This window comes from Lapidilactobacillus bayanensis (genome assembly GCF_003946695.1).
GTDB lineage: Bacteria > Bacillota > Bacilli > Lactobacillales > Lactobacillaceae > Lapidilactobacillus > Lapidilactobacillus bayanensis.
Genome location: NZ_RHOX01000018.1, coordinates 1 through 43,982 on the forward strand (window position 1 = coordinate 1; position 43,982 = coordinate 43,982).

General features: G+C 38.8%; 63 protein-coding genes, 23 tRNA genes and 1 CRISPR repeat array. Of the genes, 6 read left to right on the forward strand and 80 right to left on the reverse strand.

Annotation, left to right across the window (positions count from 1 at the left end):
* Positions 1–274 precede the first annotated feature (274 nt).
* The 53 genes from clpP to EKM65_RS11300 form a co-directional block, all read right to left on the reverse strand.
* The gene (gene clpP, locus EKM65_RS07665) at positions 275–862 is read right to left on the reverse strand and encodes an ATP-dependent Clp endopeptidase proteolytic subunit ClpP (RefSeq protein WP_125607231.1); all 588 of its coding nucleotides are present in this window, start codon (positions 860–862) and stop codon (positions 275–277) included.
* Positions 863–1,394: 532 nt separating this feature from the next.
* A CRISPR array of direct repeats spans positions 1,395–2,085; the repeat unit is 30 nt; unit sequence ATTTACATTCAATACTCTTTAGATTAAAAG.
* 148 nt (positions 2,086–2,233) lie between these two features.
* On the reverse strand, positions 2,234–2,407 hold the full coding sequence (locus tag EKM65_RS11275) for a hypothetical protein (protein WP_164506866.1): 174 nt from the start codon (positions 2,405–2,407) through the stop codon (positions 2,234–2,236).
* A 530-nt stretch (positions 2,408–2,937) separates the two neighbouring features.
* On the reverse strand, positions 2,938–4,056 hold the full coding sequence (locus tag EKM65_RS07670) for a GH25 family lysozyme (protein WP_125607233.1): 1,119 nt from the start codon (positions 4,054–4,056) through the stop codon (positions 2,938–2,940).
* Positions 4,056–4,262 (reverse strand): phage holin, encoded by a 207-nt coding sequence (locus tag EKM65_RS07675; RefSeq protein ID WP_125607331.1) that lies wholly within the window; start codon positions 4,260–4,262, stop codon positions 4,056–4,058. Before EKM65_RS07675 ends, EKM65_RS07670 begins: the two co-directional genes overlap by 1 nt.
* On the reverse strand, positions 4,246–4,470 hold the full coding sequence (locus tag EKM65_RS07680) for a hypothetical protein (RefSeq protein WP_125607235.1): 225 nt from the start codon (positions 4,468–4,470) through the stop codon (positions 4,246–4,248). The genes EKM65_RS07675 and EKM65_RS07680 overlap by 17 nt, the downstream gene beginning before the upstream one ends.
* Complete coding sequence (locus EKM65_RS07685) at positions 4,460–4,792, reverse strand: hypothetical protein (RefSeq protein ID WP_125607237.1); 333 nt, start codon at positions 4,790–4,792, stop codon at positions 4,460–4,462. The genes EKM65_RS07680 and EKM65_RS07685 overlap by 11 nt, the downstream gene beginning before the upstream one ends.
* Before the next feature lie 86 nt (positions 4,793–4,878).
* On the reverse strand, positions 4,879–5,010 hold the full coding sequence (locus EKM65_RS07690) for an XkdX family protein (protein WP_125607239.1): 132 nt from the start codon (positions 5,008–5,010) through the stop codon (positions 4,879–4,881).
* A gap of 1 nt (position 5,011) precedes the next feature.
* Entirely contained in the window at positions 5,012–5,338 is a 327-nt protein-coding gene (locus EKM65_RS07695; protein WP_125607241.1) for a hypothetical protein, read from the reverse strand.
* 11 nt (positions 5,339–5,349) lie between these two features.
* Complete coding sequence (locus EKM65_RS07700; protein ID WP_125607243.1) at positions 5,350–5,751, reverse strand: hypothetical protein; 402 nt, start codon at positions 5,749–5,751, stop codon at positions 5,350–5,352.
* A gap of 17 nt (positions 5,752–5,768) precedes the next feature.
* The gene (locus EKM65_RS07705) at positions 5,769–6,608 is read right to left on the reverse strand and encodes a phage tail-collar fiber domain-containing protein (protein ID WP_125607245.1); all 840 of its coding nucleotides are present in this window, start codon (positions 6,606–6,608) and stop codon (positions 5,769–5,771) included.
* Positions 6,609–6,619: 11 nt separating this feature from the next.
* Positions 6,620–7,399, reverse strand: a complete 780-nt coding sequence (locus EKM65_RS07710) for a putative phage tail protein (protein WP_125607247.1) — start codon at positions 7,397–7,399, stop codon at positions 6,620–6,622.
* Positions 7,383–8,534 (reverse strand): baseplate J/gp47 family protein, encoded by a 1,152-nt coding sequence (locus EKM65_RS07715; protein WP_125607249.1) that lies wholly within the window; start codon positions 8,532–8,534, stop codon positions 7,383–7,385. Before EKM65_RS07715 ends, EKM65_RS07710 begins: the two co-directional genes overlap by 17 nt.
* Positions 8,531–8,932, reverse strand: coding sequence for a DUF2634 domain-containing protein (locus tag EKM65_RS07720; protein WP_125607251.1), 402 nt, complete (start codon positions 8,930–8,932; stop codon positions 8,531–8,533). Before EKM65_RS07720 ends, EKM65_RS07715 begins: the two co-directional genes overlap by 4 nt.
* Positions 8,932–9,276 carry a DUF2577 domain-containing protein gene (locus EKM65_RS07725; RefSeq protein WP_125607253.1) on the reverse strand — a complete coding sequence of 115 codons (345 nt, stop codon included), beginning with the start codon at positions 9,274–9,276 and terminating at the stop codon, positions 8,932–8,934. The genes EKM65_RS07720 and EKM65_RS07725 overlap by 1 nt, the downstream gene beginning before the upstream one ends.
* Positions 9,276–10,301 carry an XkdQ/YqbQ family protein gene (locus tag EKM65_RS07730; protein ID WP_125607255.1) on the reverse strand — a complete coding sequence of 342 codons (1,026 nt, stop codon included), beginning with the start codon at positions 10,299–10,301 and terminating at the stop codon, positions 9,276–9,278. Before EKM65_RS07730 ends, EKM65_RS07725 begins: the two co-directional genes overlap by 1 nt.
* Entirely contained in the window at positions 10,298–10,978 is a 681-nt protein-coding gene (locus tag EKM65_RS07735; protein ID WP_125607333.1) for a hypothetical protein, read from the reverse strand. Before EKM65_RS07735 ends, EKM65_RS07730 begins: the two co-directional genes overlap by 4 nt.
* Before the next feature lie 24 nt (positions 10,979–11,002).
* Positions 11,003–14,329, reverse strand: a complete 3,327-nt coding sequence (locus EKM65_RS07740; protein ID WP_125607257.1) for a tape measure protein — start codon at positions 14,327–14,329, stop codon at positions 11,003–11,005.
* Positions 14,330–14,366: 37 nt separating this feature from the next.
* Entirely contained in the window at positions 14,367–14,516 is a 150-nt protein-coding gene (locus EKM65_RS11280) for a hypothetical protein (protein ID WP_164506867.1), read from the reverse strand.
* Between the two features lie 44 nt (positions 14,517–14,560).
* Positions 14,561–14,974 (reverse strand): phage tail assembly chaperone, encoded by a 414-nt coding sequence (locus EKM65_RS07745; RefSeq protein WP_125607259.1) that lies wholly within the window; start codon positions 14,972–14,974, stop codon positions 14,561–14,563.
* Between the two features lie 25 nt (positions 14,975–14,999).
* Entirely contained in the window at positions 15,000–15,473 is a 474-nt protein-coding gene (locus tag EKM65_RS07750) for a phage tail tube protein (protein ID WP_125607261.1), read from the reverse strand.
* A gap of 17 nt (positions 15,474–15,490) precedes the next feature.
* The gene (locus EKM65_RS07755; RefSeq protein ID WP_125607263.1) at positions 15,491–16,867 is read right to left on the reverse strand and encodes a phage tail sheath C-terminal domain-containing protein; all 1,377 of its coding nucleotides are present in this window, start codon (positions 16,865–16,867) and stop codon (positions 15,491–15,493) included.
* On the reverse strand, positions 16,867–17,055 hold the full coding sequence (locus EKM65_RS07760) for a hypothetical protein (RefSeq protein WP_125607265.1): 189 nt from the start codon (positions 17,053–17,055) through the stop codon (positions 16,867–16,869). Before EKM65_RS07760 ends, EKM65_RS07755 begins: the two co-directional genes overlap by 1 nt.
* Entirely contained in the window at positions 17,052–17,462 is a 411-nt protein-coding gene (locus EKM65_RS07765; RefSeq protein WP_125607266.1) for a phage tail terminator family protein, read from the reverse strand. Before EKM65_RS07765 ends, EKM65_RS07760 begins: the two co-directional genes overlap by 4 nt.
* A 2-nt stretch (positions 17,463–17,464) precedes the next feature.
* Positions 17,465–17,908, reverse strand: a complete 444-nt coding sequence (locus EKM65_RS07770; RefSeq protein ID WP_125607268.1) for an HK97 gp10 family phage protein — start codon at positions 17,906–17,908, stop codon at positions 17,465–17,467.
* A 2-nt stretch (positions 17,909–17,910) separates the two neighbouring features.
* Complete coding sequence (locus tag EKM65_RS07775) at positions 17,911–18,282, reverse strand: hypothetical protein (protein WP_125607270.1); 372 nt, start codon at positions 18,280–18,282, stop codon at positions 17,911–17,913.
* Positions 18,279–18,668, reverse strand: coding sequence for a head-tail connector protein (locus EKM65_RS07780; protein ID WP_125607272.1), 390 nt, complete (start codon positions 18,666–18,668; stop codon positions 18,279–18,281). Before EKM65_RS07780 ends, EKM65_RS07775 begins: the two co-directional genes overlap by 4 nt.
* A gap of 7 nt (positions 18,669–18,675) precedes the next feature.
* A complete protein-coding gene (locus EKM65_RS07785) occupies positions 18,676–19,689 on the reverse strand; it encodes a major capsid protein (RefSeq protein ID WP_125607274.1) in 1,014 nt (337 codons plus the stop codon).
* A gap of 3 nt (positions 19,690–19,692) precedes the next feature.
* Positions 19,693–20,274: a phage scaffolding protein gene (locus EKM65_RS07790; protein WP_125607276.1), complete on the reverse strand. Its 582-nt coding sequence runs from the start codon at positions 20,272–20,274 to the stop codon at positions 19,693–19,695.
* 245 nt (positions 20,275–20,519) lie between these two features.
* Positions 20,520–20,699, reverse strand: a complete 180-nt coding sequence (locus EKM65_RS07795) for a hypothetical protein (RefSeq protein WP_125607279.1) — start codon at positions 20,697–20,699, stop codon at positions 20,520–20,522.
* Between the two features lie 59 nt (positions 20,700–20,758).
* Positions 20,759–20,962 (reverse strand): hypothetical protein, encoded by a 204-nt coding sequence (locus EKM65_RS07800; RefSeq protein WP_125607281.1) that lies wholly within the window; start codon positions 20,960–20,962, stop codon positions 20,759–20,761.
* 11 nt (positions 20,963–20,973) lie between these two features.
* Complete coding sequence (locus tag EKM65_RS07805) at positions 20,974–22,368, reverse strand: minor capsid protein (RefSeq protein ID WP_125607283.1); 1,395 nt, start codon at positions 22,366–22,368, stop codon at positions 20,974–20,976.
* Positions 22,358–23,803: a phage portal protein gene (locus tag EKM65_RS07810; RefSeq protein ID WP_125607285.1), complete on the reverse strand. Its 1,446-nt coding sequence runs from the start codon at positions 23,801–23,803 to the stop codon at positions 22,358–22,360. Before EKM65_RS07810 ends, EKM65_RS07805 begins: the two co-directional genes overlap by 11 nt.
* Before the next feature lie 8 nt (positions 23,804–23,811).
* Positions 23,812–25,095, reverse strand: a complete 1,284-nt coding sequence (locus EKM65_RS07815) for a PBSX family phage terminase large subunit (RefSeq protein ID WP_125607287.1) — start codon at positions 25,093–25,095, stop codon at positions 23,812–23,814.
* Positions 25,082–25,495, reverse strand: a complete 414-nt coding sequence (locus tag EKM65_RS07820; protein WP_125607289.1) for a hypothetical protein — start codon at positions 25,493–25,495, stop codon at positions 25,082–25,084. Before EKM65_RS07820 ends, EKM65_RS07815 begins: the two co-directional genes overlap by 14 nt.
* Before the next feature lie 131 nt (positions 25,496–25,626).
* Positions 25,627–26,235, reverse strand: a complete 609-nt coding sequence (locus EKM65_RS07825) for a hypothetical protein (RefSeq protein WP_125607291.1) — start codon at positions 26,233–26,235, stop codon at positions 25,627–25,629.
* Positions 26,236–26,629: 394 nt separating this feature from the next.
* Complete coding sequence (locus EKM65_RS07830) at positions 26,630–27,064, reverse strand: transcriptional regulator (protein ID WP_125607292.1); 435 nt, start codon at positions 27,062–27,064, stop codon at positions 26,630–26,632.
* Positions 27,065–27,144: 80 nt separating this feature from the next.
* Entirely contained in the window at positions 27,145–27,699 is a 555-nt protein-coding gene (locus tag EKM65_RS07835; protein WP_125607294.1) for a DNA primase, read from the reverse strand.
* 10 nt (positions 27,700–27,709) lie between these two features.
* Complete coding sequence (locus EKM65_RS11285) at positions 27,710–27,874, reverse strand: hypothetical protein (protein WP_164506868.1); 165 nt, start codon at positions 27,872–27,874, stop codon at positions 27,710–27,712.
* A gap of 9 nt (positions 27,875–27,883) precedes the next feature.
* Positions 27,884–28,363, reverse strand: a complete 480-nt coding sequence (locus tag EKM65_RS07840; protein ID WP_125607296.1) for a DUF1064 domain-containing protein — start codon at positions 28,361–28,363, stop codon at positions 27,884–27,886.
* Positions 28,356–28,784: a hypothetical protein gene (locus tag EKM65_RS07845; RefSeq protein ID WP_125607298.1), complete on the reverse strand. Its 429-nt coding sequence runs from the start codon at positions 28,782–28,784 to the stop codon at positions 28,356–28,358. The genes EKM65_RS07840 and EKM65_RS07845 overlap by 8 nt, the downstream gene beginning before the upstream one ends.
* Positions 28,784–29,314 (reverse strand): hypothetical protein, encoded by a 531-nt coding sequence (locus tag EKM65_RS07850; RefSeq protein WP_125607300.1) that lies wholly within the window; start codon positions 29,312–29,314, stop codon positions 28,784–28,786. The genes EKM65_RS07845 and EKM65_RS07850 overlap by 1 nt, the downstream gene beginning before the upstream one ends.
* Complete coding sequence (locus tag EKM65_RS11290) at positions 29,314–29,490, reverse strand: hypothetical protein (protein WP_164506869.1); 177 nt, start codon at positions 29,488–29,490, stop codon at positions 29,314–29,316. The genes EKM65_RS07850 and EKM65_RS11290 overlap by 1 nt, the downstream gene beginning before the upstream one ends.
* Positions 29,491–29,498: 8 nt before the next feature.
* Positions 29,499–29,741 (reverse strand): hypothetical protein, encoded by a 243-nt coding sequence (locus EKM65_RS07855; RefSeq protein ID WP_125607302.1) that lies wholly within the window; start codon positions 29,739–29,741, stop codon positions 29,499–29,501.
* A gap of 2 nt (positions 29,742–29,743) precedes the next feature.
* On the reverse strand, positions 29,744–29,941 hold the full coding sequence (locus EKM65_RS07860; protein ID WP_125607303.1) for a hypothetical protein: 198 nt from the start codon (positions 29,939–29,941) through the stop codon (positions 29,744–29,746).
* Positions 29,938–30,102 carry a hypothetical protein gene (locus EKM65_RS11295; RefSeq protein WP_164506870.1) on the reverse strand — a complete coding sequence of 55 codons (165 nt, stop codon included), beginning with the start codon at positions 30,100–30,102 and terminating at the stop codon, positions 29,938–29,940. The genes EKM65_RS07860 and EKM65_RS11295 overlap by 4 nt, the downstream gene beginning before the upstream one ends.
* A gap of 144 nt (positions 30,103–30,246) precedes the next feature.
* Positions 30,247–30,456 (reverse strand): hypothetical protein, encoded by a 210-nt coding sequence (locus EKM65_RS07865; protein ID WP_125607305.1) that lies wholly within the window; start codon positions 30,454–30,456, stop codon positions 30,247–30,249.
* Positions 30,440–31,360 carry a DnaD domain-containing protein gene (locus tag EKM65_RS07870; RefSeq protein ID WP_225420433.1) on the reverse strand — a complete coding sequence of 307 codons (921 nt, stop codon included), beginning with the start codon at positions 31,358–31,360 and terminating at the stop codon, positions 30,440–30,442. Before EKM65_RS07870 ends, EKM65_RS07865 begins: the two co-directional genes overlap by 17 nt.
* Before the next feature lie 5 nt (positions 31,361–31,365).
* Entirely contained in the window at positions 31,366–32,082 is a 717-nt protein-coding gene (locus EKM65_RS07875; RefSeq protein WP_225420434.1) for an MBL fold metallo-hydrolase, read from the reverse strand.
* Positions 32,079–33,155, reverse strand: a complete 1,077-nt coding sequence (locus tag EKM65_RS07880) for a recombinase RecT (protein WP_125607307.1) — start codon at positions 33,153–33,155, stop codon at positions 32,079–32,081. The genes EKM65_RS07875 and EKM65_RS07880 overlap by 4 nt, the downstream gene beginning before the upstream one ends.
* Positions 33,156–33,157: 2 nt before the next feature.
* Positions 33,158–35,092, reverse strand: a complete 1,935-nt coding sequence (locus EKM65_RS07885) for an AAA family ATPase (RefSeq protein WP_125607309.1) — start codon at positions 35,090–35,092, stop codon at positions 33,158–33,160.
* Positions 35,093–35,128: 36 nt separating this feature from the next.
* Positions 35,129–35,311: a hypothetical protein gene (locus tag EKM65_RS07890; RefSeq protein WP_125607311.1), complete on the reverse strand. Its 183-nt coding sequence runs from the start codon at positions 35,309–35,311 to the stop codon at positions 35,129–35,131.
* 2 nt (positions 35,312–35,313) lie between these two features.
* The gene (locus EKM65_RS07895; RefSeq protein WP_125607312.1) at positions 35,314–35,625 is read right to left on the reverse strand and encodes a DUF771 domain-containing protein; all 312 of its coding nucleotides are present in this window, start codon (positions 35,623–35,625) and stop codon (positions 35,314–35,316) included.
* An 11-nt stretch (positions 35,626–35,636) separates the two neighbouring features.
* Positions 35,637–35,801 carry a hypothetical protein gene (locus EKM65_RS11300; protein WP_164506871.1) on the reverse strand — a complete coding sequence of 55 codons (165 nt, stop codon included), beginning with the start codon at positions 35,799–35,801 and terminating at the stop codon, positions 35,637–35,639.
* Positions 35,802–35,862: 61 nt separating this feature from the next.
* Here EKM65_RS11300 and EKM65_RS07900 point away from each other — a divergent pair, with 61 nt between their 5' ends.
* Positions 35,863–36,453: a hypothetical protein gene (locus EKM65_RS07900; RefSeq protein ID WP_125607313.1), complete on the forward strand. Its 591-nt coding sequence runs from the start codon at positions 35,863–35,865 to the stop codon at positions 36,451–36,453.
* Here the strand turns inward: EKM65_RS07900 and EKM65_RS07905 are convergent.
* Both EKM65_RS07905 and EKM65_RS07910 read right to left on the reverse strand, forming a co-directional pair.
* Positions 36,394–36,684 (reverse strand): hypothetical protein, encoded by a 291-nt coding sequence (locus tag EKM65_RS07905; protein WP_125607315.1) that lies wholly within the window; start codon positions 36,682–36,684, stop codon positions 36,394–36,396. The two genes, EKM65_RS07900 and EKM65_RS07905, sit on opposite strands and share 60 nt — an antisense overlap.
* A 99-nt stretch (positions 36,685–36,783) precedes the next feature.
* A complete protein-coding gene (locus EKM65_RS07910) occupies positions 36,784–37,572 on the reverse strand; it encodes a phage antirepressor (protein WP_125607317.1) in 789 nt (262 codons plus the stop codon).
* Positions 37,573–37,622: 50 nt separating this feature from the next.
* Between EKM65_RS07910 and EKM65_RS07915 the strand changes: the two genes are divergently transcribed.
* Positions 37,623–37,835, forward strand: coding sequence for a hypothetical protein (locus EKM65_RS07915; protein WP_125607319.1), 213 nt, complete (start codon positions 37,623–37,625; stop codon positions 37,833–37,835).
* Here EKM65_RS07915 and EKM65_RS11570 read toward each other — a convergent pair.
* Both EKM65_RS11570 and EKM65_RS07920 read right to left on the reverse strand, forming a co-directional pair.
* Positions 37,821–37,943 (reverse strand): hypothetical protein, encoded by a 123-nt coding sequence (locus tag EKM65_RS11570; protein ID WP_263853618.1) that lies wholly within the window; start codon positions 37,941–37,943, stop codon positions 37,821–37,823. The two genes, EKM65_RS07915 and EKM65_RS11570, sit on opposite strands and share 15 nt — an antisense overlap.
* Before the next feature lie 11 nt (positions 37,944–37,954).
* Complete coding sequence (locus EKM65_RS07920) at positions 37,955–38,170, reverse strand: hypothetical protein (protein ID WP_125607321.1); 216 nt, start codon at positions 38,168–38,170, stop codon at positions 37,955–37,957.
* 276 nt (positions 38,171–38,446) lie between these two features.
* On the opposite strand from EKM65_RS07920, the gene EKM65_RS07925 reads away from it, so the two are divergent.
* The 4 genes from EKM65_RS07925 to EKM65_RS07940 all read left to right on the forward strand — a co-directional run bounded on the left by EKM65_RS07925 (position 38,447) and on the right by EKM65_RS07940 (position 41,696).
* Positions 38,447–38,854, forward strand: a complete 408-nt coding sequence (locus EKM65_RS07925) for a helix-turn-helix domain-containing protein (RefSeq protein ID WP_125607323.1) — start codon at positions 38,447–38,449, stop codon at positions 38,852–38,854.
* 4 nt (positions 38,855–38,858) lie between these two features.
* Positions 38,859–39,320 carry a hypothetical protein gene (locus EKM65_RS07930; RefSeq protein ID WP_125607325.1) on the forward strand — a complete coding sequence of 154 codons (462 nt, stop codon included), beginning with the start codon at positions 38,859–38,861 and terminating at the stop codon, positions 39,318–39,320.
* Between the two features lie 35 nt (positions 39,321–39,355).
* Positions 39,356–40,327: an SHOCT domain-containing protein gene (locus EKM65_RS07935; protein ID WP_125607327.1), complete on the forward strand. Its 972-nt coding sequence runs from the start codon at positions 39,356–39,358 to the stop codon at positions 40,325–40,327.
* Between the two features lie 193 nt (positions 40,328–40,520).
* Positions 40,521–41,696: a tyrosine-type recombinase/integrase gene (locus EKM65_RS07940; RefSeq protein WP_125607329.1), complete on the forward strand. Its 1,176-nt coding sequence runs from the start codon at positions 40,521–40,523 to the stop codon at positions 41,694–41,696.
* 220 nt (positions 41,697–41,916) lie between these two features.
* Here the strand turns inward: EKM65_RS07940 and EKM65_RS07945 are convergent.
* The 23 genes from EKM65_RS07945 to EKM65_RS08055 all read right to left on the reverse strand — a co-directional run bounded on the left by EKM65_RS07945 (position 41,917) and on the right by EKM65_RS08055 (position 43,980).
* Positions 41,917–42,001: transfer RNA gene (locus EKM65_RS07945), tRNA-Leu, on the reverse strand.
* A 30-nt stretch (positions 42,002–42,031) separates the two neighbouring features.
* Positions 42,032–42,102, reverse strand: a tRNA-Cys gene (locus EKM65_RS07950).
* A gap of 37 nt (positions 42,103–42,139) precedes the next feature.
* A tRNA-Gln gene (locus EKM65_RS07955) sits at positions 42,140–42,211 on the reverse strand.
* An 8-nt stretch (positions 42,212–42,219) separates the two neighbouring features.
* Positions 42,220–42,292, reverse strand: a tRNA-His gene (locus EKM65_RS07960).
* Between the two features lie 13 nt (positions 42,293–42,305).
* Positions 42,306–42,376, reverse strand: a tRNA-Trp gene (locus tag EKM65_RS07965).
* A 5-nt stretch (positions 42,377–42,381) separates the two neighbouring features.
* Positions 42,382–42,462: transfer RNA gene (locus EKM65_RS07970), tRNA-Tyr, on the reverse strand.
* A 5-nt stretch (positions 42,463–42,467) separates the two neighbouring features.
* Positions 42,468–42,540 (reverse strand) — tRNA-Phe (locus tag EKM65_RS07975).
* Positions 42,541–42,546: 6 nt separating this feature from the next.
* Positions 42,547–42,620: transfer RNA gene (locus EKM65_RS07980), tRNA-Asp, on the reverse strand.
* A gap of 3 nt (positions 42,621–42,623) precedes the next feature.
* A tRNA-Met gene (locus EKM65_RS07985) sits at positions 42,624–42,697 on the reverse strand.
* Positions 42,698–42,708: 11 nt separating this feature from the next.
* A tRNA-Ser gene (locus EKM65_RS07990) sits at positions 42,709–42,798 on the reverse strand.
* A 39-nt stretch (positions 42,799–42,837) separates the two neighbouring features.
* Positions 42,838–42,909, reverse strand: a tRNA-Glu gene (locus tag EKM65_RS07995).
* A 20-nt stretch (positions 42,910–42,929) separates the two neighbouring features.
* Positions 42,930–43,017 (reverse strand) — tRNA-Ser (locus tag EKM65_RS08000).
* 2 nt (positions 43,018–43,019) lie between these two features.
* Positions 43,020–43,093 (reverse strand) — tRNA-Ile (locus EKM65_RS08005).
* Positions 43,094–43,103: 10 nt separating this feature from the next.
* Positions 43,104–43,174 (reverse strand) — tRNA-Gly (locus tag EKM65_RS08010).
* Between the two features lie 17 nt (positions 43,175–43,191).
* A tRNA-Phe gene (locus EKM65_RS08015) sits at positions 43,192–43,264 on the reverse strand.
* Between the two features lie 6 nt (positions 43,265–43,270).
* Positions 43,271–43,344: transfer RNA gene (locus tag EKM65_RS08020), tRNA-Asp, on the reverse strand.
* Between the two features lie 3 nt (positions 43,345–43,347).
* A tRNA-Met gene (locus tag EKM65_RS08025) sits at positions 43,348–43,421 on the reverse strand.
* A 46-nt stretch (positions 43,422–43,467) separates the two neighbouring features.
* A tRNA-Ile gene (locus tag EKM65_RS08030) sits at positions 43,468–43,541 on the reverse strand.
* Between the two features lie 8 nt (positions 43,542–43,549).
* Positions 43,550–43,623 (reverse strand) — tRNA-Met (locus EKM65_RS08035).
* 20 nt (positions 43,624–43,643) lie between these two features.
* Positions 43,644–43,717 (reverse strand) — tRNA-Pro (locus EKM65_RS08040).
* A 5-nt stretch (positions 43,718–43,722) separates the two neighbouring features.
* A tRNA-Arg gene (locus EKM65_RS08045) sits at positions 43,723–43,796 on the reverse strand.
* 14 nt (positions 43,797–43,810) lie between these two features.
* Positions 43,811–43,896, reverse strand: a tRNA-Leu gene (locus tag EKM65_RS08050).
* Between the two features lie 12 nt (positions 43,897–43,908).
* Positions 43,909–43,980: transfer RNA gene (locus EKM65_RS08055), tRNA-Gly, on the reverse strand.
* Positions 43,981–43,982: the final 2 nt, after the last annotated feature.

Consider the following 43,982-nt stretch of genomic DNA (forward strand, 5'->3'; position numbering starts at 1 on the left):
TTAATGGTGGTATTCTTATGTTGGGTCATGGAGTTGTCCTTTCTTGAGTTTAGTCACTTTAAGTGTAGGTCTCCATGACCTATTTGTATACTTTTGGTATAGTTATTTGGTGTTGCACTTGAATTGTAAATCCGGGAAATAAACTTTTTCACATAAACGGCTTAAAAATATTGAGATCTCTTACGCATATTTGCGTAAAAAAATAGCCGTCCGGCAACAGACGACTATTCTTGTGACTAATTTTTATCAAGTTCTAAACTGAGACTATCCGCGATTACTTGTCTTGCATATTGGTCATAATTTGATCAATCAAACCATAATCTTTAGCTTCTTGAGCAGTCATGTAATTATCACGTTCAGTATCTTTTTGAATTGTTTCGATTGATTGACCAGTTGCATCGGCCAAGATCTTATTCATCTTTTTACGCGTCTTTAAAATTTCTTCGGCCGCAATTTCAATTTCAGTTGCTTGACCCTGCGCGCCACCTAATGGTTGGTGAATCAAAACTGTCGAATTAGGTAAGGCATAACGCTTACCCTTTGTGCCAGCTGCTAATAACACGCTAGCCATTGATGCAGCCATACCAATTGCAATTGTCGAAACGTCGGATTTAATAAAGTTCATTGTATCCATGATTGCTAATCCCGACGTAATCACACCACCAGGAGAGTTGATATAAATTGAAATATCCTTTGTTGAATCTTGCGCATCTAGGAAAAGTAACTGCGCAATAATTGAGTTAGCTGTCTGATCATTGACTTCACCAGAAAGCATGATGATACGATCTTTTAGCAAACGGGAATAAATATCATAAGCACGTTCGCCACGAGATGTTTGTTCAATAACTGTTGGCACTAGCATAGTATTGCCTCCTTAATTTCATATCTAATAAGTTTAGTCCGGCACCAATATATTAGCACTCAAAGAACTACTTTGCTAATTTAACACATTAGTCAAACTAGGTCAAACAATAGAACTCTACTTTTTGCTTTTTATTGATAATCTTTACTGACGAGATAATCTCACGCTACGCACAAACTATCCTGCATAACTCACCTTGATATCCAGCATCGAATTATCATTATTAGTGATATTACCACTCTTAGCAGAGCTTCCGTTAATGATATGAACTGATGATTATCTGTACACCGATTGCTAAATGTAAATTTCTCTTGAACGGTACGTTAGGCATTTCAATAAGCGTTTATTGACACGTGATCGTAGTCGACTTGATTTTATCTCTGACAAGGAATGGTACTGATTGAAAGATTGCTTTGTGAGCATTGTTGTTCTTGTGTTAGGACCTAGTAGCATTAGGTTTGATACACTATTACTCTTTAGATTAAAAGTGTATCAAACCTAATGCTACTAGATCAAATGAGCCAAATCCTGAATTTACATTCAATACTCTTTAGATTAAAAGGAGAGAGCTTTACGGTTTGCCCAAACCAAGCAGAGGATTTACATTCAATACTCTTTAGATTAAAAGCCGGTTGGTGTGACTGTACCCGATGAGCTTAATTGAATTTACATTCAATACTCTTTAGATTAAAAGCTCTGGCTTACGTTTAGTTTTTCAGCCAGCATTGGCATTTACATTCAATACTCTTTAGATTAAAAGAATTGCAGAAGGTAATGCTAAAGTAGCGTCAATTTTATTTACATTCAATACTCTTTAGATTAAAAGGGTGCTAGTTAGTCATACGCCCGAGAAGTCAGAATTATTTACATTCAATACTCTTTAGATTAAAAGTTAGACCAGCGAACAGCGTCCACGCCTCTATGGATATTTACATTCAATACTCTTTAGATTAAAAGTCTGTTGAGCGAGTTTCACGCCCCGAACGTGCAATTATTTACATTCAATACTCTTTAGATTAAAAGCTAGAAAGGTTGTCCCAGTACCTAGCCTGTGATTCGAATTTACATTCAATACTCTTTAGATTAAAAGCGCTGGTCGGCTTATTTCACGCAGAACGTGAACATTATTTACATTCAATACTCTTTAGATTAAAAGTTGCTCCGACTTTGAGCACGTTAATGATGGCTTATGAATTTACATTCAATACTCTTTAGATTAAAAGACCACATAGATTTCATAGCATTAGATAAGGGTTCAAGTAGCAGAATCTGTCCATCACAACAAAAATTATAAAAAATATTGAGAATATTTCTTTAACTCTACTACATGTATCATTTTATCAGCATTATTCCTATCTGTCGATCTCCACGTCAATCAACGGTATCGTACATCGACAGAACAGAACATTGGATCATTTCCATCGCGATATCATTCTTCCTTTGATCCAGAATACATCTTTTGATCGTCACCTCTGTTGGTTGGTCTGGAAGCGAGTTGCGATCGTTGTCTAATTTAATTTGGACGATATCAGGTTTGTTTGCCATATAAAAAACACCTCACCATTTATTATGATGAGGTAATTTTACCTTGAATAGGTCGTGTTTCACAGACGGTCGGTTATTAACTGCTTACGTTATTAACTGCTTACCCACCTACAAAATTACTCTCTTTTCTATCCGATTATAGGCAAGCAAAAAGCCTAGGAATCAACATTTGCCAATTCTCTAGGCTTCTAGCTTATTTTGAAAATGATGTAATTATACCGGTGATCGCAATTTCATAGATTATAAACATATTGATATACATAGGTTTTTCTCTAAAAACGGGTAACTTTGGGTAACTTACTTATTATAGGTAGAAACACAAAAAAGACCGCCACTCTTAATTGAATGGCGGTCTTTATCGTGGGCAGACGGTTGACGAGGCCGTCTATTAATACATACAACAAAATGCGTTAAAACAACTTAATTAATTGCAAAAAAATAAGCCTACTCTTAATTGAGTAGGCAAAGAATAGTGAGAGCATCAAAATCTCACTTTGATATATTATCAATAATTGTTGTGTTTAACAACGTTATTTAACTCGTAGCTTTTGGCCAGCATAGATTAAATTAGCATTCTTCAAGCCATTGAGACTAACGATTTTAGCAACTGTTGTCTTGTACTTAGCTGCAATTGCTGAAACGTTATCGCCTGATTTTACGGTGTAGTAAGTAGCTGCACCCTTATTGATGACTGCTTGCACACCGTTGTAGTAAGAACCAAGTAGTTTTTTGCGTGTGTCACCATTTCCGTAGTGACCAGCCTTAGTTTCATTAGCAAGAACAATATTTGTAATATTAACTGATGCGCCAGCAAGTTTGCGGTTAACAATAGCTTGAACCCCAGCGGCATACTTACCCAAAAGCTTAGTTCTAGTAGCGCCTGAACTAACCTTATTAGCAATGACATCATTAGCCATTTGCTCAAGCAATTTCCCAGCCGTTGAGTAAGTAACGTTGCTTGGTGGTGTACTTGGCTTAGGTGGCGTTACTACATTTGCTTTAGCATACGCTTGCCAAGCTTTTTTATCACCATAGAAAACATTTAAATCTAAATACTTATTCATTGGATAACCGCTCAAATGACCAGTAGAACAATACTGGAAGATGGCCATATTTGACCATTGCGTTAACGTTCCATATAGTTCACGCGGTTTGTATCCCTCTGCTGGATTACCTGTTCGATTATATTGAGCTAGCCATAAGCCATGGTTTCCTTTCACAATTGAAGAAAAATCCAAAGCATAATTGCCGGTAACCCATGCAAGGCTTGTATAGAACAACGCTTTATTGCCTGTTTTAGCATAAACTCGATCTAACCAAGCCTTACCGTCGGCAACACCTGCTGCACTGTGCAAGCTATCACCTGTTTGGTCGTGTTCAAAATCATCAGCAAGAACTACTTTACCAACATAATTTCCAACGTTTTTTAGAAAGAAGTCAGCTTGACCGATCGGATTACCTTTATGTTGATAATGGTAAAGACCGACAAGCTTGCCGGCCTTTAATGCTTGATCACACCAAGTTTTCCAATACGGATTAATATAACTAGTACCTTCTGTGACTTTAATAATAACAAAATCGTATTTAACTTTGTTGAGATTAATTCCTGCTTGATGACTTGCAATATCAATACCGTTTAATGTAACCATTACTTCTTACCATCCTTTTTATATTGATTAGAGCTAATCATGAATAACGAGCCAGCGAACGTTGCAACTGCTGCAATTGTGGCTGTAATTGTTTCGGTATTAAAACCATAAATAGTACCTAACGTTTGAATCAGAACAACTGCAGCAGGAACTGCAATAGTCAGACTCCATTTAAGATGGTCATAAACTTTATTTGGTAACTTCATCTTTCTCATCTAACTCCCTTTTTAATTCATCAACTTTATCCTCAGCTGCTAACCATTTATTGTGAAAATCATCGCGATCTTTAGCTGCTTGGTTATATAACTTTTCCCATTCTTCTCGCTTAGTTTTGTGACGTGTTAACAACCAGGTAACGACAGCTCCAATGGAACCAGATAAAGCGGTGATAATGCCAACCCAATCATTTTGCACCGCTATCACTCCTTGCAGCTAGAATCATAATGATCGCTGTCAAAGCAGCGTTAGAAATCCAAGGCATATCTAGTCCTAAAAAGCACCAATGTAAAAATTGATAAACAGTTAGTACAAAGAAGAAGCCGCCCGATACTGTCAATAAAATGTGATCCCATCGAATTGAGCGCTGATCATCAAATGCCCACCAGATGAACCCAACGCCAACGAGAATCATTGAAAAACCGATAACATTATCATTAGCAACCGTTGTAATAATTCCCGGTGGCCATTGGAATAACGTATCGTGACAAACTAAAAAGAGACCAATGCCGATTTGCACTAGCCCCATAACAGTATGAATTGGATTTTTTCCTATACGCTTAAATATTGAAATCACTTCCTTTGTTGCAAGATCAGAAACGCCGACTATGCAGCGTATTCTTCGCCAGTGATTTCTTTGAATTGATCGGCAGTAATCATTGCAGAGACAACGAACACTTTCATATCCTCAATTTTATAAAGACCCATTTCAAAATACCGTTTAATATAGATATACATATTAGTTTCCTCCCTTTGCGTTTGCAATTTCTAACATAATTTGTGCGTTGAATTTATCCTGTGCTGCTCTATTAGTAGCATCGGCCATCAATAACTGAGCATTGATTTTATCTTGTTCAGTTGGTTGCGTTGGTTCAGGTTCAGGCTGATTAGCCAGCCATTCCTCACGAGTGACGCCTGTCCAATCTGAACCGGTAAATGTTAACGGCTCATATAGACCATCTTGTGGTCGAATATCTGTTGCGTTAGCAGGCAATTGATAATCATCATCAACCAACTCTGAATGATCTAACTGCCGTTGATCGTTGTATAAATAGATTAATTTCATTATGTTCCTCCTTAGTTAACAATTGCAGTAATTGAAATTTTAATTGTTGTTTTCGTAATATCTGCAGATGTTTGAATAAGAATAACGCTTCCGTCATTGTTTAACGAGACATTAGCAATATTCGTTGAATCCCCCGCATTCACAACATAATGCAAATTAGTCTTTGCATTATTTCTATATACGTTCACAGGTAGTGTTGCAATCACTACATTAGCATCGACTGTCTCAGTTGCGCTAATTGATCCACTAATTTGTACAATGTTAAAACGCCGTCTAAACTGCATAGTACCTGTGAACGGTGCATTAATAGTAAGAGATACCCAGTTAGTGTCCGCATCAATATTTTTGAAGTTTTGATTAACAACTGTATCCCAGTTGGGTTTGCCGTGTTCGATTGGTGTATATGTTGCCATGTTTTTTCCTCCTAATTTTATTTAAATGTCACATTTTCAGCTCGTATTCCGACTGTGGAAACGCCGCTTGTGAGATACACCCACTTCTTATCCGAACTTAATGTTGTCGAAATTGTATTGAAATTAAAGTCTGGACAATATTTCTTAACCAATTCGTTGTTAACTAAGAATTGTACTGTCCCGTTTGCATTTGTAAATTGCGCTTGAATTGGTACTTCATTTGTTTGCTTAACACCGAAATAACCATCTCCAGGTTGAGCAACACCAGCACCATATTGATACAAGAAAGCCCTAAACGATGGAAAATCATCATTAGATAGACTTCCTAGGTTTAGATTTCTAGTCGAGCCAACTGCAGTAAACAAATTTGATTGATCAATTCTTTTGTTTAAATCGTTAATATTATTGATCGTTGCAGTTGCACCTGGATCAACAACTAAATTAACCTGGTCAGCATTACCAATTTCAGTGTAAATCTTAATGACAACACCAGTCTTTGAAACACCGGTGTCAGCCGGGATATAGCCATTGACCTTAGCGCTAGCTACTGAGTAGAGAATTTCACTCTTACCAGCTTCCTTGGCATAAAGGCCGATAGTATTGATGTAATAACCGGTCTTAATGCCAGTATTCTCAATGCCACCTTCGGCTGTAATCGTTGAACTGTTGTTAGCTTTAACCTGAACGGTAGTTGTTTGTTTAACTTCAGCTAATGCCGTTAAACTTGCAAGCTGTGAATCAGCATAAACCTTTGTACTTGTTGCAATCTTCGTAAACGTTGCAGTTGTTGAACCTGTCAGCAATTTGGCCATTAAGCTGCGACCTTGTGCAGTGATAACTGATTGTTTGAACTCCATGTATTCACCTCCTAATTAATTTCTACTATTTCTGTGATGACTTGATGTTGATCAACATCACTATCATTTTTAATACTGCTACTATCATGATAGTCAGCAGTCAATAACTGGCTCATAGTTGAGACATTGACATTAGCGGTTAATATTGTTGATTGAACGTCAACTGAGCCAATATAATCTCCTGTAATTATTTGGTTTAAAGTTGGAATATCAGCGTTAGACATCTTAACAATTGATTTGATTTCAGTTGAATCATTATAGTCTTGCGTTATTGTGACCACTTCAGTTGGTACAACACCGCTGGCCATAAAGATATTACCGGTCGATTTACCGTTAAAATTATTACTCATTTCAAGAACTAAATTAGCAGGCAATATCTGATTCAAAAAAGTATCAAGTTGCGCCATCTCTCCTTGTTTTTCGAGCTGAGTATTAATGACTAACTGATACCTATCGTTAATCAATTTAACTGTTGATTTAGGATCTAAGCTCAAAAGGACTTCTCGTAAATAGCGCATTGTATACGGCCGATACATTGATAAGAACATCAACAATCTGAAACGACGCATTTCGATTGAATCGCCGTTATCAGCTTTTAAACCGTACATCTCTTCAAAAATTGAAAGTCCTTGACTATCAGCGATTGAAATGAATTCATTAGCTTCAACCTGATCAACAATTCGTTGTAATTCATCAAGTTGCGGTTGTTCAACTGACGTCAATTCGTGCATTTCGTAGATGCCGTCATAGTAATCTGGCAACAAGTCGGTTAGCCTAATTAATTGGCTCATTGATTGTCACCTCACCTAATAATGGCAGCTGCGAAGTTGTATTTGTCATAGTTAATTGAATATCCTGATCGGAATTATTAAGTAACAGATTAGTTGCATTAATAATTCCAGGAGTTTTTAAGATTGTAGCCAGAATTTGAGAACGGTATACAACAAGCTTATAGTATCGTGATCCAGTCGGGAGCTTATCCCATGACTTTCGTAGTGTTAACAGATAATCTGCCAAAGCTTGCTTAGTTGAATTAATCACCGTGCTATGGTCAGCCGCAGGATCTAACTCTAGATCAACTTTGATATTGACATTAGCAGCGGTTGGAACAACGACAGTCACAACGTGGCCAATTGGAGCTAATCCATAGCCTTCCCCTGAAACATCAGTCGGATCAATTGCTTCTTTTACTTCTGAAATAAGCTGCTGGCTTGGAATGTCAAAACTATTATTTAAAATAACCAACTTAACAGTGCCGCCACCATTCCATATTGGATAAACCTGAACAGCACCAACATCACCCAATTCTGAAACCATCTTTTGATAATCAGCAATATTTCCACCATACGCAACATCAGATGGAGCTTTCAAAATTCGTTGTCGAAAGTCTTCATCGCTCTCGGCATCTCTTGCAGGCACTGAAATAGAAGTAATTGTTGCAGTTGCAAGTTCATCGTTCGGAGTGATTGGTAAAATCTGGCCAACATAGTGATTAGCCTCTGATCCGCTTGACTCACACGTTAGTTGAGCTGTACCATCGCCATTAATTTTAGTAACTGCGTAAAAAAACGGTGTAGCACCAATACTTGCAAAACGATCGCCAATCTCAACTACTACATTTTGATTATTAGCATCTTTGAATTCAGCTGTTGCTTCAGCATTTGTAGCTTCATATCGTTTCAAACCACGTTCAGCACCGCGATAGTCTAGAAACTCGCCTGATGCGGTTTGTGTAAATGTTGCAACAATGATGTTTCTCAAATTCATCGCAATCTCGGCATAACTGTATGCGACTGGTGCGAGTGCGTCATAGATTATCGAACCTTGTCGCGTATCAATCGTGTTTGGCACATGACTCAGGGCCTCATCAATAAAATAATTAAAATCATATTTTTCTAATTGTGTTACATATTCCTCTGGTGTCACATTGTCACCTCCACCTTCGTATCAAAATCGCCGAAAATAGTCTCAACAGTTACCTTTGCTTCCAATGAACTAGCGTCAATTTCTTGAATATCATCAACATTGACATTAACAACACGATCATCGCCCAACAGAGCTTCGTTGATCATTCTTTGAACTTCATTTTTAGCATATGGCATATCTTTACCAATTAATTCAATAAAATCATTGCCATATTGATCGTCATAGATTGGAAAAACAAAGCGCTCCGTTCGAAGTATCTTATCGATTGCTTGACGCATTGCTGTTTGTTCATCAATCATTCCTTGAACACGACCATTAACAACTTGATAGGTCAAAGTTGGCAAAGTAACTTCTTCAATGCTATTTTCGATTTCATCTTGAAATAAATCATTGTCCATCAATCACCAGCTCCAATCTTCTCAAGAATATAGAACGACTGGCCACCGTCACTGCGAATCATTGCAACGCCTTCGCCGACTTGGAGCGACTCATCAACCATGACAGTTTCCGTTCGTTGAATATCTTTCTTGTCTTCATTAATTCGATCAGGATAGCTGAGCTTGACCTGGTGTTTTGTGACATGTAAACCCAACGTTAATAGACTTGCAGGCAAAATCATATTGTTGGCCAACTGAACTTGCAGCGGGCTTGTGCTGATTACACGACCAAAAACAATGTCGGCATACTCGTTTGGCTTACCGCCACGACTATTCATCATTTTTAATAAATATTCCCCAGCCATTACAAGCTCACCTCCATATCAGTTGTCCAATTCTTAGAACTAAAATTCTGCGTGCACGTCTGAACTGTGACAATTGGTTGTTTGATACCAATATCTCCCAAGCTAGCAACTTTGAGCACAAAAATAGAGCCAACTTTGAAGTAAAGACTACCGATAGCAGTTACTTTCATAGATGACTCCTGAATATTGTGTTGTTTCAACAAAGATTGAGCTTGAGATTTCATTTGTGCTGAGTTCATTTTATCATCATTGACTTTTTCAACGATTTGCAACTTACCCCAACGGCTAATCGTGCTTGAACTACTAGCAGATTGAGAAGTGATAACCGTATTATTTGGATCATCAGAAGCGGTTGCCGTAGTCTTACCAGCATCTTTCTTCGAATTCTTAACGACTTTAACCACATTGGCTGCATCGTCAATACTACGATCATATTCCCAACTTGTGGCGATACTTTTATCACCGACGATTAGAACTTCACCAGACGTTTGAAGTAGCATTGCGCACAACTCAACGATTCCGAAATTATCTCGAATGAAATATCTTTCTTTAGTAGCCGTATAAACTGACTCAATATCTTCTTGAAGCATTGAAAAGAAACTAACACCGTCACTGACTTTAGCAGGTAGCTTATAATTACTCCCTTTAACAATGCGATAAGGAATGCCAGCTGACTTACACATTGTCGTAAATCTTTGTGTCAATGTCGAAACTGGCCACACTAACGAATCTTGATTCTTCAGATAGCGCATATTGTCATATGCCACACAACTAAAAACCTCATCGCTAGTGTAGTTAACTTTAAAAATATGACCAAAGAAAATCTTTTGATTGTCCCATTCGAATCGAACTTCATCACCATTTGATGGAACGAAGCCCTCATTAACTTCAAACAGGTCAAAATCCAGCTCACCTGCTGCAAAATTACCATCTGTTTTTAAAGTGAAATCATCTTTCACCAACTTACGAACATCCCAATAATTTTCTGACTTGCGAGAATGGATTTCAAATTTTGTGAGTGTCATTTAGCTTTCACACTCCCAGCAGTTACCCAGCCACGCCAACCGCCATTCAGCAATGTTACATGGTACGGATATTTACGACCTTTTGCAATGAAATTAATCTTGCGAGTAGCATTACGCTCGGTCACACCTGGGCCACTGCCATACGAATCACGATGTAACCGACCATTAACAATGACGGTTGACCCAATCCCAATCTTTTTTGGAGGTTTGGGCCGTGGCGCCGGTTTCTTAGGCACTACCTTTTGCTTGATTACTGTTTTGATTGCTTTAATTTCATGATACTCAGTGAGTGCTAACGTATAGGCATATTCGTTAGAATTGCCGTCCTGAAAGCCATATTCAAACGATACAATGTTGGCTGACAAGTTCATATGCGTACCAGATAAAACTACTCTAACAGGCTTAGAACTATCTTTTGCAGCGTTCAACCAATCAATATACGCTTGAGCAGAACTCAATAATTTTTGAGCTGTACACCAAGGTGCTTGTTTGGGATTAACTGGCAAGGTTGACTCTATACTGAGATCGATTGCTTTGTTCAATCCCATTCGATTAATCTCGCCTAAGCCAAGAATAACAGCCTTTTCGCTGTCTTTCTCTTTTTTGATGAGAAATTCGGCAGGCGCCACTGGCAGCTCGATTGTTTTATTCTTACTGTTTGTTAAATAAACACCCATGTGTTCCAAGTTTCATCATCTCCTTTAGGCAAGTGAAGCATCATGCTTCTGCTTCAAATAAGCTTCAATTTTTTCAACAATTGTTTCAGCATCATCTGGATTAGTATTGCCATTAAAGACAAATGCGCCCTTTTCAACGATAAAACGATTATCAGAATTGCTACTGTTCTGAGATTGTGAGTAAGTTGTTCCGCCGCTAGGCGTTAAACCGTCAGGTGTATGAGTTGTAAATCCATCTGTCCCATCTATATCACCGGTGATCCCGATTGATGAATCACTTGGTAATCCCACTAATGCACTCGCAACAGTTCCGACTGCACGAGCAGCGCGATTGAAACCTTTAGCAAGTAAATCACCAGGATTAGAGCTCAACAGACTTGACGTATCCAACTGTCCTAACGAAACGCTACTGAATGCGTCCGTAACTTTGCCAATCACTTTGCCTGCAGATTGACGAACCGCACGAGCACGATCACTAATCCCATTTGAATAGCCTTCCATAGTCCAACGACCATATTGTTTCATCAAACGAGATGGTGAACCAATCTTCAACTTAGATTTAATCCAATCAACAGCACCGCCGATAGCACCAGAAACAGAACTAATGATATTATTAGCCATACTCTTAACGCCGTTTATGAATCCTTGAATCAAATCACTACCCACAGAAACTAAAGAATCTGCAAAACCTTCAGCTGCTGAAACAGCGCTTTGAATACCACTTGAAACTGCGTTAACAACGCCGTCCATTGCGCTGGTGATTGCGGAAACTAACATGGTTCCAGCCACAATAAACGCCGTGGCCAAACCAATTACTGCTGCACCTAAAGCTGATAATGCTGCGGCAGTAACGCCAACAGCAGCCGCAACTAGAAGCATGCTGACTGAAACAACAACTAAACCAGCGCTTAACGCAACAGCTCCGGCAGCGGCAATAACAGCCGCAACACCAAATAACGTTAACCCAACTGCAAGTGCAGCAATAGAAACGCTGGCCATTAATGCCATCGGTGCAAGCATCATCATTGACGTGCTCATCATCATTAATCCAGTAGCCGCTAGTAAAGCATACATACTTACTAGTGGTAATGAAACTGACAGTAATAGCATGCCAGCACTGACAAGCAACGTGCTGACACCTAACAGCATCATACTTGCTGACAACAGCGCCAAACCAACCGTTAGAACAATTACAGCCGCACTCATAACTAATAAGCCAGCGCCAAGCACGATCGCACTAGCACCGGCTAAAATGGCCACTGGAGAAAATAATAATAGTGCTCCAGCTAATGCTACAAAACCGGTAGCAGCACTTGTCACAAACGCAGAAATAAGTGGCAAGGTTACGGCAATCAAAAGTAATCCAACTGATGCCACAATCAAACCAGCACCAAGCATTAATACGCCAACCGCAGCAACCATAACTGCAACACCTAACGCTGCTAAGCCAACAGCTAATACTAAAGCTCCGGCGCCTGCCACAATAGCCGCGGGCCCAAAAAGAATCAGAGCTCCAGCCATTGCCAAAAATCCACCTGCGGCAGTAGTCCCATATTGAGCAATAAGCGGTAATACAACTGCAATTAACGCTAAACCAGCAGCTGCAATTAATACTGCTGCACCAATGATTACTAGACCGACACCAAACGCGATCAATCCTGCTGAACCAGCTAATAAGGCAGGTCCGAGTAATACAGTGACTGCTATGAATGCACCAATAATTACGATCAGAGCACCTAAAGCAGCAACAGCAGGCCAACCAGCACTCGCTAATTGAGTAGCAGCTTGAACCATGATCCATAACCCGGCAGCTGCTAATACAACAGCTCCAGCAATCATCAATAATGCACCAGCAGCTTTAAGTAACCCAGTTGCAGAAGAAGCAGCGGCTGCGCCATCTGGCAATGGCAGGCTAACTTTTGTTTTACCTAATTTGCCAATTACACCAAGAAAACCACTAACACCACTAGCTACTTTACTTACTGCTTTGAACGCAGCCATTGCAATAGCTAGAGCGGTTAACCCCTTTGCGAGCGAATTAACAGTTGCTGGTGGCATTTTGTTGATAACATTAAGCAATGTGACAATTCCTGTAACGATTAACCCTTTAGTACCGCCTTTTAAAACAACAATAGCAGCACCCAAAGCAGCCAATGTTGCTGGGTCAAGGTCCCCAATAGCAGTAGCAATTGCACCAATAGCCTTAGCTAAACCGCTGATTGTACTGCCAACTCCAGAGCCTAATGTTTTCAGGAATGCAAACGGATCTTTCTTGCCTGTTGATTTATCCAAGCTTCCCATAGCTGTTTTAATCTGATCAAACATTTTGGTAATTGACTTAGCAGCACCAGAATCAGAAAAACCACCAGAGAAAGATTTCCATCCTTGCTGAATTTTTCCAAAAATAGCAATCGCCTTATCTGCCAAACTATCAAAATTAACTTCTGAAATTTTATCAGTAATACCACTGATGGCCGTAATACCTTTTTGATTAAATTTGTCAAAAGCGTTTCCTAATTTATTAACAACTGTTTCGCGCAAACCATCCATGGCTTGACCCATCGTTTTATAATGGGTGGCCATATCACTAAAAGCGTCGTTCGTACCAGTCTTTGAAATAGCATCAAAGAAATCCTGGGTTTTAACCTTACCGGCTTGGATATCCTTAATTAATTGGCTTGTGGACTTGTGCATCGATTTAGCAACAGCTGACATGCCGGCAGGAGTTTGTTGTAGCATGAGCTTAAAATCTGCCCACTGAACTTTCGGCAATGCAGCCATTTGTGTGGCTTGTTGGCTCAACGTCTTCATTGCTTGAGCAGGATCTTCAGAAGCAGCAGCTAATCCACCAAAACCTTTTACTAGCTGTGTAGTATTTTTTGTGCCGACTGCAGCTAATTGTGCGTATGTCGACGACATATCAGACGCAGAATAAATTGTCGCCTGGGCATATCCTTGCAAATCCTTTTTAACCGCAGCAATTTCCGCCTTGCTCTTACCCATATTGGTCATATTCCCGTTAAATGTTGACCAAACTGCAGCAGACTCACTAAGATCAGATATCAAGCCGGTTAATTCATTTTTAATTGCACCAATTCCATTTGAGACAGCCCCACTAATCAAGTTAGCGCTAAACACTGATTTAAACATGCTACCAGTTTCTGACAGTTTGCCCTTGACGCTGTCTAAGCCTTGGTTAATTGCTTGGCCAAACTTAGGTACTTTCGCATTGTTGAGTCCTTGGTTAAACCTTTCAAACGTTGAATTTGATTTATTCAGGCCACTATCTAACTTAGTTAAAGTTGATGAGAACTTGTCCTGAATTTCAATTGATGATCGAATTGTAGCCATAAATTACCTCCTTTCTAGGTTAAAGAAAAAAGCAGAGCTAGTGTTTTGCACGACTAGCCGCTGCTTTAGCTTTCTTTTCTTGTCTATTTTCTTCTTCAACCCGCAAATCAATTCCGGCAATAATTATGGCTTTTTCCCGACGTGGTAGTTCAGCCCACTGACTTGGCAATAAATGAAAATTATTCATTGCAAAAAAATAATAGGTGAAGTCATTACCCTCGCCGGCATCAATTAGTTTTTTACATCTTGTACCAATTCGTCCTCAGTTTCAGTTTCAAAACCGCTAATTTCTTGTACCTTTTCGCCAAGTTCAGCATACTCACCAACAAGTAACATTGCACGTAATGTTTCAATTGGCTTGCCTGGAGTACCATAAGACATTTGCAAGTCAGAATTATTAAGATCTGGCGTAACAACTGCTGCTTTAATCAGTCCATCTGAATATGCACTGGTGTCAACTTGTTGTGTAATAGTACCAGTCTGCTTATTATTAATCCGTTTAGTGCATGTCTTACGAATATTATCTGCTTCTGCTTGAGATACAGGTTTAATAACAAAAGGAGCGTTAAAACGATCGAATTTAACCTCAATAGTTTTTGGTTCTACTACGTTTTGTGATAAAAATGCTTCAACTGATGTTGCCATGATTTTTCCTCCAGAATTTTAATTATTAAATGCCTTTAAATGGTGTTACAAGTTGGACATCTTCGAATGTGAAGTCTGTTTCCCATTCCAAAGTTCCATCATCTGATTCAAGATCAAGGATTGGAATATCATCCAAGTTAACATCGCTTAATAAGACCGTTTGGGAGCCCACTGAGCTTGTTGTGTCATTAATGGTTGCATTGATACTGAAGTATAAATCAGCACCACCACGCAAGTAATCTAGGCCATATTTCATCCAGTTAGAATTGATTACATAGCCGGATAAACTGCCTGTACCTTTCATTGAAGTTGTCTTGTTGCCGGTCATACGACGGCCGATCACTTGGATTTCCTCTTTGTTCTTTTCAATCTTTGCTGACAATTCCTTGATTTCAAACATCGGAATGTTTTGGCCTTTAATCGTTGCAAAGACAACCGCCTCTTTAGAGGAAATTGTGTCTTTTGCATTCAAAAACTTTGCAGTATTTTTATCTGCCATTTTGTCCTAACCTCCTTCTAGATAGTCACCGTCATATAAAGTTTCTCCATTGAGTCGAGCGGTTGGACTGCTAAGTCAACAATTACTTGATCCAATTCGGCACCTGGGTTGACAGCAATATCTTCACCGTCAAACTGTTGAATTGCACCAGAATTAACCAATGAAGTCAGATACTCAATCCGATTAGCTTTGAACAAATCACGACCAGCTTCATCGTTATTTACTTTGCCAATAAAACTAGCTTCGAATGTGTCTTTGGTGTTTTGAGCAATATCGTCGAGTACACGCATTACGCGGTTCTTAGATAATGATTTGCTCTTATTAGCTGAGTAAGTGTGCAAAGAATTAATATCTTCTTCAATCACAACTGAGCCAGAGCGTAGAGCAGTGAATAATAATTTACCGTTTGTCAAAGCAGAGATTGTATCATCATTGCTTAAACGACCATTAACAGCAGTTGCACCAGGATATTGAGCATAAGTTAATGACTGATTAACGGCCGCAGCAGCTTCGGCTCCTGCAACATAACCAGTTGCGATACTTGCACTTAATACTTCACCATCTGATAATTCAACACCGTTGGCTACAACGATTACACTTTCATAATCAGCACCAGTTTGACCATCAGGAATTACTGCAACAATTTTTTGACCAAAATCTTCTCGTAATCGCTGAACAGTAGCAACTAATAATTGATGAATTGGCGCATCTTTATCGTTACCAGCAGCTGTAACAGTGTTAAACTGTTCGATTTCCATTGCACTAATTAATGCATCAGTATCGACCTGGGCTGATGTGTCAGTAGTGCCACCAGCCAAAGATTTGGTAATACTTGCTGTTAAAGCATCGAGCAATGTTTTACCATCGTCTTCTGTTGGTACAATTTCTACATCAATGTAATCATTACTTTCTAACTGACTAGCACCAATCACAATTTGCTGATCGACTTGCTCAGTACCAAAATATGTTGTTACAACAGTTTGAGAAATATCAGCAGCATTTTTAGCAACACTGATGCGAATATTGTTACCAACAGTTCCTGGATATTTTGCCGTAAACTTCCATGGTAAGGCTTCATCAGCATAAGTTGCTTTAGCACCAGAATTAATATTGTAATAAAGTACCGTCAATGCTGCTTTTAACGTTTCTCGTAAAGCTTTTAATTGGTCTGAAGCATCATCGGCATAAATGTCGTGGCCAAGTAATTTCTTGAAATCACTGCCGGCATTTAGCTTAATAACACCATCAGCACCCCAACCTAGCGTATTTCCGCCAACAAAAAAGACCACTCCACGAGTAGTCTCTACACTGCCGACGCTCTTTTGCGGAGCGTTGACGTTAATATAAGCACCTGGGCGCTTTTTTGAATAGCTTGTATAAGTTCCACCTGCCATTAGAACAGACCTCCTTTAAGTCTGGTTACTGCGGATTTAGCCTCAGCAACCGTATATGTTTTGTCCGGTTCCAACGCAACTTCAAGTAAGTCACGCTGGCCACCAGTTAAATTAGTTGCAGACAACAGTTCATCTTTTGTAAAGACTGGTTGCTGTGCTGCCTTTTTTGTTACTTTCTTTTTTGTCACTTTAAACCTCCGTTGAAATTTAACGTAGACTGTTTAACTCCATCATCGCTTCCAGGCTTAACTCTAAATTCAGTGTCGAAAGTGCATTTAACAGTATCATCTTCGATGTGAATATCAAGATTCCGAATATGCGAATAGTCATCATCAATCTTTTCGAAATAAGCAGCTAACTCTTCAGAAACTCTGTCTAATTGTTGATTGATATGATCAGCGTCGGGAAAATAAACAACTTGGTAGCTGTATTTCCGTAACTGATAACCAAAATATTGTTTGTCGACGTGTAAATTTACTCGATGAACGTAAAATGACGGGACATTAAAACCGCTTGCTTTGTTCTCTCGATAAATTGTCATGCCCGGCCAATGATCAGCAATTGTTTTACCAATTAATTCCGTTACGTCTTCCAAAATTACATACCTCCAAAAATATCTTGGATTGCTTTGTCCATATCATCTTCCAGATTGGAATTAACAATCTTTTCAGTTTCATCGAGTGCTTTTTTGAACATAAAAACACCGTCAACCCAGGATGCTACCAATCTTTTTCCAATGGCCGGAACATACCTTCCTGGAGTTTGACGGTGCCCTTCTTCAACGAAGGACGCATATTCAACATTGTTAAATATTTCGACTAAGAATCTATTACCTTGCTTCTTTGCAGGATCATGACCCCAGCCACGGCGCAATGTACCACCAGCAACTGGTGTCTTTGCCTTAGCAGATTTGATAACATAATCAGCTGCTTGTCCTAATGATTTCTCAATTCTTTGATCGAATTCATTACCCTCAACAGTCTGATGAACCTTATCTGCAAATTCAGTGAATTGATCGTAATCAATTTTGCCAAGTCCCATAGCTAAGCCTTCTCATCAAATAACAAGCCAACTTCTTGATGGCTTTGATAAACATATCCACGAGTTGATTGCTTATATCTAGTTTCATGATCATGAATATCAGTCGCGATCACGTCACAACCAGCAGGAATCTGAACATCAGTATCGATGATTAAAATTGCGTCATATTTATCAGGCAAAAATTCTTTCTGATCCTTTGTTGAAAGGCCTGATTTAGAAATCTTGGCCGGATAATCAGTTAATAATTTCTCCTCAACATCGTCGTCAGTGAACACACCATCTTTCTTTGGTGTATGGCTAATAACGGTGACTTTGACGTTGTGAAGTGTTGCTAACGCTTTGGACATCTTCTTGTAAGCTTTGTTAAGTTTCATCGCGCCACCCGATAGTTATTGAGAATTGATCGGTAATCAGAAGTAATTGTGTTGGTTGCAGAAATACTCTTATACGCCTCTTGGAATGTCATAAAGCTTACTGAAGTATCACCTTCGCTAATTGATTTGACGTCACCATCATCACCGTTAGCGGCCCTAAGAATGCCAATTTCAGCAATGACAGTTAAGGCCATTCCAACGATCGTAGTATCAAGTTCTTCTGGCAAATCATCTCTTGTTAGATGAGTGTATGAAACGATATCATTAATGACCTTTTTTATAACAAAGCCAATAATTTTATCGAGATCTTCTTTACTTTGATCACTATTCTCTGGAAGCAAAAGTTCTATCTCTTCAGTAATTATCTTTAGTCTTTCTGCATCCATAACTCAATTATTCTCCTGTTTCTCCGGTTTCACCACTTCCACCAGCAGATGATGTGCCAATTGTATGTTGCAACCCAACAATACCGATGTTCTTAAGATCATAAACTGCCTTCCAATTTTTAGCGTTAGCTAAATCAGTGTTTGTTGGTGTCAAATAACCATCTTCACGAGCTTCATCAGTCCACTTAACCCCATAAGGTTTGAGTACAAATGCACGACGAGTATAGATGTTATCTGTACCAGCAGCTGCTTTACGTTCCCGTTCAAATGTTGTTAATTCTGATGGCGTACCAGTGTTACGGCCGAATGAACCAGCAGCTAACAAATACGTAGTGTAAGTTCCTTCGGCTGTCGGTTTCAAAGCGTCATCAACAACGACTCGATAGCCCAAATAAGTCGGAATCTTTACATCAGCCTGAGCGGTTGGAATAAAGTCGATTAATTGTTGCTTTTGTAATTCTGTGTAAACTGCTGAATGCATTACTGTTAATGACAAGGAATCAGCGTGATCCCCTAGTAATTGTTTGGTGTCAAGAAAAGCTTTACCATCAATTCCAGCTTGAGTCACGTTCAAATGATCTTTCAATGCAGCTGTTGGGCCACTAAATACACCATTTAATGTGTTGATTAAAATACTTTGTTCACGACGCAACCAATAATTACCAATCTTATTTAAAACGGCGCGTACTGGATCAGAGCCAGATAAAACAGCAGCCATTTCGTTAACACTCCAGCCACGGCCACGGTAAAGAACTGCAGCTGTATCTGAACTAGATGTAATTTTACCGGTTGATAACTCTTTATCACCATCACCGACTACTTCATCATCACCATTTAAATCATTCCAGAATGGCATAGTTACCATCTTGCCACCTGCTGTGATCATCTTTGAAACACGTTCATCTGGTACTGCAACACCGGATTGAATGATTGCAGATTTTTCAGTGGAGTATTGGTCCATATATGCGTTAAATACTTCGGGTGTGATTGTATCGATCACACGAGTTAATTCGTTACTCATTTTTTATTCTCCTTTGTCTTTGAGCACGTCAGTTAAATTGACTTTCTCATTATTAATTGCTGCGGCAATGTCAACGCCGCCTTTACCATTACCACCTTGAGGTTGATAGTGAGCTGTCGGAGTTCCAGAAAACAAGTAAGGTTTTGATTCACGTAAAGACTTCACTTGCTCCTCTAACCCTGTTACCACGCCATTATCATCAAGCTTTACTTGTTCTTGGTCAATAAATTTAAGAAGATCTTGTACATCACGAGCACCCGTTCCTGAAAGGCCAGTCACTAATGCGGCATTCTTTTTAGTTGACGCTAATTGATTATTGAGGTTTTGAGTATCTGTATCATACTGTTTCTGCAATTCATCAAGCTTAGCCGTCAACGTTTCACTGTCGCCAGCGTTCTTTTTCAAAGATTTAATATCTTTATCACGCTGAGTAATTTGTTCTTTCAATCCATCACGCTCTGCGATTACAGATTCAAGCTCTTGTTGAGCCTTCTGGCCGGCTTGAACATCAGTGCCGTGTAATTTCATCACACTGTCAACTTGTTCATCAGTTAAGCCCAACTTTTGCAATTCTTCTCTAGTCATACTTAATTACCTCTTTCGTTATTTGTAACGCGGGACGACCGCGTTCAAGGATTTGTGCTACATGCGCTGCAGCAGCGGTCAGTTAACGTCATCCCGGACGAAATAAATTAACTAAGTTGAATTCTTTTTTGATTCAAACAAAAACATTTACCAAACAAATTGACTTGGAACCACGAAACAGCGTATTTGACGCCGCTCTCTTCATACTTTGTTAGATAATGATGCATCACGATACCCCCTTAAACTTATTTGGTTTGCGCTAAAGCATATCCGGCTGTTGAAGTATTGTTGAACACTGCAGAACGTGTAACGCCAGTTGCTTTGCCAGTGTAATCAAACGAAAAACCAGTTGTAGTCGGTCTACAATCTATCACGTCATTAAAATGATAAGTCTGACCATTATTTGTAAATACAATTAATTCCATGTGCTTTCCTCCTAATTTTGGGTATAAAAAAAGCACTCACCATAATTGATGAATGCTTGTTAGGTTAATTTAATTGTTTTTACTTCGTTGCCCTCAAAAGTGAAGCTATAAACATCAGTCGTCATAACGAAATAATAATCAGAATGCTCATCGTCTGGCTCATCAACGACGTCAATAAAGCCACGCTCTACTTGACCATCTTTAAACCTAACCTCGACATTTTGGTGCAAATATTTCTTTCGGTAATCCAAACCATCTTTCATAGTTTCACTTCCTAATCTAAATCTGGAAATACATGAGTGCCTTTTTTGCCATACGCAATTCTGAAACTTTTAACATGAACTAATTGACCGTTGGCATCATGAACCCAGCCTACGTATTTATTAGTGTGATGGAATTCAAAATTACGTTGCCATTTATCTTTTCGGTTCAGCTTAATTATACCATTGCCAGCATGCTGATTAACAAGGTTTTGAACGTCTATCCCGTCATCAAAAAAACTTTTACCTTCAACATAAGAAGAACTATGGATATCATGTTTCTTTTGAAGGTTCTGATTTAATTCAAGCGGAAATTCACCAGATTTAATTCTGTTCTTAACTGACTGTATTACTTCGTTTCTAGCCTTTTCAGCAGCTTGCTCAAGCTTGTTATTGCGACCCCTTTTCCAATCGTCAAAACTAACATTATCAACTAAACGTCCTTTTCCATCTTCGCCACGTTCCCAGCGTTTTCCAACAGGCGGATAGTTAGAAACGACTGCAGTTGTTGTACAACGACACCAAGGATGGATTGGGGGATAATTCTCACCGTCCCGTTTGTCAGACATCTTGAACTCTCTGCCATCTAAGTGGCCACAGATATCACAAGTATGGCTTTCGAGTGTAGCCATATATTCGTATTTCTTAATGCCATCATCTTCGTACGATTGAAACGTTGCTGTTTCAGTAACGTGAGCCATTTCAGTATGAACTAATCGATGCCAATCAACCTGCTTGAATTTACCATATCTTTCCGCAAGCTGCTTGGCCATCTTTTTAGATCCATAACCCATGACAATACTTTCAGAGATTGATGACGTCAAAACATTAGGCAGATCAGAGTGAAGATCTTTCCAAATACGTTGACTAAAATTCTGATTCTTATACCAGGGCTTTTGAACTGCTAGCTGAATTTGTTTCTGATTGTAGCGAGAAAAGTTAGCATTAATTCCAGTTATACTTTCGTTCAAGTATGAGGTATGAAGATAAGTATCATCAAAGTTAGCCTCAAGTTCATCACCAAATCCTGCTTGAAATTGAGGAATCACTGGGGCAATCTGTTTGGCCAATTGAATTTGTAGTTGCTGTAACCTAGCTACTTGGGATTTGATATAAACGAGGTCAAGTTCTTGATCGTATCCACCTTGTTTAGCTTTCCTGATGAAATCATCAAGCTTCATTTCCCAAGTCTCACCTTTAGCAGATTTTAGGATTTGCGCTGCGGTGTTGAAATCAGTACCACTGGTTTTAGCATATCGCTTATACCATTTAATTAGCTGCTGATTAATCGTGCTATAAATCTGATCCATTTGTTTGATAGACTCAGCTTCATAAAGCGCCGATTGACGTTCAGCAGCCTGTTTAGTTTGAAGATAACGTCTCTGCCAGTAGTCACGATTATTCATCATCTACCTGCTCATCATCTTTACTCTTATCTTCATCAATGGGTGGTTGCGGTACAAAAGGATCAGGATGTTTGGCTTCATCGTCAGCATCTTTTTCTTGCTGCTCCAATTCCTCTTTCCAATCCTCAACTAATGGATTGGCTTTTGCAATAGAGGCTTTAGAAGTATGATCAGCTAATTTACTGATAATATCAGCACGCTCTGATTCGTTCTGAATACCAAACCGAGTCCAAGTTTGTTTGATCGGTTTATCTTTCAGACTAATGTCAAGATTGTCCGCAACTAATCTAATCAACTGGCTAATTGCAGGACGAAATTCAGCTTCTAGTTGGCCTGCTTTCAATTCAAGCTGACCGTATAACATCTTGATAGCAATACCAGTGATATTTGTTCCGGCTTTTAAATCGTTTGGATTAACACCTTGGCCTTGAATAAAGATGTTATTCATTGTTTCTGACAACAATTCCTTGCGGGCTTCAACTGGAATATCAATGGTTAATTTATCAAGCCCAGACTTATCATCGCCACCTTCATTCTCAAATTCAGCGAGCTTAAACTCACGAAGGTTCTGTAAAAACTCTTTTTTATTCATTCCGGAATAGTTTGTAAGGATTAAGATTACTTGCTGAACGTCCTCAACATCATTAATGAATCCGTTGTAGACAAGATCATAAGCATCAATAATTCCTTTATATTTCTGCAAGTCAGGTGATTTATCAGAATTATTGTTAAACGGTATAAATGGAACAACTCCAAAATCGTGGTTCATTGTAGCCACTTGATCAAGTTGATCAGAATTCACGCTATCAATGAGCCTTACGCTCTGGTTATAGACCATCTCAGCATACGTTGAGCCTTGCTTGCGCTTAAAGAACGTGGCTTCCTTATCAGTCCAATACTCATCATAAATATAAGTTTGACCATCATTGGGATCTAGCTGCTCATATGTGCGACGTACTGCCAATAATTCATTAGTCAAAGTTGATTTATAAATTGGCGTGATTTCATTGGCTGGAACAACTGCATATTTAAATTTATTTTCTTCAATCCATACATGAAGCCAACCCGTTCCGGCCAATGATGCTTCAACAATTAATCTATAGATAATTTTCAACCATTCATCGCCCAAGGCATTCATTACCTTCTCATTGGTTTTATCATCACCCAAATCAAGAACCGGTGGCTTACTACCTACATAAGCCGCTTTCTGGTCAACAAGAATCTGGTGAAAATTGGAGCTGACTCTACTGTCATGCTTATGCAGTGGATCATCAGGTTTCTCTTTCTCCTGGTCAGCTTTACTTTTTTGGCTTCGATTTGGCAAAACGATATCATTCATGTTCCGATAGTACCGAAGTGATTCACGGTAACGATGATCATTATCGACTAACGCTGAATCTGTTTGTTCAAATACCTTCTTAGCTTGTTCAAGATCCATTTAAATTCTCACTTCCCCCAAAATTGACTATGTCTATTTCTTGGCTCAATTACTGTTGAATACATGTACCTATCAGCGTCAAGCCCGTGATCGTTTTGTTTAACTGGCTTATCCTCGCCACGATCAGCTGCTTTGGCATCCCAAATGTAAGAATGAATTTCTCGCAGAGTATTAACTGATTTTGAACTCCACTTCATTACACCGTCGGACATTGCTGACATCATTCCACGAATGCCATCTAAAACCTTGTTTTTGGCGTTTTTAACGTTGAACCCATGCTGTTTTAACTCTGTCTTAAAAGACTTCGCAGACGGGTCGAGAATGACTCTGACAGTGTCTTTAGATAAATGATTATCTTCATAGAACTTCTCAAGATCATCAGCATACTCTGAATCAGTTCGTTGAATTTGGCTTTCACGTCCAGAATAGTAATACTCGCCAGTGTTATACCAGGTATCTTTATACAGGCTCCATAGTTTAAACGCAGTGGCGTTCATAGTACCGTAGTCAATGCTGACCCACTGCTCATCAAATTTAGTGCCATCAGGTAAATCAACCACCATAGTTTCCTGGTCAAAGTTGGAATAAATCACACCCTCGGCCATAACCCATAGGCCTTGAATATATCTCTGATAGAAAACTCCACTATACATTCGCTTGTAGCGCTCAATTGTTCGTTGTGTTAAAGAGGGATTATCACTCATCATGAAGTGTAAATGAACTGCACGCTTAGCTTCTAACTGATCTATCCATTCAAGTTTGAACCAATGATAAGGGCCAGCAGGATTGCAGTTAAACCAAAACTTACCGCCATCAACAGATACACGTGATGTTGCCTGATTAACAAATGATTCAGGCATTAATGCAACTTCATCAAAAAAGAACCCAGCAGCTGTAATACCCTGCACCAGGTCCTGTGATGATTCATCTTTACCACCAAACAAAAAGTAATAGTTAGTTACACCATGCTTGCTGATTTCCAGCATGTTCTCTGTCCGATGATCAATAACTTGATATTTTCGGCCTAACAACATTTTCTTTAACGGCCGGATAACGTTTCTTCTTAACGAGCCTATCGTCTTACCGGCGATACCGAACTGCTGATCATTGAATTCTTCCATTGACCAAATAATATATGACAACGACATAACTGAGGTCTTACCAGCACGAACAGAACCGTCAGCAATAATTGCATCGTTATCTTTGGTCTCCGGATAACGCCACCAGGTGAGGACTTGCAACTGTTTCTTTGAGAATTTCTTGAAGTGAAAAACAACGTTAGTCCTCTTCATTATTATCACTCCAAGCACTCTTAGCAGCTTCGTTGATCGCTTCCATAAAGCCGTCATCTTCATCTTGAATATCATCAATTTCGAGATTATCCAAACTGGCTTTATCAATAATGTATTGTGCGGCATTATACCTGACCATTTCAGATCTCGCACTCAATAAATCACGCATGGTCAAAATGGCTTCTGATACTAAATCATGGAGCATATACTGGTTATATTCGTTTTGAGCACGAACAAATTTTTCAGTTGACTTCCAAGCCGAAATAGTTTGTGGAGCAACCTTAACTTTTTCTGCAATGTCTGTTTGTTTCATGTGAGCAAACAACAACATTACCGTCATTTGTTGCCTTTTGGGTAACGAATAGAAAGTGCTCAAACTTCTTATTTTTTCTGATTTCACATAAACCACCACACCTCCAAATTTAGAGTATAAAAAAAGACATCCAAAGATGTCTTTAACTACGTCTATTCCAACACAAGAATGCCGCCAAAATTATTATTAAGATTAATAATATAAGTAATAAACGTACATTATTTGAGCCTGCGATACTTAAGATGATCATCAATTCCGGTCTCCTTTTTTATCGTCTTACAAATTTTGCGATATTTGGACTCGTTTTTTGAAAAATCATTAAATTTTATTTTTAATAAGTCCATTGGCATAGTATCTTGGCCAGTATAATCAGACTTTAAACTTGCAACTATATATGCAACGCATACTAGCGTACCATTGTCATTAATATCTCCACGATAATTTTTGTACATGTATATTGATAATAGTTTTACGGTTCTCGCCGATCCATATTGCATAATAAACTGCATTCTATCATTAAGCTTTTTAACTTGCTGATCATTGGTTTCTCCGTCATCATTTGATAACTCTTTTGCTTTTGCTTCTGGATCAACAAGAAATTCTGTCCACCATTCTAAATTCTTTTTTATATCCCCGCCATTATCCTGACGATAATATTGATCTATTTGTAATCGCTGAGCAGCATCAGATGTTCGATAATCATGTTCCTTCGACATAAACATCTCAGGGCTCTTCTTTATCCAAAATAATACTATAACGATCAATATCACAATTAGAATTGAATTATAATCAAAATTTTTGAAAAGCCAATCGAGCATTGTATCCACTAGTATCACCTCAAGATAATATTTAAATTCATGATTGAATATTATCACAGATTTATATTGACATAAACAAAATTTAAATAAGTATTTGATAATCAAATCATCAAGTGTTGATACAAAAAAAGCGAACCAAGCTCTGTCCGCTTTCGTGTGACCTTTAACTTTCTCTGATTGGGAGAACCGCACGAAACGGAATCGAACCGTTATTTAACACCAGCCGTGCAAGTCTAATGTTGGCCGACAACTTTAGACTGATTTGCGTTAGTGAGCAGGTTTTCCGCCCTGATCACTCACTCCTCATTCTTTCGATGTTAACAATATAACATCAGTAAACTCCAGAAGTACTCCAGAAATTATCCAAGTTCACTCCATTTTTTATCCAGAAATTGTCCAGAAATCATCCAAACTCTGCTTCACTTTCCATATAAACCGTGCAATGAAGGCGACGAGACACCTGTAATAAAGCAGTGCGCTTATTATCAAAATATTTCGAAGCGGAAATATCTAGACGATCGATGGCATCCATATCTGGATGATTGCTCTCTAACCCCTCACAATAACGAGCCCTTAATAATTCTTGAAACATCTGCTTAGGAATTGCTGCGATTGCTCCATCTATCCAATCGACATATTGCTGAGCCGATTCTTTTTGTTCGATGTACCGTTGAGCATAAGGGTCATTATTAGCTGTACTTGCTGGTAGTCCATCGCTCCAAGCAGAAGTTATTTTCTGATTAACTGGCATTCTGGCAATACCACGAGCAGTACGATAATCGCTTAATATCTTTTCAGCAGCCGCTCGCGTTTCAACTTCATCAATTACAATCACCAAACAGCAACTCCTTATGTTAAAATTAATTTGTCGTATTAATTGATAAGTAGCTGCCAATAGGTGGCTTTTTTTGTGCCCAATTATTCTTCTGATTTCTCATTCTTCTGATTCATTTGAGTAATCCAAGCAGCGGCGTAAGGCGCGAATTTGTCGCGAGCTTTATTCAATTCATTCAACATTGCAATTGTTGACATTTTCATGATCTTTGCGATTTCATCAAATTCATAGCCTTCGCTAACTTTATATATAACACTTTTAACATCAAAATCAGGATAATCAATCTTTTCAGCTAGTAAGAACTGATCGACATCTCTAGCAGAAATAATAACTTTTTGATCTTGATAATTTGAACCACCAACATCTAGTGAAGTCTGTTCCACTTCAGAACATTTCCAGACGCCATCTTCATCAGGTGCATAAGTAAATCTTGATTGACCGGTTTCAATATCACTTTGCTGATTGAAACTCAATTCTGCTGATTCCAATAAGATTGAAACATCAGCACGTTCTTTTAAATCATTAAGTTCAACTAAACTCTTACCAAGTTGGCTAGTGCCAGCTTTAATCTTTACAACTACGTTTTCTTTATTATCAATACTAATGCTGTCGATTTCTCCATAAAAATTTAAACTCATAATCTTCCTCCTAAAATAAGTCCTTAAAATCATCATCTTTAAAGTTCTTCATTAATTCTTTATGAATCCTGCGCTGCACTCCTAAATTGTAAACAAACGTAACAATTGAAATTAGGATTACTACTGCGATCGCAAAAGCAATTAGTCCCAAAATGATAGTCAAAATTATTTCCATCTCTACCTCCTAGTAATTAGTAGCCTCAATCCATGAATAATTGAAGTCAGTTTTATGAAGTGGGTCTTTATCACTCAAAGGCTTAGTTACGCCCTGTGCAATCGTTTTGAATTCATGGGCCAATATTACTAATGCTTCAACAGGGACGCCGTATCGAGCGGCAAACAACCTAAAACGAAGCTTGTTACCTTGGTCAATTCCATAAGGTCCAAAACTGTTTTTAACGTCGTAAACGTGAATCATTTGGCCATACTCATCGTAGATAACGAAGTCCGGTTTATAGCTAATTGCTGATATTTTTGTTTTTTTCGTTCCTGGTATCTGAGTTAATTCTTGGAGTAGATAAGATGGATGAACTTCAAATCTATAACCGCAATTCTTAACGAATTTGCGATAGAATTGGTCTTCTTTTTCTGAATCAAATACATATCCATCACGATTAATTTTATTGCCGTGTTTATTGATAGCAGTTGGAGATTTTTTAATCATCTGTCTTAGTCTCGCTTTCAAATTCATAAAAGAAAGAGGGATCTTCAACGTTCTGATATTCCAAATTACCGTTGTCATACTCAATTAATATGACGGATCTTTTTAAATCATCAGAACGTTTGCTTAGATATAATGACTTAATCTGACCAATTCCAACACAGAATTCCCAATCTTTGGATCTAACGCTCATCAGCTTATATTTTGTCTTCACTCTTTCTTTTTCAAACGTTTTATTCCGAATATAATGATCAACAATATCAGTGGCAATATATCCTAAATAAGCCAGGCATACGATTAGAACACCCCAGAATAACAGGATTAAATTAAGCGTATAGTTCCACGCAATGAGGATCATTATGATTCCAATAACTATTGTTGCGAACCATATAAGTTCTAATGTCTTATATGTTTTTTCTTTCATTACTCTGCCTCCCGATCATAATAGGGTTCACGGGCTACATAATACTCACCAGCAGTATTTGCTACACCAAATTGACCAGGAACCGCTGAATTTAAGAATAGGTGCTCACGACAATTGGGACAGGTAATGTAACGATTACCATAACTAGTAGTTATTTGATCCGTGTGGCCACAGATTGAACAATTAACACCGACTAAAACTTGATCACCCCAGTTTGGCCGTTCAGACTTATTAATTACCTCATCAGCTGATTTATGAACTTCACGATCAATGTGCTCATCGAGTTCTGCACCGCGATTTTTAAAATGCTTATCTAATTTAGTGGCCAACTCTTCCGCATCAATTTTTGGTTCATTAACTTCATTTTTTTGTTTTGAGGTAGTCGCTTCAACCGGCTCTGCTGCTGCATTTGTTGTTATGTCGGTCTTGGCCAAAACTTCTCTAACTAAGATGACCAATGTTTCATCTTCTAGTTTTGCGTTTTCTAGGCTGACAGATACACCAGATTCATTTTTAATAACAACCTTCATTACTTAACCTCCATAATTTTAATATTGCGAATGTGATTGGCATTCGTTCCGACTTGGCCAACTTGTAACCAATTGTTGTCGTCAATAAATGGCCGTTCCTTTTGCTGAACTTTATGGGTGATTAACATATCGTCCTCATCAATATAGGTAACAACCCAATTAGTAACTTTTTCCATTTTTACACCTACTTCGGAATACTTGGCTTGGCCGAGTAATTTTCTCTAAATACATCGCTAAGACGGCGGCCACACATTGGACAATAATAAATTTCAACGTCATCAAAATCCGAATTATGATTGATACCTAGCATCGCACAGTTTCTTTTTGAAAAAGTTGCTCTTGTAACTTTGACAGTAAACTCATCTCTGCCCTCTGCTAGAATTGGATAACCATCATATCTTTCTTTAATGTCACAATATTTACACACTGTTAATCCACCTCTTTTAAATCAATCGCATAACCATAAGCAATCGTTTCGTTAAATTCTTCAATTCTTGCTAATAAGTCAGCGCAATCAGTCTGATTTAATTTCAAAACTTGATTAAGCTGGTAATTTGTAAGGAAATGAGAATTAAAACTATCCAGCCAACCTTGTTCAATCGCGGTAATTTTAAATTTCTTAATCATAAATCTTCAACCTCCACATTAATCGATTCAAATCTATACCAACCCTCGTCAATACGATCATTATGCTCATCGCAGAATTCTTGAGCAGCTTGTGGCGTTGAAAATCCTGTGATAATGAATACTTCGTCATAACACTGCCAATACACTACATAAACGTTCATTGCTTATTCCTCCATCAACTTCCAAATAATTACCAGCACAAAAATGAAGACAATGATCAGCGCAACAAGGGGCAACCAGTCGCTGAAGAACAACGTTGTGATCAAAATTATGATGCTGATAAAAGCGGCAATAATATTGAACAATTACACACCCTCCGTTAAAGGTGGCAACCAATACCAACCGCGTGCGCAAACAATTTCAAAATGATCATCTGGATAATTATCTCTAAATTGATTCAGTGCGCCTTTAGCTGATGCCTTATGGCCATAGTAGTTACTAACGATCTGAATATCGTTGTATTCGCTAACTGAAGCTACTGCGTAAACAACTGGAGTATCACCTGCTATTTTCATTCTTATCCTTCTTTCCCGACGAATTTAAAGCGGCTAATTTTTCAGCAATACTTTGCCGATCAACCGTAGGTTGTTGTTCAACTTTTACTTGTTCCTCATTTTTCAGCCAAGATGGCGTAACCCCAACCTGCTGACTGGCTTTAACTTGACGCGGAGTCCTAGCTGCTGATTGTTTTTGTGCTTCACGCTGTTTTTCAGCATTCTCAACATCTTGAACAGTAGTAAATTTCTTGTTATACCAGTTTTTTAAAATCGAATTAGCATAGTTGTACTTTCTAACACCGTTATCGACTGCCACATTTAATGCTTGGATAATGAGCTTTACAGCGTCGTCATTTGATGAACCAATCTGTTTAAAATCATCAATCCAATAATCAAAATCTTCCCAGGTCTTAGGTGGCATGGTTCCAAATCCGTTTTGTTGCCAAAAATCATTAATTGAGTTGACTGATAATGATGATGATAAATTCTTATCATTCTTTAAGTTCTTGTCATTCTTGTATGTGGCGGGTTGTTGGCGACTTGTTGGCGGGTTGTTGGCGGAGTGCTGTGCAACTTCTTGATACTCTGACCAGTTAATCACTGTAACCACGCTATATTTCGTCGTTGTTTTGATGTGCAACATTTGCATGTTTTCTAATTTCTTCAACAATCTCCACGAAGAATCAGCAGAAATTTGATGGCGCTTTTGAGCACCGTAATTGTACTCAACCCCTATTGCCGTGCGCCCCGTGACGAATTCACCGCTGTGCAAAAGTATTTTTTTACCATTAAAGTTGAATGTACTTTCATCATGACTCGCTTTAGTCAGACACAAAATCCACATCTTTAATAAATTAGGATCTGACCAAACAAGCGAATCAGTTATTTTTCTGTAAACTTTTATCCAGCCTTGTTTGGCCACTTAGATCACCGCCCTGCTATTTTGACAGGAACACCTGTTAATTCTTGGACAGCTTTCTTAAATCGTTCCGGATCGCCATTGGTGGCACTAACATGAATTAAAGTTATCTCTTGCAAACTCGGCGAAGCATTGGCCTTGATAAATTCCAGCGAGCTCTTCATCTCAAAATGACTGGTTAAAATTCGGTTGTGTAAACTATGGTTTAATTGACCTTCAACATCATTCTCGACCGCAACATCTTGCGCGTAATTCATTTCAACCAGCATGTGTGTGACATGATTAAAATGATATTTAACAAAATAAGTATCAGTGACGTAAACTAATCGTTCGCCTGTCTTACCATTGTCAAAAACATACCCAACTGGCTGTGCTGCATCATGTGCAACCGGAAATGCTGTAATTATCCAATCACCAATTTTTATAGGATCAAACTCCTGGACAATTTGAACTCGATAACTAGAAGCCAACTTAAGCGCTCTGGCCGTTCCACGAGTTAAATAAATTGGAAACGAAGTTCGTTCAAGATACTGTTTAATGAATTTAGAATGATCACCATGCTCATGAGTAATAAACATGCCACCAATTTGACCGAGCTGGAATTTCAACCGAGGGGCAACCAAGTTATAACTAATTCCTGCCTCGATCATTAATTGGGTTTCACCGTCATCAATTAAATAGCCATTACCTGAACTTCCGCTTCCAAATACTGTTGTCTCAATCAAAATGGATCATCCTCTACTTCATTAGTTGGTTGTGGCTCTGGAGTAACGTCTGGCTCCGGTTCTTCATCTGGGCCATATGTTTCAGGCATATCAGACTGTACGACTTCATCAGGTTCTTCAGCAGTAACTTCTGGTTCATGTTCAATTGTCTTGGCCTCAGTAACGGTATCAAAATCAGTTTGATTGGCTTCTTCAGTAACATCGCGGCGCATGGCCTCATAGTTACCATCTGTCGATTTATCGTATTCCATTGCAATAAAACCATTGCTGAAGTCCTTTGGAATTTTCTTAACAACGTTATTTCGCATTTTTCGCAGAATCATTGATTCACGTGATTGTGGTGAGGACCAAGCTGGTGAAATCTTTCCTAGTTTAACCAGATCTGGATCGCCGAGAATTTCATCAAGCGTCATACCTTCAGCCTTATCCATAAAATCCTGTTTAGCATTGCTATGATCCCACATCAAATTATTCGCAACATGAGCTAATAAATTCCGTTTAACATCGGCACGTTCGCCAATATAGTAATTAACCTCACCGTTGTTGAATTCGATTGGATAAACAACACGAATGACTTTTCCACGACCCGTTTCAGTCCATGCTGGTGGTGTCATTTTTAAACCCTGGTGTTTTGGATATTCAAATTCATCTTCTTCTCGAACAACCCAATACGGATAAACATTTTTAACACCGCGGCCAAAACGAGCTAGTAAGGCATCATTGCCATCGCCTTCGATATTCATTTCAACAACTTGATGCTTGGCACCGCTTTTGTCTTTTTTATTACGAACAATAAAGTAAACTTCTCGTGGGTCAGCAGACGCATTTAACTCAAGCGCAGCTACCTGCAACAGAATGTTAGTGATATTGCTATGATCAATGTCGTTAATCGATAAGGAGTTATCGCTAAGCATTGTGCTAATTGCTGTCATAGCATTTAGTGTTACGGTACGTTGGTAGTCAGTCATTGAGATGCCGTTTCCTTGAAGCTGTTCAGCAATCATTGGCATGAACACGTCGTTTACCTTGGCTAATTGAGACTTATAAGTTGTTGCTGGTGTATTTTCAGTCATTATTATTTCTCCTCTACTCTAAGTTGTTCATCTTCACTAACAATTAACGCAATCTGCTGCGCTTCGGTTGGCATAATGTCATTAACTGATTCAGCATTGTCGATAAAAATTGGCGCTTCAATGTGATATTTCTCAGATAAAACGTTGATAATATCCAAACCGGCATTAATTTTTGCTCCAGAATTCAGATCTGTTGAATAAGGAACACCGTTAACAGTAGCCTCTGCAACATCTTTAATCTCGCCGTTCTTTTGAACATCAAACAGTTTGAAATTAACTTTCTTGAACAACGAATTAATCTTGTCTTCAAGTAAATGTGCCTTAACGCGAGTAAACTCTTGCAAGAGATAATCCTGGCCATCAAGCTTTTGAGCAGTGGCTTTTAAATCAACTTCTTCTTGCTTAAGTTCTTCAATACGAGTCTCTTGAATTTCAACTTGTTCAATTTTTGATAACTCAGCATTAACTTGTGCCAAACCGGCTTGTTGAGATTCTAGTTCTGTTTGTAATTCTTGAAGATGATCTGAATTAATTTCAGCTTTATCAGCACTCTCAAGCGACTTAATTTGAGCCATAATTGACGCGTAGTCGTCTGTGTCTTCAAACGCTGTAACTTGTTCGTTTGCTTTGTTATATTCATCTTGCAAGCTCATAAGACGTTTTTGAGCATCGAGATAATTCTTATTCGTTGAATCTTTCTCAACAGTTGCTTGCTTAATTCCTGCTTCGGTAATTGCAATATCTTGAGCAGTTTGTTTACCATCTTTAATCAACTCAGCTAATTTAGTTGAATGATTAACATTGAACTCTTTACGTAAGTTTTCAGCTTCGCCTTCTTGTAGCGGCTGATGACAGGTGGGACAAATCAAATCTGATTCATTAAAAGCAATATTTTTCTCATAATGATATTGATCTAACAAATTTTGTTTTTCAGACTTCAAACGTTCTAATCTAGAAGATTGAAGCTGCACCGAATTAGTCAATTTCATCAGCTGCGAATGTAATTCGTTAACAATATCTTGTTGCTTGTTTACATCAGTCCGAAGACCAGAAAGCTGTAAATTAACTGATTCTTGATAGGAGCGTTGTTTGATTGTCAGATCAAGTTTAAGTTTCTCAATCTGCTTGCTGCGATCAACATCAGCATCCAAAGAATTACGATGGCTAATTTGTTCTTGTAAGGCTGAAACTGTGTCCTGATAGACTTCTTTCATTCCAGTTAACTCATGACGATCGGTATTCTTCATCAGTTCAGGCTTGGCCCGTTCTGCCTCATCAATTCTGGCCGGAATACCATCAATTTTCTTCTTAAGTTCTTTACGCTGATATTTGATGGATTCTTTAGTATCACTGATAGAGTGGCCGCCTAGAATTTCTGTTAGTCCTTTCAAATTCTCATCGCTATCAATAACTTCTTGATCCGTTAAATCACTGAATAGATCAAGCAATATTTTGCGACGGTTCTTCATATCCAAACGATTAAAAGCAGCTGGATCAGTAATTAATCGGAACAATTCTTCATCGACTAATGCCCTTATTGCAGTCTGATATTCGCCGACCTTTTTTGGGATTGAATCAATCATTAATTGAGTAATATCAGACTTACGAGTTCGTTCTAACTGGCCTTTCGGCTGAACCCAGTTCTCTTTAAGCTCCCGTCTAAATGTGTGCTGAACACTGTCAATTTCAAGAATGGCTTCAACAAGTGGCTCAGCTCCGATAATTTCTTGGTTATTGGAATCTAATGGTTTGGCATTAAACTTGGTTACATCGCCTGAATTCTTGCCAAATAGCAGCCAAGTAAATGCATCAAACAATGTTGTTTTTCCAGTCGCATTTTTTCCGAAAACTCGAATATCATGACCGTTCGGCTCTAGCTTGAAATCTTTGACACCTTTGAAATTATGAATTTCAAGGCTTATCAACTTAATTTCCATATGTTACAATCTCCTTGAATGTATTTGTTTTGGCTACTACTCATGGCGGTGAGTGGTAGCTTTTTTTGTGTTCTTTCCGAAGAATACTTCTTGGTTAACGATGATCCACATGAACATTGCGCCAAATAATAAATCACTAAAACTTTGACGAATTCCTACTGGAATAACCATACCGATTAGTAACGTGATAATTACTAGTATTAACTTGCTGTACTTCATAATTAATCCCACCCTTTTCCTTGAATCTTGCTCCAGTTCTGATCAATCCAAAAAGCTATTTCTCGTGCTTGGATCTTATATGGAGCGTTTGACTTTTCATCATTACTCGCGGCCGGAAACTTAACTGGACCGCCGTATTTAACATCAAGCACACGACGATTGGGCTTTAGTACATATTTGCTAACAAACTTTGTATCGCGTTTAACCATTTTTGAAACTTCGCTCAAGCCCCATGTGATGCCGTAAAGATCAGGTCTTACAAATTCCGGCACTTTTGGAAACTCCAATTGATTTTGTAACTTCGTTCTAGGCATAAAACTACCTCCTAGTTATTAATCATTGCTGCTACTTGTTGTGCCGAATGTTTAGCTGCTTTTTCAGACCAGACAGTTAATTCGTTCTCGTTCAAGTAGTTTGCTGTTGCTTCAACGTAGCAACGGGCATTGCCATATGCCTGGGCAATATAACTGATTTTTTGTTCACGATTCATTTGTGATGTTCCTTTCATGGTGGGATAATTTGTTTATCTCAATATAAGGTGGTGATACAAGATGAAAATAGATAAAGCTTTCGAATCCCTTTTTAAAGAACTTGAAAGTATATCAACTGAATACATTGTTATTCGTAATGGTGTACAGGCTGGAACAATTAAGGGAGCAATTTTAAAGGACCATGAAATTCAAACCATTCCAGGAATAAAAATTCTAGATGGTGATGAATTAAAAACAGATGATCAAATTTTAGTTGCCGACTCTATACAGCCTTTGCCAGGTCCTAATGGAGAAAATAACGGTTATTTGATTAGATATCTGACACAACGAGATATAGCAAATCAGGAAAAGCGTGTAGGAATTTCAGTTGGTACAATCAATGGAGATGCTGTTGTCTCAAGCGGTTCAAATAACACGATTAATTTCAAATCAACTGATTTATCAACGATTAAGGAGTTGCTTGATTCTAAATCTGAAATTTCTCAAGAAGAAAAAGAAGAGTTAACTCAGCTTATTGAAACTATCATTAACAACAACATGCCCGTTTCCAAAGGGTCTTTTGGCAAGTTCAAATCAATTTTTGATAAATATTCAGATGTTGCCCTTACTGTTAGAGCCTTTATCATTAAGTGGCTTTCCACGAAAAACTAATCTCTGGTCAAGTTGGAGCGGAATTGTGCCAACCTGCATACCACCAAAAAATAAATTTAAGCTCCAAGGTGTCTCTTCACTTGATTTAGAATCAAGTGTTTGCTTTTGTTTCAAAAAAGTTTCGATTTTATTTGTAATCTCAGCCACATTAACCCCGCGTTCCTTGCTACCGCAAATAGCTTGGAGCGCATTTTTGATTTCTGCTGGCGTACCTTCAATTGTTAATTTCATTTACTAATCTCCTCTGAAATCATTTGTGGTCCATTTTGATCAACAATAAAAAGTTCAATGTGTTAACAATCAGATTTAATATCAAAACAACGGTTAGCATTACTCAGCCTCCTGAATATCTAAATCCTGTTCAATGAGCGGCAGGTAGTTATGAAGTTTTAACAACTCATACAAGCCTAACCGCCCTTTTTGTGTCCACTTAGTATTAAGAACGGCCTTTTCAGTACCATCTTTACGTTTAACCATCGTCGTTTCTGATTGTGTCCAGCCAGTCGTTTGATATTTGGAGTAAAGTAGCCAAGTCTTACCTTGTTTGTATTGAACTCCTAAGCGGTGCAGCAAGTTATTCATTGCTGTTCCACTCATGCCGTAATCCTTAGCAATTACTGAAATAGCAACTAATGCTTTATTAGACAAAATACGATCGTAGTATGTTACCTTAGGCTTCATTTCTTGAACTTGTTGTTCTGCGATTAATCGGCCAGTTCGTTCTTCTTTAAGCTGAGTGGCCAGCTTGATGATTGTGTCTGGATCAGTAAGAACCTCTTCAATTTTTTGATTGGTTAGATATGCACCGTGCTTGCGAATAGTCGGGAGCACTTCGCTTGTAACCCAACGTTTAAATTCTTTAGCACTTGGTAGCTTGCTTGAAAGAATCAAACTATACAATCCGGATTCGTTGATGACTGTCATGTTGCGCTTTTGACCTGATGCACTGATATGGTGCGTTAGCTTATCTTCATCATCTACGTGATTTCTAATTGCATTGTCAGAGCGTTCATACCCAAGAATATCGGCTACATCCTTGCCAACAAAATATGGCTCATTATTAATTGATAATGTTCTGACGCTATTTCCTTTGAAATCAAAATTTTGTAGTTCGCTCATTGTGATACTCCTTTCTATTTGAGATAATTACCTCGAAAAGAGGTGATTACATGTTAGATATTCATTTGAAAGATCAGACAGTTGTTTCTGTCTCAAAATTTGAAAAAGTCGTATATTCCATGAGTGGTTCACGATATGAACTGAGCTCTGAGCAATTTGACTCTTTCAGAATTTTTGATGCAGCAACATATAACTTTGAAGGTTCAAATAAAATTTCGGTCCGCGGCGATCAAATTTTATTCGTAGAATTAAGCAATAGTTAATACTCGTAGAAGTTCTGAAATGGCTATTATCATTTCAGGACTTTTTTCATCATCGGATTGAAGATAATCTTTTGAAAAATTAATTGCTATAGTTTTTAATTCGTCCATTCCCTCACCTCCTAAAGTCCGTATTTCTTTTGTAAATACTCGTAAATATCATTAACTAATGATTCGGATGCATTGGTAACTGATTGTGCATTCAAAGATAAACTTACAAACGTTCTAGATTTGCCAAATTGTTTTGCCAAAGTAGTTTGTGTTTCTTGCTTTTTATGAGAACCTAGCCAAGAAAGAATCGCTTTAGCACGTTCATTTGTTTCTGTTCGAATAAACATTGTTAGCCTCCTTTGTATTTTTTGTTAAATATTGTTAAGAAAATTTTTCTAGAATACTTGTTTTTTCTATAATTAAGTTCTAGAATGAAAGCATAGTTAAATAAGCAACAAGTTACTATTCATCGCCCTCCAAGTTGATTAATAGCTATTTTTGTTTGCTTTAGTTAATAACAATATTTCTTAACAAAGATTATTCTAGAACTATTTTATAGATTTGTCAAATTAAATCTAAAATTATTTTCTAGTATTTTTGTTCAAGAGCGAAAGGATACTACTATGACGCTGTTTGAACGCACAAAAGAACTTGCAAAAAAGCGAGGTTTCTCCCTAGCTGAGGTTGAACGTAAGGCAGAACTTAGCGAAAATTATTTATATACCTGGAAAAGAACAGATAATCCTCGAAAAGGCAGCTTAGAAGCGGTCGCACGCGTTTTAGGTGTTACTCCGGAATACCTGCTTAATGGCAATAAGGAAGATAGCTCAAAAAACGAGCCCACCCATATTAATGTGGATGAGATTGTTGAGAATATGGGGTTACTGACTTCGCGAAAGTATGCATTATCTGATGAGGATCGCGCCGCTATCAGCGCAATGGTTAAAGGATATTTAGAAACTAAAGAAGGTCAGGATCGTTTACGCAAATATGGTAACTACAATTCTGATGGTTCTCGTAAAGAAGAGTGATTGTGTGATTTATTCTTGTTTAGATGAGGCATTAAAGGACATTGAATCAACCAACATATTTTCAGTTGAAGAGCTGATTAAGCATTATGATATCTCAGTTAATTACGGCGCAATGACTGATAACATCGATGGTTTTTCCGTCCCCTCGGTTCGTGCTATATTTATTGATCAATGGTATGCAGATAGACCAGAAGCCAGTTATCCACTTGCCCACGAACTAACGCACTGTTTATTAGATGATGAGGCTTGTCCACTGATTAACGACTCTTTTACTTTTGATAGTAAAGTCGAAAACAATGCTGATATTGGTGCTCTATATTTATTAGCTAGACAATACAGCAATCTTAATGATGTCGACTATAAGGATATTGCACCGTATACGTTATTAGATAGATATTCTGTTTCAAGTAAACATTATCTTCAATCAGAAATTGCATTGCGTAAATTATGTAAAATCATGGCATAAAAAAATACCCCACTCGTGGGCCGAGTGAGGCATTGATGATAATTAACACAAATATATTATATCAGAATAAGTCTGATGTTGGAGGAATAGCTATGGGATTCTTTGACAAAGCAAAGCAAGCACTAAAAGAGTCAGTTCAAGAAGGCCAACAAAATGTTAAATCATCAATTCAATCACAGACAGAATTAATTAATAAAACTACTCAATCATCAACATCTCGATTAAGCAATAAATTAGAGGCAATACAAGAACAAGCCAATGAAGCGGCAGCTAGACAACAAAACGAAGTTGATGAGATTCGATTGAAGAAAGCAACAGCAAAAGTTGATCGGGATGTTTTACCAGATATTGATAAGGAACGGGTTATTGGCAAGGCACCAGTTTATTTTCAAAATAATTATTCAAAGAAACTAGTTGGGGCCACAATAATAACACCAAAAATCTATCAGTTAGATGACTCAACAGTAACTTTCTCTTTGTCACACGCTATACTTTTTGAGTTAATAAGTATGAGTTTTGCTGGACCAGTCTACCATGAAGAAACTATTCAGAAAGAACTCTCTCCAGCAACTAAAACAACAGTTAAAAAGAAACATCATGGTATTGCTGGGACAGTTATTGGCACTGTTCTTGCCCCGGGTGTTGGAACTATCGCTGGAGCGGTAGTTGGTTCACATACCGGAAAAGATAAAATTACGGATGGACATGCAGCGAAAGTTTCAACATCAACAAAACAAGTAGAAGACGGTGCACCACTAACGCTTGAATTAAGACGCTTGGACAACGATGAACACATCACTTTAGTCTTAGCTGCACGAACAAAAGATTATGACCGCATTCGCAGTGAAATTAAAGTACCGGAAGTCAAAGATGATAATGACGAGCATTCCGAAAGTATTTCTGATGAAGCAGTAAATCAATTGAAGAAAATAAAGGATCTACTTGATTCTGGAATATTGACACAAGAAGAATTCGATACAAAAAAGAAACAAATTCTAAATCTATAGTCCATTCTTCCACTCTGGTGACTAGCATTGGTTCGATTCCAATGGTGGATCTAAACCAGTCGAAATCGACGGGTTTAAAAAAAGCTATATCCCCTAACTTTGGCGAGTCGGGATATAGCTAAACGTCAAAAAGTGTACTTAAGTACGCGCTTTTTGTGTACCCTAATTTTAGCATTTTAAGGAGGATTTATCTATGACAGTTTTTAAACGTAAAGATAGAAAGGAAAAGCCCTGGGTATTTCGATATAAATATATTGATTCAAAAGGTAATGAAAAAACAAAGAATGAATCTTTTGCTACTAAAGCCCTAGCCAAAAAAGCAGAGGCAAAATTCATTGTTGACAGCGGTGGTGCTGTAAAGATCGATCCATCTATTACAGTCGCCGATTATTACGATGACTGGGTTAAAACCTTCAAGTCTAAATCAGTCTCAGCTAATACTATGAGTAAGTATGCAACTTCTGGAGTTAATATTCGCAAATATTTCGGTAATACTAAGATGGTTGAACTAACACGTACACTCTACCAGCAATTCATTAACTGGTACATTGATGATGATTATGGCCATAAACATTCTAAACAGTCTGTTGAGAAGCTTCATTCTCACGCACACCAAGCAATTCAGGAAGCAGCTATTGAAGGATTAATTACTCAAGATGTTGCACTGAAGCCCCAGCTAGGTGGTCAAGATGGTAAACCGGCTTCGACTAAGTTCTTAGACGAAGCCCAATTTGAGAAGCTTCGTGACTATGCTAATAAGTTTGCTGATCCATCAAGAATTGGATTAATGATGACTCAATTTGCAATTTATACTGGTGCTCGTATTGGCGAGATTGGTGGGATGACGTGGGATGATATTGACGAGAAGAATAGCACAATAACAATCAATAAGACTTATCAATATGCAACATTTAAGCCGGAACGTGACAAAGATAATCGTGTTAAGTGGCCAGATAATCGCAAAAAAGTATTTGGCCCAACTAAAACTGCTGCTTCTGTTAGAACTATTGCTGTTAGTCCTACTTTAATCAACAGCTTGCATACGCTCATATTAGCCCAGAAAATCAAAGTTAAAGATAACCCCTATCATTTACTCTTCTTAGGACCAGACGGCGTACCACCAGCAAGCAATGATGCAAATAAGGAAATGAGACGCGCCATGAAGCATTTGAAGATTGAGAAAGATAAGTTTACCTTTCATGGACTACGCCATAGTCACGGAAGCTATTTATTAAGTAAAGGCGTTGATTTGAAATATGTATCTGTTCGACTTGGTCACGAAAATATTGGAATTACAATTAAAATTTACACTCACGTATTAGATCGATTCAAAAAAGAAGAAGAAATAAAAGCTGTTCAAGTTTTGTAACCAATATGGAGGCTGTAACCCTTGCGACACAAAAGATTGGTAGATATTGAGTTACCCGATTTGTTAACCAAGCACCAAAAAATACGCTTCTGGTTAACTTTGGTTAACTTTGTTACTCCGAACTCCCCTTAACTATACTTTAGGCAAAAAAATAAACGTTGATTTCTCAACGTTTATCGCAACTCTACGTTACTCAACTTTACTTGAATAACACTATGTATACCGGTGATCGGGGTCGAACCGATACGCCCTCAACGGGCACTGGATTTTGAGTCCAGCGCGTCTGCCTATTCCGCCACACCGGCAAAAAAGTATTAATGGCTCAAGCAGGCCAAAGGTGGTAATCGGATTTGAACCGACGATAAGGGTTTTGCAGACCCGTGCCTTACCACTTGGCTATACCACCAACAAATATAAAAATAGTTAATCGCAATGTTAACTAATTGGGTTAGCTGGATTCGAACCAGCGCATGATGGAGTCAAAGTCCATTGCCTTACCGCTTGGCTATAACCCAATAAAAAGGGCGGTATGTGGGGATCGAACCCACGTGTGCCGGTGCCACAAACCGGTGTGTTAACCACTTCACCAATACCGCCATAAATTGTAAACAGGGATAGTAGGAGTTGAACCCACATCAACGGTTTTGGAGACCGCTATTCTACCATTGAACTATATCCCTATTGATGGAGGAGAGTGGATTCGAACCACCGAACCCGAAGGAGCGGATTTACAGTCCGCCGCGTTTAGCCTCTTCGCTACTCCTCCAAAAATGGCGCGGGACAGAATCGAACTGCCGACACATGGAGCTTCAATCCATTGCTCTACCAACTGAGCTACCGAGCCAAACTACGGTCCCAACGGGACTCGAACCCGTGATCTCCTGCGTGACAGGCAGGCGTCCTAACCAACTAGACCATGGAACCATATTGCGGGAGTAGGGTTTGAACCTACGACCTTCGGGTTATGAGCCCGACGAGCTACCAGACTGCTCCATCCCGCGATAAGTATAAAAGGAGGATGTGGGATTCGAACCCACGCGCGGTTTGACCCGCCTGACGGTTTTCAAGACCGTTCCCTTCAGCCGGACTTGGGTAATCCTCCAAAAGCTGAAAATATAAGAGTATTAAATTGATAATACCATGACCCGTACGGGATTTGAACCCATGTTACCGCCGTGAAAGGGCAGTGTCTTAACCACTTGACCAACGGGCCATACTAAAAATTAAAGCTAACGGAGAAGGAGGGATTTGAACCCTCGCGCCAGTTTCCCGACCTACACCCTTAGCAGGGGCGCCTCTTCAGCCACTTGAGTACTTCTCCAATGGGCCTAAATGGACTTGAACCATCGACCTCACGCTTATCAGGCGTGCGCTCTAACCAGCTGAGCTATAGGCCCATTTGCCACAAGCGGGTGACGAGAATCGGACTCGCGACTACAGCTTGGAAGGCTGTCGTTTTACCACTAAACTACACCCGCACTACCTATTCAGTTCATGGCGCGAGACAGAATCGAACTGCCGACACATGGAGCTTCAATCCATTGCTCTACCAACTGAGCTACCGAGCCAAACTACGGTCCCAACGGGACTCGAACCCGTGATCTCCTGCGTGACAGGCAGGCGTCCTAACCAACTAGACCATGGAACCATATTGCGGGAGTAGGGTTTGAACCTACGACCTTCGGGTTATGAGCCCGACGAGCTACCAGACTGCTCCATCCCGCGATAAAATAATAAACTAAAATACTTTTCCAAAATCCATCAAAAATGATGGACCTTGTAGGACTCGAACCTACGACCGGACGGTTATGAGCCGTCTGCTCTAACCAACTGAGCTAAAGGTCCAAGTAATATAGCGGCGAAGGGGATCGAACCCCCGACCTCCCGGGTATGAACCGGACGCTCTAGCCAGCTGAGCTACACCGCCAAAAAATATTATCATGGAAATCGGGAAGACAGGATTCGAACCTGCGACCCCCTGGTCCCAAACCAGGTGCTCTACCAAGCTGAGCTACTTCCCGTTCTATGCACCCAGTAGGAGTCGAACCTACAACCTTCTGATTCGTAGTCAGACACTCTATCCAATTGCGCTATGGGTGCATTCTTCATTATAATGCCGAGGACCGGGATCGAACCGGTACGGTGATCACTCACCGCAGGATTTTAAGTCCTGTGCGTCTGCCTATTCCGCCACCCCGGCGTTTATAATGAAAGCGGAAGACGAGATTCGAACTCGCGACCCCCACCATGGCAAGGTGATGTTCTACCACTGAACTACTTCCGCAT

Excerpts from the sequence above, each read along its gene's own strand:
- clpP (WP_125607231.1), bottom strand. The coding sequence starts at position 862 with ATGCTAGTGCCAACAGTTATTGAACAAACATCTCGTGGCGAACGTGCT.
- EKM65_RS11275 (WP_164506866.1), bottom strand. The coding sequence starts at position 2,407 with ATGGCAAACAAACCTGATATCGTCCAAATTAAATTAGACAACGATCGC.
- EKM65_RS07670 (WP_125607233.1), bottom strand. The coding sequence starts at position 4,056 with ATGGTTACATTAAACGGTATTGATATTGCAAGTCATCAAGCAGGAATT.
- EKM65_RS07675 (WP_125607331.1), bottom strand. The coding sequence starts at position 4,262 with ATGAAGTTACCAAATAAAGTTTATGACCATCTTAAATGGAGTCTGACT.
- EKM65_RS07690 (WP_125607239.1), bottom strand. The coding sequence starts at position 5,010 with ATGTATATCTATATTAAACGGTATTTTGAAATGGGTCTTTATAAAATT.
- EKM65_RS07695 (WP_125607241.1), bottom strand. The coding sequence starts at position 5,338 with ATGAAATTAATCTATTTATACAACGATCAACGGCAGTTAGATCATTCA.
- EKM65_RS07700 (WP_125607243.1), bottom strand. The coding sequence starts at position 5,751 with ATGGCAACATATACACCAATCGAACACGGCAAACCCAACTGGGATACA.
- EKM65_RS07705 (WP_125607245.1), bottom strand. The coding sequence starts at position 6,608 with ATGGAGTTCAAACAATCAGTTATCACTGCACAAGGTCGCAGCTTAATG.
- EKM65_RS07710 (WP_125607247.1), bottom strand. The coding sequence starts at position 7,399 with ATGAGCCAATTAATTAGGCTAACCGACTTGTTGCCAGATTACTATGAC.
- EKM65_RS07720 (WP_125607251.1), bottom strand. The coding sequence starts at position 8,932 with ATGGACAATGATTTATTTCAAGATGAAATCGAAAATAGCATTGAAGAA.
- EKM65_RS07725 (WP_125607253.1), bottom strand. The coding sequence starts at position 9,276 with ATGGCTGGGGAATATTTATTAAAAATGATGAATAGTCGTGGCGGTAAG.
- EKM65_RS07730 (WP_125607255.1), bottom strand. The coding sequence starts at position 10,301 with ATGACACTCACAAAATTTGAAATCCATTCTCGCAAGTCAGAAAATTAT.
- EKM65_RS07735 (WP_125607333.1), bottom strand. The coding sequence starts at position 10,978 with ATGGGTGTTTATTTAACAAACAGTAAGAATAAAACAATCGAGCTGCCA.
- EKM65_RS07740 (WP_125607257.1), bottom strand. The coding sequence starts at position 14,329 with ATGGCTACAATTCGATCATCAATTGAAATTCAGGACAAGTTCTCATCA.
- EKM65_RS11280 (WP_164506867.1), bottom strand. The coding sequence starts at position 14,516 with ATGAATAATTTTCATTTATTGCCAAGTCAGTGGGCTGAACTACCACGT.
- EKM65_RS07745 (WP_125607259.1), bottom strand. The coding sequence starts at position 14,974 with ATGGCAACATCAGTTGAAGCATTTTTATCACAAAACGTAGTAGAACCA.
- EKM65_RS07750 (WP_125607261.1), bottom strand. The coding sequence starts at position 15,473 with ATGGCAGATAAAAATACTGCAAAGTTTTTGAATGCAAAAGACACAATT.
- EKM65_RS07755 (WP_125607263.1), bottom strand. The coding sequence starts at position 16,867 with ATGGCAGGTGGAACTTATACAAGCTATTCAAAAAAGCGCCCAGGTGCT.
- EKM65_RS07770 (WP_125607268.1), bottom strand. The coding sequence starts at position 17,908 with ATGGGACTTGGCAAAATTGATTACGATCAATTCACTGAATTTGCAGAT.
- EKM65_RS07775 (WP_125607270.1), bottom strand. The coding sequence starts at position 18,282 with ATGAAACTTAACAAAGCTTACAAGAAGATGTCCAAAGCGTTAGCAACA.
- EKM65_RS07780 (WP_125607272.1), bottom strand. The coding sequence starts at position 18,668 with ATGGATGCAGAAAGACTAAAGATAATTACTGAAGAGATAGAACTTTTG.
- EKM65_RS07785 (WP_125607274.1), bottom strand. The coding sequence starts at position 19,689 with ATGAGTAACGAATTAACTCGTGTGATCGATACAATCACACCCGAAGTA.
- EKM65_RS07790 (WP_125607276.1), bottom strand. The coding sequence starts at position 20,274 with ATGACTAGAGAAGAATTGCAAAAGTTGGGCTTAACTGATGAACAAGTT.
- EKM65_RS07795 (WP_125607279.1), bottom strand. The coding sequence starts at position 20,699 with ATGGAATTAATTGTATTTACAAATAATGGTCAGACTTATCATTTTAAT.
- EKM65_RS07800 (WP_125607281.1), bottom strand. The coding sequence starts at position 20,962 with ATGAAAGATGGTTTGGATTACCGAAAGAAATATTTGCACCAAAATGTC.
- EKM65_RS07805 (WP_125607283.1), bottom strand. The coding sequence starts at position 22,368 with ATGATGAATAATCGTGACTACTGGCAGAGACGTTATCTTCAAACTAAA.
- EKM65_RS07810 (WP_125607285.1), bottom strand. The coding sequence starts at position 23,803 with ATGGATCTTGAACAAGCTAAGAAGGTATTTGAACAAACAGATTCAGCG.
- EKM65_RS07815 (WP_125607287.1), bottom strand. The coding sequence starts at position 25,095 with ATGAAGAGGACTAACGTTGTTTTTCACTTCAAGAAATTCTCAAAGAAA.
- EKM65_RS07835 (WP_125607294.1), bottom strand. The coding sequence starts at position 27,699 with ATGAGTTTAAATTTTTATGGAGAAATCGACAGCATTAGTATTGATAAT.
- EKM65_RS11285 (WP_164506868.1), bottom strand. The coding sequence starts at position 27,874 with ATGGAAATAATTTTGACTATCATTTTGGGACTAATTGCTTTTGCGATC.
- EKM65_RS07840 (WP_125607296.1), bottom strand. The coding sequence starts at position 28,363 with ATGATTAAAAAATCTCCAACTGCTATCAATAAACACGGCAATAAAATT.
- EKM65_RS07845 (WP_125607298.1), bottom strand. The coding sequence starts at position 28,784 with ATGAAAGAAAAAACATATAAGACATTAGAACTTATATGGTTCGCAACA.
- EKM65_RS07850 (WP_125607300.1), bottom strand. The coding sequence starts at position 29,314 with ATGAAGGTTGTTATTAAAAATGAATCTGGTGTATCTGTCAGCCTAGAA.
- EKM65_RS11290 (WP_164506869.1), bottom strand. The coding sequence starts at position 29,490 with ATGGAAAAAGTTACTAATTGGGTTGTTACCTATATTGATGAGGACGAT.
- EKM65_RS07860 (WP_125607303.1), bottom strand. The coding sequence starts at position 29,941 with ATGATTAAGAAATTTAAAATTACCGCGATTGAACAAGGTTGGCTGGAT.
- EKM65_RS11295 (WP_164506870.1), bottom strand. The coding sequence starts at position 30,102 with ATGAACGTTTATGTAGTGTATTGGCAGTGTTATGACGAAGTATTCATT.
- EKM65_RS07865 (WP_125607305.1), bottom strand. The coding sequence starts at position 30,456 with ATGAAAATAGCAGGTGATACTCCAGTTGTTTACGCAGTAGCTTCAGTT.
- EKM65_RS07880 (WP_125607307.1), bottom strand. The coding sequence starts at position 33,155 with ATGACTGAAAATACACCAGCAACAACTTATAAGTCTCAATTAGCCAAG.
- EKM65_RS07885 (WP_125607309.1), bottom strand. The coding sequence starts at position 35,092 with ATGGAAATTAAGTTGATAAGCCTTGAAATTCATAATTTCAAAGGTGTC.
- EKM65_RS07890 (WP_125607311.1), bottom strand. The coding sequence starts at position 35,311 with ATGAAGTACAGCAAGTTAATACTAGTAATTATCACGTTACTAATCGGT.
- EKM65_RS07895 (WP_125607312.1), bottom strand. The coding sequence starts at position 35,625 with ATGCCTAGAACGAAGTTACAAAATCAATTGGAGTTTCCAAAAGTGCCG.
- EKM65_RS11300 (WP_164506871.1), bottom strand. The coding sequence starts at position 35,801 with ATGAATCGTGAACAAAAAATCAGTTATATTGCCCAGGCATATGGCAAT.
- EKM65_RS07900 (WP_125607313.1), top strand. The coding sequence starts at position 35,863 with ATGAAAATAGATAAAGCTTTCGAATCCCTTTTTAAAGAACTTGAAAGT.
- EKM65_RS07905 (WP_125607315.1), bottom strand. The coding sequence starts at position 36,684 with ATGAAATTAACAATTGAAGGTACGCCAGCAGAAATCAAAAATGCGCTC.
- EKM65_RS07910 (WP_125607317.1), bottom strand. The coding sequence starts at position 37,572 with ATGAGCGAACTACAAAATTTTGATTTCAAAGGAAATAGCGTCAGAACA.
- EKM65_RS07915 (WP_125607319.1), top strand. The coding sequence starts at position 37,623 with ATGTTAGATATTCATTTGAAAGATCAGACAGTTGTTTCTGTCTCAAAA.
- EKM65_RS11570 (WP_263853618.1), bottom strand. The coding sequence starts at position 37,943 with ATGGACGAATTAAAAACTATAGCAATTAATTTTTCAAAAGATTATCTT.
- EKM65_RS07920 (WP_125607321.1), bottom strand. The coding sequence starts at position 38,170 with ATGTTTATTCGAACAGAAACAAATGAACGTGCTAAAGCGATTCTTTCT.
- EKM65_RS07925 (WP_125607323.1), top strand. The coding sequence starts at position 38,447 with ATGACGCTGTTTGAACGCACAAAAGAACTTGCAAAAAAGCGAGGTTTC.
- EKM65_RS07935 (WP_125607327.1), top strand. The coding sequence starts at position 39,356 with ATGATAATTAACACAAATATATTATATCAGAATAAGTCTGATGTTGGA.
- EKM65_RS07940 (WP_125607329.1), top strand. The coding sequence starts at position 40,521 with ATGACAGTTTTTAAACGTAAAGATAGAAAGGAAAAGCCCTGGGTATTT.